The sequence below is a fragment of the Acaricomes phytoseiuli DSM 14247 genome, assembly GCF_000376245.1.
GTDB lineage: Bacteria > Actinomycetota > Actinomycetes > Actinomycetales > Micrococcaceae > Renibacterium > Renibacterium phytoseiuli.
The window spans coordinates 171,610-229,280 of record NZ_AQXM01000064.1 but is presented as its reverse complement, the minus strand read 5'-3'; the positions used below and the strand labels follow the sequence as shown (position 1 = coordinate 229,280).

Sequence of the window (57,671 nt, the reverse complement as noted above, 5' to 3'; positions counted from 1 at the left end):
TCCCGCAGTTCGAGGAGCGGACCCCCTATGGCTTCAAGCGCCAGGACCCGTACACCAAGCTCTTCGAAGATCGCATTATCTTCCTGGGCGTGCAAGTGGACGATGCCAGTGCCGATGACATCATGGCTCAGCTGCTGGTTCTCGAGTCGACTGATCCGGACCGGGATATCACCCTCTACATCAACTCTCCGGGCGGGTCCTTCACCGCGATGACGGCGATTTACGACACCATGCAGTACATCCGGCCGGAGATCCAGACCGTGTGCCTGGGCCAAGCGGCCTCAGCCGCTGCGGTGCTGTTGGCAGCCGGAACCCCGGGTAAGCGCCTGGCTCTGCCCAACGCGCGGGTGCTCATCCACCAGCCGGCGCTTTCCGGCGGCCAGGGTGGCCAGGCTTCGGACTTGGAGATCCAGGCCAACGAAGTGATGCGGATGCGCAGCTGGCTCGAGGACACCTTGGCCAAGCACTCCGGCCGCACTGCGGAACAACTCAATATCGACATCGAGCGGGACAAGATCCTGACGGCGGAAGAGGCCATGGCCTACGGTTTGATCGATCAGGTGCTTGAGTCCCGCAAGATCAAGCCGGCAGCGATCACCAAGTAACAAACCCTTGGTCTATTTTGATCTTTATAAGTTAAGGTCATTGCGGCGAGTAAACGCCGGTGAGTCTTCATCTCCTGAAGGCTCACCGGCGTTTACCCTTTATTCTGCAAGGTTTTAGCCTAGAGTGGACGGTAGCCGTGGTGTGCGGCACCGAATGGAAGGGATGGCAATGGCTCGAATGGGCGAGAGTACTGACCTGCTCAAATGTTCTTTCTGCGGAAAGAGTCAGAAGCAGGTCCGCAAACTCATTGCCGGCCCCGGAGTCTACATCTGCGACGAATGCATCGAGCTGTGCAACGAGATCATCGAAGAAGAGCTCGCAGAAGTCGCGGATCTCGGTGCTTTCGAGTTGCCGAAACCCCGTGAGATCTTCGGTTTCCTGCAGGAATACGTCATCGGCCAGGAGCCGGCCAAGCGGGCTCTTTCCGTAGCGGTCTACAACCACTACAAACGCATCCAGGCAGGGGCTGCGAGCAGTAGCAAGGGGGCGGCCCTGCTGGCCGAAGGCCCCACGCTGACTGACGGCGCGGCTGTCGATGATGTGGAGATCGCCAAGTCGAATATCCTGTTGATCGGCCCCACCGGCTGCGGCAAGACCTACCTGGCGCAGACTCTGGCCCGCAGGCTGAACGTACCGTTCGCGGTAGCCGACGCCACAGCGCTGACCGAAGCCGGGTATGTCGGTGAAGATGTCGAGAACATTCTGCTCAAGCTCATCCAGGCTGCTGACTACGATGTCAAAAAAGCCGAACAGGGCATCATCTACATCGATGAGATCGATAAGATCTCCCGGAAGAGCGAGAACCCCTCGATCACCCGTGACGTCTCGGGAGAAGGAGTGCAGCAGGCACTGCTGAAGATCCTCGAGGGCACGGTGGCTTCGGTGCCGCCGCAGGGCGGGCGCAAGCACCCGCATCAGGAGTTCATCCAGATCGACACCACTAATGTGCTCTTCATCGTGGCCGGCGCTTTCGCCGGCCTGGAGGAGATCATCGGGGCCAGGGCGGGTAAGAAGGGCATCGGCTTCGGTGCCCCGCTGGGCGCCCTCGCCGGCGAAGAAGCCGGATACGCGGATGTCATGCCGGAGGATCTGCTCAAATTCGGTCTGATCCCCGAGTTTATCGGCCGTTTACCGGTGATCACCACGGTGTCTCACCTGGACCGCCCGGCACTGATCCAGATTCTTACCGAGCCCAAGAACGCCCTGGTCAAGCAGTACCAGAAGATGTTCCACCTGGACGGCGTTGAACTGGTCTTCGAGGACGAAGCGCTTGAAGCCATGGCTGACCAGGCTCTGGACCGGGGGACCGGGGCCCGCGGTTTGCGTGCCATTCTTGAGGAAGTCCTGCTTCCGGTGATGTTCGACCTGCCGAGCAGGGAAGACATCGCTTCGGTCGTGATCACCGCCGAAGCCGTGGCCGGCACCGCTCAGCCGACGCTTATCCCTCAGGCCGTTGCGGCGAAGCGTCGTAACAAATCAGCGTAATGCGTTATTGAACTCGTCACTGCGTCACCGAAGGCGCACTATTTGCGAAGAACCTGCGAAGAATCTGCGAAGAAGGGGAAATACTAGATGACTCAGCCGCCGTATGTGCCGCGGGAAGAGCCGCATGAGCCGGAGCAGCCGCTCGGTAGCGAGCCGGAGCCGACTCAGCAGACTGAGTCTGGTGCATCTGCTTCGGAAGCAGCTCCGAAGGCCGGTTCCGACACCGTACCGGGAACCGAGCCCGGTGCATCGGAACCGCAATTTTCCAGCCCGGAGGCCCCTGTCGCGGAAACCCGGCCAGCTGAGGCTCAGTCGCAGTGGGCTGCCCCGCAGCAACCGCCGGCACAGCCCCCGCAGTCTCCGGGGCAGCCTGGCTACCCACCTCCGCCAGGGAGCTTTTCCGGCGGAAATTCTGCCGGAGCTCAGCCCGGCGGCTATCAGCAGCCGCAAGCCGGTCAGTATCAGCACCCCGCCTACGAGGGAGGCTATCCGCAAACCGGGCTGATGACCCCTGCGCTCAACGGGGCTCGGCCGGTTTCAGCGGGGCGCCAGATCCTGGCGTGGCTCATCGACTCTGTGCTCATCTGGCTCGCCACGATGATTCTGGGGCTCCTGGCGTTCATTCCGGTTTTCACCGGGGTGGCCAGATCGACTGCCGTGACCGATCGATACGGCAATGTGGTTTCCGGCAATTTCGATCCTCTCTTCGCGGGGGCCTCGGTGTCTTTCGTGCTCGTAGGCGTCGTGATACTGCTCATTCATGGTACTTACTGGTGGCTCCTCGCGACTAAGGGCATCACGCCGGGGATGGCCATGCTGGGGCAGCGGCTCGTTTCGGTGGAGACCGGTCAGCCGGTAGGCTGGGGCAAGGCCTTCCTTCGCGGTGCGCTGATCGTCGTCGGCAGCTGGTTGACCAGCGGCATCCTGTGGCTACTGCTCTGGCTCTCGCCGCTTTTCGATTCGACCACGGGCTGGTTCCAGGGCTGGGCGGATAAGATGATCCGCGCCGTCTTCATCGACACGCGGAACGGCCGGGATACGGCGAATCAGTAAGCCTTCGACTAGAGGGCCGGAAGCTCAAGTGACCGCCGCTGGTATCGATACCAGCGGCGGTCACTTCTTTAACAGATTCACTACAGGCAGCTCCCTGGCTGCGCAGGTGGTTCGGATCCGACCATTGACTAAAAGAAAAGTAGTTATAACAATTAATGGCTCCTGAGAAATTCATGAGAATAGGGGCTCATTATGGCAGGAAAGAAGAAGCAGAAAAGTCAGTTGTTGCGACGAGGCGGTGCCGCGGTGGCGGGATTATCGCTGCTGGTCTTGGGGGCTTTTACCGCGGTCGCGGAGAATGCCCAGGCGACAGTTGACCCGGCCAACGCAGTTGATCTTGATCAGGTGCCGGTGCAGCGAGATTCCGAAGGCCGCGTCATCCAGGTATTGCCGGAGGAACCATTGGCTGCTCCGGTTCGAGGCGCTTCTCCTGCTAAGGCCGCAGAAGCTTATGCGCCAGGGCTGGCGGAGACCTTTGCCGCCCAAGGGGTGGGGCGAATTCGTCGTCGATAAAGTCTTCCCCATGGGTCAGGGCAGCACCGTGCGCCTGAGCCAGGAAATCGACAGTATCCCGGTTTTCGGTGCAACCATAACTCAAGCGCTCGACCAGGAGGGCGCTTTGATCTCTGCGCTCGGCTCCGCAGCGCAGCAGGTGCAGGGCAGTTATCCGACTCCGGCGGAGCAGCAGCTGCCCGGGGCCGAGGAGACCGCGCTCAAGACGATTCAGGACGACTATCAGGCAATCGGGGCCCGGGTCTACGCATCTGATGCCGCTTGGTACACCCCCCGGCTCGTCCGCGACGAGCCCGGTGCGGAACTGGTCGCACGGCCTGCTTATCGGGTTGAGATCTCTGATGGGCTGAGCGGAAGCTGGGTGGTTTTCGTCTCGGCCGAGGATGGCAGGGTCCTAGACTCCTGGGCGCAGACTGCTGATGCCGCCCAGCGGGTGATCTGCGATGCAAATAGCATGATCATTAATCCGAGCGGCTCTATTCCATTCCGGTGCGGGGGTGCGCCGGCGATTTTCCGGGAGAGCCGAGTGGAGGGGCACCCTCGTCCATCGCGGATGTGAACCGCTTGTACGACGCTTTCGGGGATACCACTAGGCTGTACGAGACCTGGACGACGTCCGGCCCCCTGAATGAGCTCATGGGCACCGATAATTCTTGGGGCCCGGAACCGGGGGATCAGTACGGCAAGGCGATACGGGCCGTAGCCCGCTACTGCGGACTGAGCGAGGTGGATATAGTAACGTGCCCGATGCGGAACGCGTTCTGGAACCCCAGCACCAAGACCATGGGCTTCGGTGAGGCCATGGCGGTAGATGATGTCGCTGCGCACGAGCTCACGCACGGGGTGACCCAGGCGACCAGCGGGCCGATCTACCGCGGGCAGTCCGGAGCGATCAACGAGTCGATGTCGGATCTCTTCGGAGAGCTCGTGGATATGACCAATGGCAGTGTGGATGACACGGTGGCCAACCGCTGGAAAGTAGGCGAAGGCAGTGCACTGGGCATCATCCGGGATATGGCCGACCCGACCGCTCACCGGCAGCCGGATTCGATGATTTCCCCGTACTATGAGTGGCCCCGTGAAGTGATTAGTGTCCACACCAATAGCGGAGTGGGTAACAAAACCGCCTTCCTGATCGCCGATGGTGGCGATTTCGGTGGTGAGAGCATCACCGGGCTGGGGCTGCGCAAGACTGCCCAGCTTTACTGGACCGTGCAGACCCTGCTCCCGGAGAACGCCGATTACGCGTTCCTCGGTGCGGCTCTGCGCAGCGCATGCCAGCAGAATGCGATCATGGGGACCGCTGGTTTCCAGAGGCAAGATTGCGAACAGGTAGCTAAAGCGACGCAAGCCACGCGACTCGGCTGGGGAATGTCCTAGCCGGAGAAGCTATAACCGGAGAAGCCATCGGCCGCCGGAACTGCTCCGGCGGCCGATGGCTTCTGTCTGGATATAGTTATCAGGAGCAAGCGAGTAAAGCCGAGTAAAAAAATCAGAGCACGAGCGCCGAAAGGGCATCCTCATGGCAGAGAATGCAACGAGTACCGTCGATTTCTGGTTCGATCCGCTGTGCCCTTATGCCTGGGTGACCTCTCGCTGGATGGATGAGGTGGAGAAGGTCCGCGATGTGCGGGTTCGCTGGCACGTCATGAGTCTTTCGGTGCTCAACGAAGGCCGGGAGCTCTCCGAAAGCTACCGGGATCTCATGGACCGGGGCTGGGGCCCGGTCCGGGTGATCATCGCGGCCCAGCAGCGCTACGGCGACGATGCCGTGAAGCCGCTCTACGACGCTATCGGCACGGCGATCCACCCTCAGGGCATCGCCGATTTCGACGAGGCGATCAAACGGGGTCTGGAAGCGGCAGAGCTGCCCGCAGAGCTCGCCGAGTACGCGCATAGCGAGGAGTACGATGAGCAGTTGCGCGCCAGCCACGAATCCGGAAGCTCCCTCGTCGGCCCAGACGTCGGCACCCCGGTGCTGGCCATCGACGACATCGCCTTCTTCGGCCCGGTGATCACCAGAATTCCCCGGGGCCAAGAGGCCGGGAAGCTCTGGGATGCTGCTGTAGCCCTGGCCGGCTACCCCTACTTCTTCGAGTTGAAGCGCTCGCGCACCGAAGACCCTCAGTTCGACTGATAACGAGCCCTGCTACGGTGAGGAGTGGCCTCGATTTATTCCGATTCCGCCAGCACAACCTCGGTCAGCGAAAGCTCCGGCCCCTCGACAAGCGTCAGTTCACGGGCATTAGCAGCGGCTTTGAGGTCCACTAGCCCCGCCCGGAGCCGGTCCAACTCAGCAGCAGGAGCCGTCAGAGTCGCATTCAGGACTTCGGTGCGCTGTTTCACTTTCGCCTCTGATTTGGCTTTGCGCAACCTTCTGAGCGCTTCGCCCAAGGTCGTCAGCACCGCTGGATCCGCCTCGCCCAGCTCAATCGCGGCGGGCCACGGCTGCTGATGCACTGAGCCCTGCCGCCACCAGGACCAGATCTCCTCGGTGGCGAACGGCAGGAACGGTGCGAAAAGCCGGAGGAAGGCGTCGAGGGCGGTTTCGAGTGCCGCCAGCACGCTGCGCTGCTCTGCTTCGCCCGCGGCACCGTAAGCACGATCCTTCACGAGCTCGACATAATCGTCGGTGAAGGCCCAGAAGAAGCTTTCGGTGAGCTGCAGAGCCCTGGCGTACTCGAAGTTCTCGAAGGCTTTCGTCGCCTGGGCGACAACCCCGTGCAAGCGCATCAGCATGGCCCGGTCCAGCGGGTTCGTGATGAAGTCGCCGTTATCGGCATTGAGAACATCGGCCTCGGTAGCGCCGAGTCCCAGCACGAACTTGGAGGCATTGAGCAGCTTGATCGCCAGGCGCCTGCCGATTTTCAGCTGGGCTTCCTCGAAGGCCGTATCGGCCCCCAGTCGGGCCGAAGCGGCCCAATAGCGCACAGCGTCCGCGCCGAACTGATTCAGCGTATCCGTCGGGACGATGACATTCCCCTTGGACTTTGACATCTTCTTGCGGTCCGGATCCAGCACCCAGCCGGAGATCGGCGCGTGCCGCCAAGGTGCTGCGCCCTGCAGTGCATCGGCTCGGACGATCGAGGAGAACAACCAGGTTCGGATGATCTCATGTGCCTGCGGGCGCAGGTCGAAGGGGAAGACCTTCGCGAAGAGCTCTTCATCGCGGCCCCAGCCGCCTACCAGCTGAGGGGTGAGCGAAGACGTTGCCCAGGTGTCCAGAACATCCGGATCCCCTGCGAAACCGCCCGGCTTACCGCGCTGTTCAGCCTGATACCCGGGTGCCGGTTCAGCGGCCGGATCCACGGGCAGTGCTGAAGTATCGGGCAGAATCGGGTTCTCGTAGTCCGGCTCACCGGCCGCGTCCAAGGGGTACCAGACGGGGATCGGCACGCCAAAGTAGCGCTGCCGGGAGACCAGCCAGTCACCGTTGAGCCCTTCGACCCAGTTCTCATAGCGGCTCCGCATGAACTCCGGGTGGAAAGCCACCTCTTTGCCGCGGCGCAGCATCTGCTCCCGGCGGTCTTCGTCGCGGCCACCGTTGCGGATGTACCACTGCCGGCTGGTCACCACTTCGAGCGGTTTATCGCCCTTTTCGTAGAAATTCACCGGATGCGTGATCGGCTTCGGCTCGCCATCGAGATCGTCGCTTTCGCGGAGCATCCCGACGATGCTCTCTTTGGCGCTGAAGGCAGTCTTACCCGCCAGGGCCTGGTAGCGTTCGGCAGCCTCGGGGCCTTCGATCCAGGCCGGTGTCTCGGCGAGGATCCTGCCGTCCCTGCCCATGATCGGCCGGGTCGGCAGGTTCAGCTCGCGCCACCAGGTGACATCGGTGAGGTCGCCGAAAGTGCACACCATGACCAGGCCCGACCCTTTATCCGGTTTGGCCAGCGGATGCGCTTTGACTTCGAGCTCCACGCCGAACAAGGGGGAGCGCACCGTGGTGCCGAAAAGCTCCTGGTAACGCTCATCCTCGGGGTGCGCGACCAGCGCCACCGCCGCGGGGATGAGCTCCGGCCTGGTGGTCTCGATGAACACTGGCTTAGCGTCATCGGCCCGGTGGAAGGCCACGCGGTGGAAAGCCCCGGGCCGCTCTCGATCCTCGAGCTCAGCCTGGGCCACTGCGGTGCGGAAGGTGACATCCCAGAGCGTCGGGGCCTCGGCCATATAAGCGTCCCCCGTGCGAAGATTCTCTAAGAAGGCGCGCTGGCTCACGGCCCGGGCATCGGCGTCGATGGTGCGGTAGCTCAGGTTCCAATCCACGGAGAGACCGAGCGTGGTGAAGAGATCCTCGAAGACTTTCTCGTCTTCTACTGCCAGCTCCTCGCACAGCTCGATGAAATTGCGGCGGGAGATCTGCACGAAGTCGCGCTCGTTCTTCGCCGGCTCGGCCGGAGGAGTGAAATCCGGGTCGTAGGAGATCGCGGGATTGCAGCGGACGCCGTAGTAGTTCTGCACACGGCGTTCGGTGGGCAGGCCGTTATCGTCCCAGCCCAGCGGGTAGAAGACGTTCTTGCCGCGCATCCGCTGGTAGCGGGCGATGACATCGGTCTGAGTGTAGGAGAACATATGCCCCACGTGCAGGGATCCGGAGGCCGTTGGTGGGGGAGTGTCGATGGAGAAAACCTGGTCTCGGCTGGTCTGCGCATCGAAAGCGTAGGTCTGCTCCTCCTGCCAGCGCTGGGAGAGCTTGCTCTCCAGGCCCTCCAGGCTCGGTTTATCCGGCACCTGGCTTGGGGCAGCTGATGCAATGGCTGTGGTTTCGGGCGTGTCTGTGCCTGGGCGGTTCTCAGTCATGCCCCTATTCTTTCACGTCTTGTTCTGCGTCGTGCAGGCCGGGTCCGGACACGGGCGGCCGGTCTGAGTAGGCTGATGCTATGACGGACTCTGAGAGCTCTCAATCTGCAGCCGGTGCCGCACAAATTAGCGCGGCACAGCGCGCCGCAGTAGTCACTGGCGCCAGCACCGGCATTGGTGAAGCGACGGCACTCGAATTGGACCGCCGCGGGTGGCGAGTCTATGCGGTGGCTCGCCGCGCTGAGCGGCTTGAGGCCCTGGCCCAGCGCAGTGGGGTGATTCCGATAGCCGCGGATATCTCCGAGGACGACGGCGTGGCCCAGGTGCTTGCCGCGGTCGAACGGAATGGCGGCGTGGACACCCTCATCAACATCGCCGGTGGTGCGGGGGGGGGGGGGGGGGACTTCGTAGCGGCGGCGAAGACCGACGATTGGGAGTGGATGTACCGGGTCAATGTACTCGGCACGATGAAGCTCATCCGGGCTTTCCTGCCGATGCTGCGCGGGCAGGGCGCGGGCACCGTGCTGACCCTCAGCTCCACCGCTGCGCTGGTCAGTTACGAAGGCGGCGCCGGGTACAACGCGGCCAAAGCCGCTGAGCGGGCGATGACCAGAGCGCTGCGACTCGAAGAAGCCGAACACAACGTCCGGGTGATCGAAGTGCTTCCGGGCATGGTCAAAACCGCGGAGTTCTCCTTGAGCCGTCTGGGCGATGCGGAGGCGGCCGAAGAGGTTTACCGAGGGGTGGCGGAGCCGTTGCTCGCCGAGGATGTTGCCGACGTTGTCGCTTATGCGGTCTGCCTGCCGCAGCACATCAATCTGGACGAGATCGTGATCCGTCCCGTTGCCCAGCCCGCGCAGCATAAGGTCATCCGTCGTTGAACCCGAGCCGTTTTTGATGCCTTCCGTGACTTTTGATGGCCTACGGGCAGCATCAAAAGTCACGGAAGGCATCAAAAACGAGGGGGCTGCGGGGTGAGGAGTGGGCTAGACTGAACACAAGAGGCGATGATCCGGCGATCACCGGTGAGCCTCCGGAAGAACGGGCATCTGTGCGATGCCTCAGTAGAACCGGACGGGACAGCCCGTGACAGCTGATGAGGAGTGGCTGCCTACCCGCCTCGGTGGGAAGAAGAGCAGCAAGCGAGGTGGTACCGCGGTGCCGGGCAGACGCCCTGGCCATCGTCCTTGCACCGGAACGACCGCAGGATGCCGCCAGATGAGTGAACGCATGGACGATAAGCGCCATTACCCCTTGGTCTCGACCGGCCTGGACGCCGCCGGCAGTGCCGGGGTGCCCGCGAGTGTTTCCTTCCCGGCCTTGGAACAGGGCGTGCTCGACTACTGGGCCCAGGACGGCACTTTCCAGGCCAGCATCGACCAGCGCCCCGCACAACTGCCAGGGCAGCCCGAGGGCTCCAACGAGTTCGTCTTCTATGACGGCCCGCCTTTCGCCAATGGCTTGCCGCATTACGGTCATCTGCTGACCGGTTACGCCAAAGACCTCGTCGCCCGGTTCCAGACCCAGCGCGGGCGCAAAGTGGAGCGCCGCTTCGGCTGGGACACCCACGGGCTGCCCGCCGAGCTCGAGGCGATGAAGCAGCTCGGCATGTCCGAAAAAAGCGAGATCGAGGCGATGGGCATCGCCAAGTTCAACGATGCGGTGCGCGAATCGGTCATGAAGTACGCCCACGAATGGCGGGACTACGTCACTCGCCAGGCGCGCTGGGTGGACTTCGATAACGACTACAAGACGCTCAACGTCGATTACATGGAGTCCGTGCTCTGGGCCTTCAAGCAACTGCACGCCAAAGGCTTGACCTACCAGGGCTTCCGGGTGCTTCCGTACTGTTGGAAGGACGAGACCCCGCTGTCCAACCATGAGCTGCGGATGGATGACGACGTTTACCAGATGCGCCAGGATCTCTCCGTCACCGTGGCCTTCCCGATCATCGATGACGGCCAGCCGCTGGCTGCTGAACTGCAGGGCGTGAACCTGCTCGCCTGGACCACTACGCCCTGGACCCTGCCGACGAACTTCTCCATCGCGGTCGGCCCGAAGATCGAGTACGTCGTGGTTGATAACGGGCAAGGCGCTTATCTGCTCGCGGAGTCTTTGCTGCCGAATTACGCCAAGGATCTCGGCTTCGAATCCGCCGAAGCGGCCCAGGCTGCTATTCAGAAGCGCTTCCGAGGCGAGGAGCTGGGCGGTCTGCGCTATGCACCGCTCTGGGATTACTATGCGGATCAGGAGAAATGGGGCACCGGCACTTCCTGGCAGGTGCTGGTGGAAGATTACGTCACCACGACCGATGGCACGGGCCTGGTGCACCAGGCGAGTGCCTACGGTGAAGAGGATCAGCGCAGCAGCGAGGCGCACGGCATCCCGGTGATCGTCTCGGTCGATGAAGGAGCCCGGTTCCTGCCGATGTTCGCCGAGCCGCCCGAGGGCAGCGATGAGGCCCCGTTGGCGGAGATCGCAGGCCTGCAGGTCTTCGAGGCGAATAAGCCGATCATCAAGATCCTGCGCGCCTCGGGCCGGCTGATCCGCGAAGCCAGTTACGAGCACTCCTACCCGCACTGCTGGCGCTGCCGGAACCCGCTCATCTACAAGGCGGTCTCCTCCTGGTACGTGCGGGTCACCGAGTTCAAGGACCGGATGCTCGAACTCAACCAGGAGATCAACTGGATCCCCGGAAACGTCAAAGACGGCCAGTTCGGCAAATGGCTCGAGAACGCCCGGGACTGGTCGATCAGCCGCAACCGTTACTGGGGCAGCCCGATCCCGGTCTGGGTCTCCGATGATCCGGCATACCCGCGGGTCGACGTCTATGGCTCCCTCGCTGAGCTGGAGACCGATTTCGGCCGCCTGCCCCGGAACCATGAGGGCGAAGTGGATCTGCACCGGCCCTTCATCGACGAGTTGACCCGGCCGAACCCGGATGATCCGCGCAGCGCTGCAGAAGGCCAGTCCACGATGCGCCGGGTCGAGGATGTGCTCGATGTCTGGTTCGATTCGGGGTCGATGCCTTATGGCCAGGTGCATTACCCGTTCGAGAACCGGGAATGGTTCGACACGCACAGCCCTGCGGACTTCATCACCGAGTACATCGGCCAGACCCGCGGCTGGTTCTATATGCTGCATATCCTCTCCACGGCGCTCTTCGACCGCCCAGCCTTCAAGAATGTGATCAGCCACGGCATCGTGCTCGGCTCAGATGGCCAGAAGATGTCCAAGAGCCTGCGCAACTACCCGGATGTCACCGAGGTCTTCGACCGGGATGGCTCCGATGCCATGCGCTGGTTCCTGATGGCTTCGCCGATTCTGCGCGGCGGCAACCTCATCGTCATGGAGCAGGGCATCCGGGACGGTGTTCGTCAAGTGCTGCTGCCGTTGTGGAACGTCTACAGCTTCTTCTCCCTCTACGCGAACGCCGCGAACCAGGGGGAGGGGTACCGGGCGCAGCTGCGCTATCGGGGCTACCAGGACAGCTTGGATCGTTATCTGCTCTCCAATACCGGGCTGCTCGTCCGGCAGCTCGGTGAGGCCCTGGCGGACTACGATATCTCCACCGCCTGCGAGCTGCTCCGGGATTATCTGGATATGCTAACCAACTGGTACGTCCGGCGCTCCCGGCAGCGCTTCTTCGATGAGGATCCGGACGCTTTCGACGCGCTCTACACCGGGCTCGAAGCGGTGTGCCGGGTGGCGGCACCGCTGCTGCCCCTGGTCACCGAGGAGATCTGGCGCGGCCTGACCGGTGGGCGCTCCGTGCATCTGACCGATTGGCCCGCCGCGGTAGAAGGAGCCGATGAGTTCGAGCAGGATTTGCCCCTGGTCGCCGCGATGGAGACCGTCCGGCAGATCTGCTCGGTCGGCTCCTCACTGCGCAAAGCTGCGAAACTGCGGGTCCGACTCCCGCTCGCGGCGCTCACTATCGTCATTGAGGATCCTGATTCTCTTGAACCCTTTGCTGACCTTATAGCTGATGAACTCAATGTAAAGTCTGTGAATTTTGCGATGAGAAATGGAGCTTCAGCAGCACGGTACGGGATTAGGAGCGAGCTTATTGTTGACGCTCGTGTAGCGGGACCAAGATTGGGTAAAGAGGTTCAGAAAGCAATCAGGGGAGCGAAGACCGGCGACTGGGAATGGACGATGCGTACAGACGGCGATGTGGTTATTGAAAACATCGTTATTGCTGGTGGCATCCGACTGATTGAAGGCGAGTATGACGCTAGAAGTGTTATCTCTTCGGAAGAGGGTAAGCAGTTTGAGACAGTAGCAATGCTACCGGGGTTTGCTGGCCCTCGTGGGGGCTTCGTGGTGCTGGACACCGAGGTGACCCCGGAGCTCGAGGCCGAAGGCACCGCGCGGGACTTGGTGCGCACTATCCAGCAGGCCCGTAAAGACGCCGGCCTGCAGGTCAGCGATCGCATCGTGACCACCATCCAGGCCCCGCAGGACACCCTCGACGCGGTATCCCGCAACGAGACTCTGGTCCGCGCCGAGACGCTATCGGTTCAGCTGGTTTTGGTGCCGACCGCTGCGGGAGCCGAGGAGATGACCGTGAACGTGACGCGCAGCAGTGCTGAAGAAGGGGCAGAGGGATGAGCGAAGAACACTCGGTAGCAAGCATCTACACTGATCTGCTGGAGCGCGCCCCGGAGAACAAGATGGAGCCCCGGCTCGAGCCCATGCGCCGGGCTATGGAGCTGTTCGGCGAGCCGCAGCGGGCGTACCCGGTGATCCATCTGACGGGGACCAACGGAAAGACCTCGACCGCCAGGATCATCGAAGCTGGGCTACGGGCCTCCCAGTTGCGCACCGGTCGACTCACCAGCCCGCATCTGAGCCAGGTGACGGAGCGGATCAGCATCGATGGCGAGCCGGTGCCGGATGAGACCTTCGTGCGGATCTGGGAAGAGATCCAGCCGCAATTGAATATGGTCGATCAAGAGCTCGAAGCCCAGGGGCAGCCGAGGCTGACCTACTTCGAAACGCTCACGGTCCTGGCTTTCGCGATCTTCGCCGATGAACCGGTCGATGTCGCGGTCGTCGAGGTGGGACTGGGCGGTATCACCGATGCCACTAATGTCGCTGATGGCACGGTTTCCGTGGTCACGCCGATCTCCTTGGATCACACCGACCTGCTGGGGGAGACGCCCGGGGAGATCGCGGTGGAGAAAGCCGGAATCATCAAGCCCGGTGGTTTCCTGGTCTCCGCGGCTCAGCCCGCGGACGCTGCGCAGGTGCTGCTGGAGAAAGCCCAGGAAACCGGGGTGCCCTTCCGGTTCGAAGGCGTCGAGTTCGGGGTGGTGGAGCGGCAGGTCGCGGTGGGCGGGCAGTTGCTCACCATCCAGGGCCTGGCCGGGCGCTACCCGGAGCTGATGCTGCCGCTGCACGGAGCGCATCAGGCGGAGAACGCCGCGGTCGCGGTAGCCGCGCTCGAGGCTTTTATCGGAGGCGGAGACAAGGAGCTATCGCTCGAAGTGTTGCAGGACGCTTTCGCCCTGGTGAGTTCCCCGGGGCGCTTGGAAGTCGTGCGGAGCGCACCGACCATCGTGGTGGATGCGGCGCATAATCCAGCGGGGGTCAAGGCCAGCGTCGAAGCTCTTCAAGAGGCTTTCAGCTTCAGCAAGCTCGTGGTGGTTCTGGGCGTGCTGCAGGATAAAGATGCCGGGGAGATCCTGAACCAGTTGCGGGAATCACTCGACTTGCCCGAGACCGCGGAGTCCTTCGGCGAGATCTGCCTGACTCAGTCCGGTTCTCCACGGGCGATCCCTGCGGGCGAGCTCGCTGAGCTCGCGGTGGATGCGGGGTACGCGGAAGAGGACGTGCATATCGCAGAGAAGCTCGACGATGCCATTGAATGGGCGGTGGAGCGGGCTGAATCCAGCGCCGATCTCGCTGGAGCGGTGCTGGTGACCGGTTCGATTACCCTTGTCGCAGAGGCCCGTATTCTACTGGGGAAGAGCTGATGGCGCGGCAGAGCGGGGAACGTCGAACCGGGAAACATCAAACCAAAGCCCAGCGCGAATGGCACCCGGGTATGAAGCGGCAGCGCCGTTCGACCAAGATCATGCTGGCCTCCAGCGTGCTGGCCTTGGAGTCTTTCGTAGCGTTCTTCGCCACGCTGGTGATCTTCGGTCTGCGTTCCTCTGAGATCCCCGCCGCCGTGATCCTCAGCGCCGGGCTGGTTTTGAGCGCCCTGCTCGTCCTGGCCTGTGCCGTGCTGAAAAAGCCCTGGGGCATCGGCTTCGGCTGGCTGCTTCAGTTCGCTCTGATCGCGCTGGGGTTCGTGGAGCCGATGATGTTCATTATCGGACCGCTTTTCGCCGGCGCCTGGTGGTACGCGCTTTTCCTCGGCCGCCGGATAGATCAGGAGAATGCCTTGCGGGATGCCGCTCAGGAGCGTTGGGAGCGCGAGAACCCCGTAGACTGATCTCGCGATTTGTCTTTTTCTTTTCATAACATCGTCACTGATCAGGAGGCACTGATGACTGCCCAACGCACGCTCGTTCTCGTCAAGCCGGATGGCGTGGCCCGGAATCTGACCGGGGCCATCCTGGCCCGGATCGAGGCCAAAGGCTACCGTCTCGCTGAACTGAAGCAGGTGCGGGCCTCCAGGGAACAGCTCGCCGCGCATTACGCGGAGCACGAGGGCAAGCCGTTTTACGAGCCGCTGTTGGAATTCATGTTGTCTGGGCCGATCGTGGCAGCGATCTTCGAAGGGGAGCGGGTCATCGAAGGCTTCCGTTCTCTGGCCGGGACCACTGACCCGACCACCGCGGCCCCCGGCAGCATCCGCGGAGACTACGGCCGTGACTGGGGGCAGGCGGTGCAGCAGAACCTGGTGCACGGCTCGGATTCCGCAGAGTCCGCCGAGCGCGAGATCGGCATCTGGTTCTAGACTCGGGCTTGAATCTTGCCGCGCCTGATCGCCGCACCGCTGAGTCAGCGGGCGGGGCTATCAGGCGTTGCTGCCGATGAAGACATTGATGAAGCGGAAGAAGATACTGGCCGTAACTGCAATGTAGATCAGGATCACCAGGGTCCAGCCCCAGCTGGAGAGGAATTTGGTGAGGCCGGCCGGGGCGGGGAGCACTGCGTGCACCAGGTTCCGGATGGTCGTCCAGATGAACAGCGGGATCATCATGGCCCAGACCACCATGCAGTAAGGGCAGAGCAGATTGATCGCGAAAAGCGCCTGCGACCAGAGCCAGGTCACGAACACCATGCCCAAGGTGACACCCAACTGGAAGCAGAGCCAGAACCATCGGGAGAAGTTGGCCCCGGCAAGGATCGCCATGGCCACGGTGATCACGACGCTGAAACTGACAACACCGATCAGCGGGTTCGGGAATCCGAAGAGTGCCGCCTGCCAGTTCTCCATTGTGGAACCGCAGGAGACCACGGCGGTGAAGTCGCAGGATAGCGTCGCTGTGGGATTCTTGTAGAGCTCGATCCGCTCCAGGAGGAGGGTTAAAGAAGCCAGGAAACCGATGATGCCGGTTACCAGGAGTAGCGCTGCAAAAGGTTTGCCCCGGCTGATGTAAGGCCCAGCGGGGGCTGCTCCTTGTCCTTGCGACACGCCCGAAGCGGAAGCGCTCTCGGCTCCGGTGACTGAAGATGAGGCGTCAGGAGCAGACTCCAGGCGGGCGGGATTTTTCGACGTGGCCATGCGCTGATTCTAACCATGACGGCTGGGTTCCTGCACAGCTTCCGCTTCACTGTGCGATCTTCACTATGAGATAATGAATCCTGGTCGGCAGAATGTGCCACATGCATTCTCCGGTCCAGCGCTATGGCTTCCCGCTCAGGGAACAGGCTCGGAGCAGTGTCCGTATCGTAACTGCGTCAGATAGGCGTTTCGAGGAAGATTCTGCTGATCGAGGCTCAGCGCTGGCGAGTCATCGTCGTTTCCCCATGAACGGGGCGTGCGGGCTCGTAGCTCATCGACTTTCAGCCGAAGCCCGAGGGTATCGGCACCAGAGCCCGGCCGGCATTGAATGTGGCGGTTCCGTCGGGGTGGAGTACAGCTAAACATGGAGATTGAAGAGAACGTTGCACCATTGCCCGAGCAAGAAGCAACCGTAAAGTCTCGCCGTTCGACGAAGAAGAAGACCGCAGACAAAGCCGATCAGGCCGTAAGAACCTCCAAGAAGGCTCAGAAGAGCCCCGAGGGTAATGCAGAGGCCCCGGCGACAGAAGAAGTGCAAGAAATATCGGCGCAGTCTTCTGCAGAGGCTGGCAGCCTCCCGGGGCCTGAAGCGGAGAAGAAACCCGCCAAGAAACCGCAGCGCGGCGGTCGGAAAAAGAAGGCAGTTGCAGCTCCGGAAGATGCCGATCAGGCAGCAGAGCAGGCCGAGACCGACCAAGATCAGAAGGCTGTGCCCCAGCGCAGAAGCCGGAAGCGCGCTGCTTCGGCAGAGCCGGTAGCGGCCGCCCAGGACGCCGAAACCGCTGAGGTTCAGCCTGGAAGCTCGCTTGAGTCCTCGCCCGCCGAGGCCTCAACTCCTGCTGCCGCGCCGGCCTCAATGCTCTTCCAGGCCCCGGATTTTTCCCAGTTCGCAGCGTCAGCACCGAAGGCAGCAACATCCCGAGCCTCCCGCGAGCAGGAGTCGGACGATGAACTCGACGAGCAGCTGGAAGGCCGTCAGCGGCGGCGCAGCCGCGGACGCCGGGGCAAAGTTGAAGTCGGCTCGGACAACAAAACGCAGAGCGCGGCCGAGGGCGCAGAGGCCGACGAAAGCCACCCAGGCCAGGAAGACGACGGGGAGGCATTGCGCAGGCGCCGCAGGCGTCGCCGCGGCGATAGCGATATCGAGCTGACCGGCGGCGGGGAAGACGATCCGCCCAATACCGTTACCCGGGTTCGTGCTCCCCGTAATGGGGGGGACGCCGGGGGCGATAAAGACAAAGTAGCCGCGGTCAAGGGCTCCACCCGACTGGAGGCCAAAAAGCAGCGTCGCCGGGAATCCCGGGAGAGCGGACGCCGCCGCCATGTCATCACCGAGGCTGAGTTCCTGGCGCGGCGCGAGTCTGTGGATCGGACCATGGTCGTCCGGCAGCGCGATGACAGGATCCAGATCGGAGTCCTGGAAGACGGTGTGCTTGCGGAGCACTTCGTCTCCAGGACGCAGCAGGATTCACTCATCGGCAACGTCTACCTGGGCAAAGTCCAAAACGTCCTGCCGAGCATGGAGGCCGCTTTCGTGGATATTGGACGCGGGCGCAACGCTGTGCTCTACGCCGGTGAGGTCGTCTGGGATGCGGCCAAGCTGGGCAACTCTCCTCGGCGCATCGAGAACGTCCTCAAATCGGGCGACTCTGTACTGGTTCAGGTCACCAAGGATCCGGTAGGGCAGAAAGGCGCCCGACTGACGAGCCAGATCTCCTTGCCCGGACGCTACCTGGTCTATGTCCCCGGTGGTTCCATGACCGGTATTTCCCGGAAGCTCCCCGATGTCGAACGGAACCGGCTCAAGCGGATCCTCAAGGACAATCTGCCCGAAGGCGCCGGAGTGATCGTGCGCACCGCAGCCGAGGGCGCCAGCGAAGAAGAGCTGGTCAACGACATCAACCGGCTGCGGGCGCAGTGGGAGAACATCGAATCCCGGGCGAACTCCAAGAAGACACTCGCTCCGGAGATGCTCTATGCGGAACCGGACCTCACTATCAAAGTAGTCCGCGATGTCTTCAATGAGGACTTCTCGCAGCTCGTCGTCGCCGGAAACGAGGCCTGGGATACGATCGAGGCGTATGTGACCTATGTCGCCCCGGACCTACTGGACCGTCTGAAGAGGTGGGATCAGCCGGAAGATATCTTCACCGAGTATCGGGTCACCGAGCAGATCAACAAAGCACTCGATCGAAAGGTCTTCCTGCCTTCTGGCGGTTCGCTCGTTATCGACCGCACCGAGGCGATGACCGTGATCGATGTGAATACCGGAAAATTCACCGGGTCAGGCGGCAACCTCGAGGAAACCGTTACCAAGAACAATCTCGAGGCCGCTGAAGAAGTGGTGCGCCAGCTGAGACTGCGGGATATCGGCGGCATCATCGTCATCGACTTTATCGATATGGTGCTCGAATCTAACCGGGACTTGGTGCTGCGTCGCCTGGTCGAATGCTTGGGCCGGGATCGCACCAAGCACCAGGTAGCCGAGGTGACCTCGTTGGGTCTCATCCAGATGACCCGCAAGCGCATGGGCACCGGTCTGTTGGAAGTCTTTGGCGAGCAGTGCGATGCCTGCGCCGGCCGCGGCGTCGTAACGCACGAAGAGCCCGTGGAGCACCGCACCACCCACGCTGCTGCGCCGCAGTCGGATCAGCAGCGTCAAGGTGGCAACAACCAGGGCAATCAGGGCGGTGGCAAGGAAAGTCGCAGCGAGAAGCGACGCAATCGGCAGCGGAAGCAGAACAACAATGCTGCCGAGGTCGAGACTCAGCCAGGTCAGGACGAGGAAGGCGGCGAGGTGAAGGCCGCTCAGGCCGAAGCGACCCGCCAGGCTTTTGCGACGATCGCCGCAGCCGCAATGGCGGCGCACCATCCCGAGGCTGAAGCCGGAGATGAGCCCAGCGCCCAGCCGGATCAGCAGAAGTTCGACCGGATATCTGAGCAGAGCCCGGCACCTAGTGAAACAGGGCAGGCCGGTTCCGGAGCAGATGAAAGCCACGCTGTGCTGACCTTCGGGGCGGACACAGTGGAACTGCCTCGCGCGGAGAAATCAGCACAAGAGCCGGCAGCCGCTTCGGCACCTCAGCCGGAGCTCACGCTGGACCGGCTCAGTGATGTCTTCGACCATATGGCTCCTGAGCCGGAGGGGGCAGCATCCCAGGATTCCGACGGAGGCGTTCCGGAGGAGGCTGCAGGGCGCCCGCGTGCTCGGCGACGTCGGGCTGCAGGCCGTGCTCAGGGGGCGGCGAACAGCACCGCGCTGGATGCCGCGCTGCCAGCGGCGCAGGGCACTGAGTCCAGCTCCCCGGAACCTGAGGCCGATGCGTCCCAGTCCGAGGTGCCCCAGCGCAGAACCAGAAAACCGCGCTCGGCGCAGGCGCCGAAGAAGCACAGCGGAAAGAGTCAGGATGCGCAGAAAGCCGCCCAGAAGGAGACGAAGCCAGTGGTGGAGCCGATGATCCTGGGCGTAGGAGTTCCGGCCTCAGAGCTCTAAAATCTCGAACATTCCGATTCACGACTCCCCAGCCCGCTAGCGATAGGCTGGGAAGCGACACGGGGTGCAGGCCAGACCGGCCGGCTGAGAATCGAAACCCGTTGAACCTGTCTGGTTAACACCAGCGAAGGGATGTCGCATGCCCCTGATGTCACCCATGACCAAGCCCTTCTCACCGGGAGCGGCACAGCAGAGCGAAATCATCGCCGGGAGCCAGCCGGTCCTCGCGCCGCCCCGAGTCCCGAAAGTGCTCAGCATCGCTGGGTCGGATCCCTCCGGCGGTGCTGGGATCCAAGGTGATCTGAAGACGATTGCGGCGCACGGTGGTTATGGCATGGCCGCATTGACCGCGCTGACCGCGCAGAACACTCAGGGAGTCCGCCGGGTGCATATCCCGCCGCCGGAATTCCTGCGGCTCCAGCTCGAAGCGCTCAGCAATGATATCGAGATCGACGCGGTCAAGATCGGCATGCTCAGTAAGGCCCCGGTGGTTGAGACCGTCGCTGCCTGGCTGAAACAGGCCGCGCCGGCGATCGTCGTGTTCGACCCCGTCATGGTGGCCACGAGCGGAGACCGGCTGCTCGATGCGGATGCCGTCGCCGCGCTGCACGAGCTGATTCCTTTAGCGGATCTGATCACCCCTAACCTTGCCGAGCTGACGGTACTGACCGGGCAGGAGCGCATCCCGGACTGGGTCTCGGCCCTTGAGCTGGCGCAGCGCCTAGCCGAGAGGTATCAGCTGACGGTTTTGCTCAAAGGCGGTCACCTCGAGGAGTCGGAGCTCGTCCCCGATGCTCTGGTCGGGCCCGACGGAGATCGATTCGAGCTGACGTCAGCCCGAATCGACTCGAAGCATACACACGGTACCGGGTGCTCGCTCTCATCAGCGATGGCGACCTTGCAAGTGCGCACTGGAGACTGGACGGAGAGCTTGAGCCTGGCCAAGCCCTGGCTGGTCGAGGGCATCCGGCAAGCGGTGCACCTCGAGGTCGGTCAGGGCAATGGGCCGGTCCAGCATTTTCCTTCAGACCAGCCCAGCAGCATCACGCAGAGTTGGTGGCAGCAGAGCGCAGAGCTCCGCGGCAGGATGATGGGCCTGGAGTTCCTCAGCGGACTCGCTGAGGGAAGCCTGCCGAAGCCTTGGTTCGACTACTACCTTATGCAGGATGCTCTTTACCTGGAGGAGTATTCGCGAGCCCTGGCTCGGGTCTCCGCTCTGTGCTCGCAGACTGCGGATCAGATGTTCTGGATCAGAAGCTCTCTGGACTGCCTCGAGGTGGAGGCGCAGCTGCACCGGGACTGGCTGACGGGCGCTGGATCAGTTGTGGGTGCTTCAGCTGATTCTCTGGCTCTGCCGGGCCCCGTGACGAGGTATTACACCGATCATCTGCATGCTGCGTGCGCAACGGGTGAGTACGGGGTCGCCGCGGCTGCGATGCTGCCGTGCTTCTGGGTCTATGCCTGGGTGGGGGAGCAGCTGGAGGAGCGGCGAGCAGCAGTAGCTGCAGGAGAGCCCACCGGGACGAGCGCGACGCACCCTTATGCGCGCTGGTTGGACACTTACGCTGATGAGGAGTTCAGGTTGACGACGACGCGTGCCATAGAGATCGTGGAGCGCGCCGGATGCGCCGCGACCCCTACGCAGCGGGAGCGGATGCGGGAGGCCTTCAGGTATTCGTGCGAGTACGAGCTCGAATTCTTCGACGCACCACGACTCTTCGCCGGATAAGCGAGGAGAAGCTCCGAGAACTCCTTAGTGTTCTGGAGTGTTCCGACTCCGGTCGGAGCGGCGCACCGGCAGTGGCGATATTTGCGAGTCTGCTAGTGAATGCCGTATCCTAGACTGTCGGTGCATATGCCGTGCCCACTTAATGAATTGCTGCTAAACTGCTGAAGAACTGCTCTAGAGAGCAGCGCTGATCAAGCATCTTTATTGTGCAGCATAAGAAGTGGTCCGGGGCGAAGCACGGCGCATAGTGTCTGAGGCTGAGAAGACATCCAATGCGCGGGCCGAGAAGGCAAGACACAAGCATCAGCAATTTAGAAGCTAGCATCGTCGAGAGAAGTGAGTTCCGCAGTGGTGTACGCGATTGTCCGCGCAGGCGGCCGCCAAGAGAAAGTCTCTGTAGGAGATTTCGTAACCCTGAACCGTGTCCAGGGCGAGGCCGGTAGCACCATCGAGCTGCCCGCAGTGCTCCTTGTCGACGGTGAGAAGATTACTTCGGATGCCAAGGACCTGGCCAAGGTCAAGGTCAAGGCCGAGATCCTGGAGAACCTCCGGGGCCCGAAGATCGTCATCCAGAAGTTCAAGAACAAGACCGGCTACAAGAAGCGTCAGGGTCACCGCCAGGCGCTGACCAAGGTCAAGGTCACCTCCATCGCTTAAGCATCCGTATCAAGGCAGGACAAGAGGCTAAATCATGGCACATAAAAAGGGAGCTAGCTCCACCCGTAACGGCCGCGACTCGAATGCTCAGCGCCTCGGCGTGAAGCGCTTCGGCGGCCAGGTAGTCTCCGCTGGTGAGATCCTGGTGCGTCAGCGCGGAACCCACTTCCACCCCGGCGCCGGTGTTGGACGTGGCGGCGATGACACACTGTTCGCCCTCGAGGCCGGTGCTGTCGAGTTCGGTACCAAAGGCGGCCGTCGCGTCGTCAACATCGTTACTGCCGGCTGAAGCACAGTAGCAGCAAACTAACGTTTTCGGTGGAGCGGGCCAGCAGGCTCGCTCCACCGGCGTTTAACACCGTTAATACGGTGGACCGACCACGCCGGCACCTGCGCTTCTTCTAGAATGGGAAGCACGCTTTGACCGCCGGGCAGGTTCGCTGCTCGCGGTATTCAATGTCAGTTCCAGCCGGTCTTTGCTTTGATCGGTTTTGAGGTCAGATTAGTGAGGAGTCAGCTGTGGCAAGCTTCGTCGACCGAGTGGTGCTCCACGTTTCCGGAGGCCGGGGCGGTCACGGCTGCGTCTCGGTCAAGCGGGAGAAATTCAAGCCATTGGGCGGCCCGGACGGAGGCAATGGCGGTGACGGCGGTGAGGTGATCTTACGCGTCACCAATCAGACCACTACCTTGCTGGATTACTACCACACCCCGCACCGGCAGGCTGGTAACGGCGGCCCCGGCATGGGCGGCTTCCGGCATGGCAAGAAGGGCGAACCGCTCGTGCTCCCCGTGCCCGAAGGCACCGTCGTCAAAACCAAAGACGGCGACGTTCTGGCGGATCTGGTCGGCGAGGGAACCGAATACCTGGCCGCTGCCGGCGGCCAGGGCGGCCTGGGCAATGCGGCGCTGTCCTCACAGAAGCGCAAAGCCCCCGGCTTCGCGCTGCTCGGCGTGGACGGCCAGGAGCGCGATATTGTCTTGGAACTCAAATCCATCGCGGATATCGCCTTAGTCGGCTTCCCTTCCGCCGGGAAGTCCAGCCTGATCGCAGCGATCAGCGCGGCCCGGCCGAAAATCGCGGATTACCCGTTCACCACTCTGGTGCCGAACTTGGGCGTCGTCGAAGCCGGCGAGGTCCGCTTCACCATCGCCGATGTGCCAGGGCTCATCGAGGGCGCCAGCGAAGGCCGGGGCCTGGGCCACGATTTCCTGCGGCACGTTGAACGCTGCGCCGCCATCGTGCACGTGCTGGACTGCGCCACGCTGGAAAGCGACCGCGACCCGCTGAGCGATCTCGCGATCATCGAAGTCGAGCTGGAGAAGTACGCGGTGGATATGGGGCACTCCGGGGACCAGAGCGATGTGGTGCCGCTCAATGAGCGGCCGCGACTCGTGGCGCTCAACAAAGTCGATACCCCGGATGGCCGGGATATGGCGGAGTTCGTCCGCGATGAACTGGAAGAGCGCGGTTACCGGGTCTTCGAAGTCTCCGCGCTCACTCGTGAGGGGCTCCGCCCCCTGGCCTTCGCTATGGCCGAGCTCGTCATCGAGGCGCGGGCCTCGGCTGAGATCATCGCGCAGACCGTTCAACCGCCGGTGCTCCGGCCCCGTGCGGTGAATCAGCGCGAATTCCGGATCCGCCCGGAGCAGCGCAATCTGGAGCCTCTGTACCGGGTGCTCGGCGAGAAGCCCGAGCGCTGGGTACAGCAGACAGACTTCACGAATGAAGAAGCTGTGGGCTATTTGGCGGACCGGCTCAATAAGCTGGGCGTCGAAGACGAACTCTTCAAGCTCGGTGCCAAACCGGGAGATGCGGTGGTGATCGGCGAGGACAGCAAACACGCGGTGCTCTTCGACTGGGAGCCGACACTGATCGGCGGAGCCGAGCTGCTCAGTGGCCCTCGAGGCACCGATGCCCGCTTGGCCAGTGCGGAGTTCGGCGAGCGGCCCACACGCAGCCAGAAACGTGAGGAGTACCAGGAGCGCAAGGATGCCAACGCAGCGGCCCGGGCGGAGCTTGAAGCCGAGCGGCGGGCAGGTCTGTGGTCTGAAGATAGCGCTGATGAATGATTCAGCGGCGCAGATGCCTCCCGGGGCCGGCCGCGAGTCGCTGCGTGATGCTCGACGGATCGTCGTCAAAGTCGGATCCTCTTCGCTGACCTCGGTGAGCGGCGGTATCTCCACCACGGCGCTGACAGCCCTGGCGAATGTACTGGCGCGCAGGCAGCTGGCCGGCGGCGAGATCATCCTGGTCTCCTCGGGAGCTATCGCTGCAGGGCTCGCCCCTCTGGGGCTGGTTCGTAGGCCGAGGGATCTGGCGACCCAACAAGCGGCCGCCAGTGTAGGTCAGGGGTTGCTCCTGGCCCGGTACACTGCAGCCTTCGCGCACCACGGTGTCACGGTCAGCCAGGTCCTGCTGACTGCTGAGGACTTTAGCCGCCGCACTCATCACGCCAATGCCCACCGGGCACTGGAGCGGCTCCTGAATCTTGGTGTGCTGCCCATCGTCAATGAGAACGACACCGTGGCCACGCATGAGATCCGCTTTGGCGACAATGATCGTCTCGCGGCCCTGGTGGCTCACCTCGTCAAAGCCGATGCCCTGATCCTGCTCTCCGACGTCGACGCTCTCTACGACGGGCCACCGGCCGCGGGGGCCCGGAGGATTCCTGAGGTCGCCAGTCCGGAGCAGCTGGCCGGGATCGAGATCGGCAGTCCCGGAACCGCTGGCGTGGGTACCGGCGGCATGGTCACCAAAGTTCACGCCGCTACTATCGCCGCCAGTTCTGGAACCCCGGCGCTCATCACGGCGGCAGGCAGTATCGCAGGGGCGCTAGCGGGGGAGGACCTAGGCACTTGGTTCCCGAGCTATGGCACTCGCCGCCCCGCCAGGCTGCTCTGGCTGGCGCATCTGGCGGGTACACATGGTCGACTGCATCTGGATGAAGGCGCTGTCCGCGCGGTCCGCGACCGGCACAGCTCACTGCTGCCGGCTGGCATCACCGGAGTGGACGGCGAGTTCGAAGCCGGGGACGCCGTGGAGCTCGTCGATCCGGCAGGACGCGTCTTCGCCAGAGGGCTCGTCAACTACCACGCCGGAAAACTGCCGCGGATGCTCGGCCGCAAAACCGATGAACTCGCTACTGAGCTGGGCCGGGAGCATATCCGCGTGGTCGTGCATGCAGACGATCTGGTCCTGCTCTCTCCCCTCGGCGGGCCCTGAGCAACTAGACTCGCGCTTATGGTGATGAGATCGATGGCAGCAGGTACGGAGCAGACGCCCGCAGCGGGCGGTACCGCGGTGGAGGCTGTCACGGAAGCGGTATACGAGATCACAGACCGGGCCCGGGCTGCATCGCGTGGCCTCGCCAGGACCAGCCGCGCTCAGAAAGACCGGGGGCTGCTCGCCGTCGCTGAAGCGCTCGAAACGCACCGGAATGAGCTTCTGGCGGCGAACGACCAAGATATCGACCGGGCCCGGTCAGCCGGCACCGGATCGAGCCTGTTGGATCGGATGACGCTGACTGCCGAGCGCATCGGCAAACTCTCCCAGGCCTTGGTGGACCTTATCGCGCTCCCTGATCCGGTGGGTTCCGTCGTACGCGGGCAGAGCCTGCCCAACGGCCTCAGGATGCGACAGCAAAGAGTTCCGCTGGGCGTCGTCGCCGCGATCTACGAGGCCAGGCCCAACGTCACCGTGGATATCGCAGGCCTTGCGCTGAAAAGCGGTAACTCGGTGATCCTGCGTGGAGGCAGTGCGGTAGCCCAGACCAACGCCACGCTGATCCGCGTTATTCAGCAGGCTCTGCGGGAATCCGGTCTGCCAGCGGATGCCGTACAGGGCGTTGACGCCTTCGGCAGGGAAAGCGTCGAGGTGCTGATGCGGGCCAGGGGCCGGGTCGATGTCCTGATTCCGCGAGGCGGCCGCGAGCTCATCCAGCGCGTCGTCAATCACTCCACGGTCCCGGTGATCGAAACCGGGGAGGGGAACGTGCATATCTTCATCGATGAATCGGCCTCGGTGGAACAAGCCGTGGCGATAGTGCTCAACGCCAAGACCCAGCGTCCCAGCGTATGTAACACCGTGGAAACCCTGTTGGTTCACCAGGATGCACCGGCTCTGAACCCGGTTCTCGAGGCGCTCAGCGCTGCCGGAGTCAGCTTGCACGCCGATGAGCGGGTCATCGCAGTGCTGCCGGAGGGAGTCGAGGCGCAGGCCGCCGATGATGCGGACTGGGCTGCGGAGTACCTCGATCTGGACCTGGCCGTGCGTATGGTCGACTCTGTCGACGATGCGCTGGAACACATCTGGCGCTGGAGTACCGGCCACACCGAGGCGATTCTGTCGAACGACCTGGCGAATACCGAGCGATTCATCGCAGAGGTGGATTCAGCCGCCGTGATTGTCAATGCCTCGACGCGGTTCACCGATGGCGGCGAGCTCGGTCTGGGCGCTGAGGTCGGTATCTCCACCCAGAAGCTGCACGCACGCGGTCCGATGGGCCTTGCCGAGCTGACCACGACGCAGTGGGTTGTCCATGGTGCGGGCCATATTCGTGATTGAGTCGGGCCGATTCGCACAAGGCCAGGTAGCATAGACGTAAGACACAAGCAGGATGCGTCGCATCCTCAAAGCGTAATCAGGGCCGTGCAGCGGACCTGGTAAAAGATAGGAGGCAGGGAGAATGCAGATACAGCTCGCCGAAGCGTTGAATCTCGCCAGCGAGGAGGAGCTGGCACCCCTGTGGATGCCGTCCTGGATGTTCGGCGTGGTGATGCTGCTGATCTTCATCGTGCTTTTCGTCGTCACGATCTCCTTCGCCAACCTGGGCAATCGGCATGAGGTTGTCGAAGAGATTCCGGACCCGCACCGCCAGCACCCCAATAACCACGAGCGCAAAAACCAGATCAGCTCGGGTCACTGAGCTACCGGTGGCAACGCCGGAACGCCGCACTCGATTGGGCGTGATGGGCGGTACGTTCGACCCCATCCATCACGGGCATCTAGTCGCCGCGAGTGAAGTCGCAGCACGATTCCAGCTCGATGAAGTCGTTTTCGTGCCCACGGGCCAGCCCTGGCAGAAATCCGGCCGGAAAGTCAGCGAACCGGAGCACCGTTATCTCATGACGGTCATCGCCACGGCGTCGAACCCTCGGTTCACCGTGAGCCGGGTGGATATCGACCGCCCGGGGCCGACGTACACTATCGATACTCTGCGGGACCTGCGGCGGATGCGCCCGGAAGCAGATTTGTTCTTCATCACCGGCGCGGATGCCATGGCTCAGATCATGTCATGGAAAGATAGTGATGAACTCTGGAGTCTGGCGCATTTGGTGGGGGTGACCCGGCCTGGTCATGAACTCGGTGATCCGGGGCGGCAGGGAGTGAGCCTTCTGGAGGTTCCTGCCATGGCGATTTCCTCCACGGATTGCCGGGAACGGGTCGCAGAGCAGCAGCCGGTCTGGTACCTGGTTCCGGATGGAGTGGTGCAGTACATCGGAAAATACGGACTGTACCGGGATCATGACGGAGACAGCTAGGGCCGGCCGAGAAGTTGAAAGCCAGCGAGAACTAAAACTCAGCGGATACAGAAAGACGCATTGATGAGCCAGGACGCCGAGCAGCCACGCAGCCGTAGGGAACTGCGTCGCCTGCAGCTCTCTGAGCAGAACAAGAGCGCCGAACGCGCGTATCCTTCGGTGCCCTTGCTGCCACCGATGCCCCCAGAGGAAGAGGCTGTCGCCTCTGGATCCTCTCCTGAAGAACTCGCTCTTTCCGCGCAGCCGCGAGATGACGTACCGGAGGTCCAGGGGAGCGCCCGGCATGCTTTGAGCAGTGAAGCACAGGCTATGACAGCCCCGGCCGAAGGGATGACTCGCCAGCAACTGCGCGCCAAGGAGCGCGCTGTGCAGACCTCGACGCAGATGCCGACGGAGTCTACGGAGTCTACGGAGTTTGCTGCGGAACCGGCTGTGGACCCCGCTAAAGCACCTCAGCCTGAGTTGTCCGTTCTGCAGACTGGGCACGGTGCGGCTGCCGAGCCCGAAAGCACTCTGGTGCCGGGGCCCCGTCGCCGCCACCTCGCTGCAGAAGCCGTGACCATCGATTCTCTGCCGAGCCGGCGGCAGCTCCGGGAAGGGGCAATAGCTACTGTCCCCGTGCAGAATGCCTTGGCGCCGAATACTTCGATGCACAACGCTTCTGTGCAATCAGCTGGCGAGCCCGAGAACGCAGCCAACTCGAGCTCCGAGTCAGTGTCGCAGCCAGAAGCAGCCACTATGGCCAAACGCATAGCTGAGCGCCCATCACAGCTGCGGGCGAGGGATCGTGCGGCGCTCAGGGCGTACCGCGAGTTGTCACAGACAGAACCTGATTCGAACGGGACGGCGGCTGCTCAGGAGGAGCTGCCGTCCCGGCGCAAGCTCCGGCAGCAGGTGTTGAATGCTGAGTCCGGGCTGAACGGTGCCAGCAGCGGCGATAGCGCTTCGACCCAAAAGTCACTCGCGCAGGCAGAGGAAAGTCAGCAACCAGGGGCGCTTGAGCAGGAATCATTGCTGGAAGCCACTCGGCATCATCTAGACAGTCTGCCGGTTCAGGACGACCCGCTGACGGTGGACCTCGAGGTTCTGGCCGAGCAGAAGAAACTCGCGGAACGAGCTGCTATTGTCAATCAGCGCGCTGAGGCGAGGGCAGCTCTGGCACGCGAGAATGCGGCGAGAGAAGCAGTGCAAGCTAAGCTCAACGATCCCACGACGGCGCATAATCTTGCCATGGTCACCCCGGCTCAGTTCATTCAGGTACCAGGGCTCGACCGTCCTGTGCCGAAGCCACCGGCAACCGCTCATGTGCCGATCGTCACCCGGGGGAATGACGAGGTCTCCAGCCTGGCTGTTGAGGTGCTGTCGGTGCCCGCGCCCGAGACGAATGGGTCGGTCTTGTCCGACAGTGAATCCCTCGAAGCTCCAGCTGTCGGGGCAGCGCGCGGAGCGGAAACCGCTCGCAGTGCTGCCTCCGGAGGCGAGCGGACCGAGCGCAGTGCGGTGCTGCGCCGAGCGGCGGAAGTCGCGCAACAGCATTCCACAAGTTTCTCCGAAGAAGAGCTGGAGTCTTCGCCGCTACCGGCCAACAGTGCCCATGGCCTGGAGCCGCTGGATGCTTACACCGCAGGTCTGGCCCAAGCACGCCGGGCCCGGCTCTGGCAATGGGTTATCGTGGCTGCCGGGGCCGTGGCCCTCGTGCTCGGTGTCACCCTGAGCATCTTCACCATGACTCGTTGAGTCGAACAGGAGCATTGTGACCGCTACTGACTACGCCATCGGGCTGGCGACCAAAGCCGCCGGGGCCGCTGCAGAGAAACTGGCCGAACAGATCGTTGCCATCGATGTCAGCGATCAGCTAGCGATCACAGATGTCTTCCTGATCGCCTCAGCACCGAGCGAACGTCAGGTCAATGCGATCGTCGATGGCATCGAAGAGGCGCTGCTCGCCCAGGGAATCCGCCCGGTGCGCCGTGAGGGGCGCTCTGAGGGCCGCTGGGTGCTGCTCGACTACGCGGATATCGTGATTCACGTCCAGCATGAAGAGGACCGGGAATTCTACGCTCTGGAGCGGCTCTGGAAGGATTGCCCCGTGCTGGATCTGGAGCTTCCCGAGCAGGCCGGGCCGCAGGCTTCCGAGGCATGAAGCGGGTTCTGTTCTGGCGGCACGGGCAAACGGATTGGAACTTGCAGCGCAAGTTCCAGGGGCAAGCGGATATCGAGCTCAACCGCACCGGGCTGATCCAGGCCGAACGCGCCGCAGCGCTGCTCGCCGGGCTCAAGCCGGATCGGGTGATCAGCTCCGATCTTGACCGAGCGGTGAACACCGCTGCGGCGCTGCTGGCCTTGATTCCGGGCTTTGCTGCTGAAAGCGATCCGCGCTTGCGGGAGACCAGCATCGGCCTTTGGGAAGGCATGACCTTCGATGAGATCACCGGGCAGTTCCCGGAGGAGATGGCGCGCTGGGAATCCGGTGCCGTCGACAGCCGCCCCGGCCGCACGGGGGAGACCCGGCGGGAGGTGGCCGCCCGGATGTCCGAGGCGGTTAGCGAGGCAGTTGCCGGGCTGCCTGAGAACGGGCTGTTGGTAGTCGTCAGTCATGGCGGAGCGATCCGTTCCGGCCTGCTCGAGCTGCTGGATGTGCCGCATGATCGCTGGGGGATGCTCTCCGGTGTGGGCAACTGCCACTGGTCCGTGATTGAGGAGCGTTCCGCGGGCTGGCAGCTCGTGGAGCACAATGCGGGAAGTCTGCCGGAACCGGTGATCGGAGATGAGGCTTAGGATTTGGTCCCGCAGGCCTGGCTGGTCTAGGATAAATGAGTTATTCCGGGGGTATGGCGCAGTTGGTAGCGCGTCTGCATGGCATGCAGAAGGTCAGGGGTTCGAATCCCCTTACCTCCACCACGGATCAGGAGCCGGTTCCGCATCATGCGAAACCGGCTCCTTTGTTTTCCGTTATCAGCCTTGCTGCGGCAGGAACACCCCTCGGAAGCGCATCTTGCCTGTGGAAAGCCGGTCGAAGGCCTCGGTGGCCTGATCGAGCGTGAAGGTCTCCGTGATCGGCTTGACCTTGCCCTGACCGGCGAGGTCGAGGACTTCGCTCAGATAGTGCTGGCCGCCATGGGTGGAGCCGATGACCTGCTGGCGCATCATGTGGAACGGCACGCCTTCCGAGGAGATCTCGAACGGCTGGGTGAAGTCGAGCCCGCTCAGTACCACGCGGCCGCTCGGCCGCAGGCCGGTCATCGCGTCTTCGGCGGCATCGAAGGCATTAGTGGTGACCAGCAGCACATCCGCCCCGCCGAGCTCGGCTAGTTCCTTGCCGTTGGCGACGACGTGATCGGCGCCGAGCTCTTTGGCGAGGTCGTGCTTATCGGGGGAGTGCGTGATGAAGATGGTCTCGAAGCCGGAGGCCTTGGCCAGCTGCAGGGCCACGTGCCCCAGGCCGCCGATGCCCACCACGGCGATCCTCTCGCCGGGTTGCAAGCCGGCATCGCGCAGCCCGCTCCACGTGGTGTACCCGGCGCACATCATCGGTGCCGCATCGACATAGTCCAGGCCTTCCGGCAGCAGCACCGTACCCTCGGCGGCGATAGCGATGTACTCTGCGTGCCCGCCTTGTGCGGCGAAGCCGGTGGTCCGCGCGGCGGCGCAGTTCATCACGGTCTGCCCGGTCAGCGGCAGGTTCTGGCGGCAGTAGTCGCAACGGCGGCACGCCTGCTGCACCCAGGTGGTGCCGACCCGGTCGCCGACCTCACGGCCGTTGACGCCGGCCCCTACCTCGACGATCTCACCGACCACCTCGTGCCCGGGCGTCTGGGGATAAATATCCCCGCCGGCGCCCTGCGTCGCCCATACATCGGTGTAGCACATGCCTGAGGCATGCACTTTCACCAGCACCTGCCCCGGCTCCGCAACCGGAGTCGGTACCTCCTGCACTTCCCAGGGCTGGTTCGCCCCGGTCATTACAACAGCCTTCATCGCAAGTCCCCTATTCCGCGGCCTCAGAGCGATACCCCGGCTGCACTTTGTACCTATCTGGTTCGGCACACGTTAAGAGGGAGTGCTCCTGCCTGTCAAAACCAACTGCTTACTTGGGAATGAGAGTTATTCCCGGTTGCTAGATGGTTATATGCGTTCGCAATCCAGCCGGATCTCTGCAGTCTGCAATAAGCGGTTCTTGCTTGCCTCGGTAATGATGGCAGCTTCGCCCGCACGTCTTTGCTGCTCAGTCGGCGCCTGCCGATATCGTAAAGGGTAAGACGCAGGGCACGTACTGCTCTTGCCCAGAAAGGAAGCCAGCTCCATGCATGAGATCCGCTGCCCGCACTGCGGTAAGGCGTTCACCCTCGATGAAGCCGGGTACGCCAATATCGTCAAGCAGGTGCGCGATAGCGAGTTCGAGCAGCAGCTGCATGAGCGGCTGGAACTAGCCGAGCAGAGTAAGCAGGAAGCCATCGAACGGGCGGAGCTCAAGGCCTCCGGCGAGCTTCAGCAAGCCACGGCGGCCAAGGATACCCAGATCCAGGAGCTCAAGGCCAGGCTTGATGCCGGGGAGGTGGCGCAGAAGCTCGCGGTGGCCGAGGCACTCAGTACGGTGGAAAAAGAACGCGATGGGCTGCTCGGCGAACTTGCGCAGACCAAACGGGAGAACCAGGCCGCGGCGTCCCTAGCCGAGAGCAGATTCGCCAGTGAGCTGCAGCAGGCCGTCAGCGCGAAGGACTCCCAGATCCAGGAGCTCAAGGCCAGTCTCGATGCCGGGGAGGTGGCGCACAAGCTCGCGGTCAACGAGGCCCTGAGCACGGTGCAGAAGGAACGGGATGCGCTGCAGAACGGTTTGGAGCGGGCTGCGCTGGAGAAGCAGCTCTCCGAGAAAGCTCTGCAGGACAAATATGAGACCCAGCTCAGAGACCGTGACGACGCTATCGAGCGATTGCGCGATATGAAAGCCAGGCTTTCCACCAAAATGGTGGGGGAGACGCTTGAGCAGCACTGCGAAACCGAGTTCAACCGGATCCGGGCCACCGCGTTCCCCAGAGCTTATTTCGAAAAGGACAATGACGCGCGCACCGGTAGTAAGGGCGACTACATCTTCCGCGAATCGGAGGAGAACGGCACTGAGATCGTCTCCATCATGTTCGAGATGAAGAACGAGAACGACGGCACCGCCACGAAGCACAAGAACGAGGACTTCCTCAAGGAACTCGATAAGGATCGTCGGGAGAAGGGCTGCGAATACGCGGTCCTCGTCTCCCTGCTCGAGCCGGAGAGCGAGCTCTACAACTCGGGCATCGTCGATGTCTCGCATCGCTACCCGACGATGTACGTGATCCGCCCGCAGTTCTTCATCCCGATGATTACCCTGCTGCGCAACGCCGCGCTGAACTCCCTCCAGTACAAATCGGAGCTGGAACTCGTCCGCGCGCAGAACGTCGATATCACCAACTTCGAGCAACAGATCGATGACTTCAAAAAAGCCTTCGGACGGAATTGGCGGCTGGCTTCGGAGGGGTTCGCAGAAGCCATCAAGCGCATCGACGAGGCGATCAAGGATCTCGAGAAAACCAAAGAAGCCCTGCATAAATCGGCTAATAATCTGCGGCTCGCCAACGATAAAGCCGAAGACCTGACGATCAAGAAGCTTACCCGGGGCAATCCGACGATGGCGGCTAAATTCTCTGAACTCGACGAGGAATCGCTATGACCAGCACAGGCTCATCGCTGCCGGAAGGCGCTGGCCTGCCCAGGATCGGGCGGCCCGCAACGGATGCTCTAACTCGGGCCGGCTACTCCGGCCTGGACCAGCTCACCGGGATGACGGCCAAGGAGCTGTTGACTCTGCACGGCGTGGGGCCGAAAGCCATCCGCATACTCCGTCAGGCGTTGGCGCAACGGGGCGAGTACTTCGCGGACGAGACCCCAGAAGAAACGCGTTGAACCGGCAGGCTCGTGAACGCGAAGAGAGCGCTATCAGAAGACTGCTAGCGCTCTCTTGTTCGATGTGCCCTCGACAGGATTCGAACCTACGACCTTCTGCTCCGGAGGCAGACGCTCTATCCACTGAGCTACGAGGGCATGAGGACTTTATGAGCTTATCAGGTTGCGATCCGCTGAAAAAACTCATGCCACCCCGGCGCTCACCCATGCCCCGGGATGTTCAGTACCCCAGGAAGCTGTCCGTGCGCAGAGATCGTGCACCAGCGGCATGAGCGGCCTGGCGGGCCTGGCCGACGAAGGCCGGGGAACCGGAGATGTAGACCCGGCGGCTCGCGATATCCGGTACCAGCCGCAAGAGTTTTTCTGCGCTGGGATAGGCCTCATCTATCCAGCGCAGGCCCGGGTCGCATTCGGCCTCCGGTGCGCCGCAGACAGTGAGTAGCTGCATTATGCCGGCGCGCTCGAGCTCTTCCAGCTCCTCCCGGTAGCCGTACTCCTTCGGGGCCGCGACCGTATAGAGCAGCACCGCATCTATGCTGTTCCCTGCCGTTCCGAGGTTGCCGCCGTCCAGGGCCAGTGAACGCAGCTGGCTGAGGAAGGGGGTGACTCCCACACCGCCGGCCAGCATCAGCACCGATGCATCGCCGCGGGTGCCGCCGGGAAGCACGAAGTCTCCCCACACCCCGGTGGCCGAGACCTTCTGGCCCGGTTCCAGCCGGTTCAGGGCGTTCTTGAAGCTACTGGACGGCTCAGCCAATCTGAGCCCGATGCCCGCTTTATAGGGATTGCTGGTGGCGGTGGTCAGGCTGAAGACGCGGCGGCTGCCGCGGGAATCCGGCTTCTGGTGCGGCAGCGAAAGCTCGAGATACTGGCCGCTGCGGAAGCGCAAGGGCCGCAGGCTCTCGAAGAGATACTCCCGACTGCTCGGCGTCAGTTCCCGCGATCCGGAGAAGCGTAGCTGGATGCCGGAGCGTCGGCTGAGCGCAAAAGCCAGCAGATTGCCGATCAGCAGGGCCAGTTCCGGCGTCGCGTAGATCGGGCCCAGCTGATACGGAACGGCGAAAAACACCGCTACGAGCACCGCGAGGCCTAGCTGCTGCCACTTCCGGGGTGGGAGCGTTAGGGGCTCCGAAAGCATGAAGCCGACGAAGAAGATCCCCGGCAGGGACAGGAAGGGCTGGCTCAGTGCGGCCTCTGCAGCCCCGGCGCTGAAAAGCCGCACCGCGATGATGCTGCTAGAGACCAACAGGAAGACCAGGCCGAAGACCAGCTTGCCGGTGCGGTAGAGCACGACGAAGGCCGCAGGCAGCACCAGCCAGAGCATGGCCGGGGTGGCCACCCACCAGGTAGCGAGATTCAGGCCGGTGAACCAGACGACGAAGGCCCCCAGCGCGGCCGGGTTGAAGATGTGCCTGCCGCGGAAGGCGAGGAGGAACTTCGAAACTCCGGCGATCGCGCTGGCGAGTGCGATGCCGCCGAGCTCGTCGGGTTCGAGCGTCGGGTTGAACAGGAAGTAGAGGAGCGCGCCGGTGATCAGACTGGATTCCAGATGGGCTGGTGCGCGGAAGAGTTTCCCCAGCAGCCAGCTCACCAGCGCAACGGGCAGTATGGCAAGGACTAGGGTCACGATGATGGCCGCAGGACCTAAGCGAAGCCAGCCCAGCAGATCCAGCGCTATCGAGTAGAGCACCAGAGCACCGAGTGCCACCGAGACGAGTCGGTACATCGTGCATCTGCCCAGCAGCCCGTCCAGCTGGCCCAGGGCAGCGGAGACGGAGCGGGTAGCAGCTTTTTCAGAATTAGCCATCATGCCCTTGCAGAAGTAGTGAATAACTCGCTGTCGAAACTGACCCCGGACGTCCCTGAAGCCACGGTGCCGATACTGCCATCAGAATGCACCCACAAGCCGGCAAAAGAGTAGTGCTGAGCGAGCCGTTGTGGGTCAGCGCAGAAGAGCGCGGTAGCCAGGGCGTCGGCCAGGAGCGCGGATGAGGCGATGACCCAGCTGGCTACTACGGTGCGAACCGGATGGCCGGTGCGGCCATCCAGAATATGATGCAACCCGTCTCCCCAGGCTCGCCGGTTGGCGGCCGAAGCGCAGATGGCGCCCTGGTTCATGGTGATGACGCCGATGGCCTGATCAGCCTGATAAGGGTGTTCCAGAGCGATCCGCACGGGTTCCGCGGTGCGGATCCGAAGGTCCCCGCCGGCATCCACAATATGCTCCGCGTACCCTGCCTGCACCAGGCAGTTGCCCACGAGGTCCACCAGCTGGCCTTTACCCGCCGCGCCGATATCCAGGGTCACAGAACGTAATGTGCGCAGGGTCGTGCCCTGCCAGTCGATGGCGTCTGGCCAGGAGAGCGGTTGCGGCTGGCCGGGGGATGGACGCAAAGAGTATCCGGGATCATAACCCCAATGCGCCAGCGCATCGCCGAGCAAGGGCGTCAGAGCACCATCAGTGAGGTCGAACAGCTTCCGGTAGAGCTCGCAGAGCGCTGCAGCCTCAGCGGGAAGCTCATAGGTCCCAGGTTGCGTGGCAGCCCGGGATATCAGTGAGTCCGAGCGGAAACGCGAGAACGCCGCATCGTAGGCGTCGATACGGGATGCAACTAACCGCTGAGCGGCCGCATCAAGCGGCCGCTCAGTGTCGATCTGCCATAGGGTGCCGATAGCTTCGAACTCATGCCGATGCGGCAGCGCCCTGGAACTGCCGGACATCAGTCCTGACGGTCAGAGGCATCGGCTTTGATCTTCGCCAGAGCCTCGTTGAACCCGCCGCTGGTCAAGGAAGAGCCGGAGACTTTTCCGACATTGATCTCATTGAGATTCTTGCCGACCACCTCGGCATCGATGCCGCTTGCGAACTGATCCTGGAAGCGCTGAGTATTCGGGTTTGACGGATAGGTTGTGAGCTCGACCGCGGTGACCACGCCGTTATCGACGGTCAACTGAACACCGAGCTTCTCCTGCCCGTTAGGAGAGGTGTAGTTGCCATCCTCTTCATACTGGCCATCGCGGTAAGTGCTCGTGCCGGCAACCGACTCAGTGCTCGTCGCGGGATCCGAGGCTGCCGGGCTGGTGCTCGGGGCAGTGGTCTCCGAGGTTCCCTGATCCGAGGGCGCGCAGGCGGCGACAGTTCCCAAAACAGCCAGACCGGCGGCTCCGGTCAGCAGGACCTTGCCCGCTGGCAGGGACACGAGAGTCGTATTCATCAGGGATTCTCCATCTCATCATCGGGTCAACGGAACCACGCGGATTACCGGTAATTCTGCAGCAGCTCAATAAGCCTAGTGGTTCGCCAGATATCTCTGGCACTTCGATATGCATTTATCCGTTTATTATCCGGTTAAGTAGAGAAGTACTAGTCCATGCCGCTAGGGGATCCCTGTGAGCAAGAAGACATCTCTTCGGTTGCTGCTGCGCCCTATCGGGCCGGTACAGTCGATGCGTGGTGAAAGCGGAAGGCTTCAGAGGACGGCTCCTCGTCATAGCGGGGATTCTGTTAGTAGCACTCACTTTGCGCGCGGCCGTGACCGCAGTGCCCCCTGTCGCCGCGGAGATCAGCCGGGACCTTCCGCTGGACTCGCTGGCCCTCGGGCTGCTGGGCATGTTACCGCCGCTCACTTTTGCATTCTTCGGGTTCCTCACCCCTTTCGTCCTGCGCTGGGCCAGCGTGGAACGGTTGACCGTCATAGCGATGGTGGTGGCCGCGATCGGGCAGATCGCCCGGGTCTTCGCTCCCGACACTCCGGCATTCCTGGCGCTCACAGTGATCGCCCTCGCCGGCATGGGAGCGGGCAATGTTCTGCTGCCGCCGCTCGTGAAACATTACTTCCCGGATCGGGTCGGCCTCATCACCGCACTGTATGTGACCGCCATGAGCCTGGGCACCGCGATCCCCGCGCAATTGGCCGTACCGGTGACCGAGACGCTCGGCTGGCAGATCTCCCTGGCCAGCTGGGCCGGAATGAACCTCGTGGCAGCGCTGCCGTGGCTGAGCAGCTTCTTCCGCCGCCCCACACCAAGCCTTGCCGAGACCGAGCATCAGGACAGCGTGGAGACTGTTCCTGTACCGGTCCCTGCTCCTGAGCAGTCGGCGATCAACCAGGTCTCCTCCCGGAGCCCACGCAAGGGAATCCGCATCTGGCGCTCGCCGATGGCATTGGGGCTGACGCTGTTCTTCGGCTGCACCTCCTTGAACACCTATGCGATGTTCGCCTGGCTCCCGCAGATCCTGAGTGAATCCGGGCTTAGCCCCGCCGCAGCGGGGAATCTGCTGGCCCTCTACGCCGGACTGGGCTTGCCGATGAGCTTGCTGATCCCTGTTCTGGCGAGCCGGATGCGCAATCAGTTCCCCATCGTCCTGGCGCTGCTCTCCTGCTACGCAGCCGGGTATCTGGGACTCTTACTGGCTCCGGCGGGCCTCACGGTGCTCTGGGTGATCCTCGCCGGAATCGGCCCCGGCACTTTCCCGCTGGCCCTGCTGCTCATCAACCTGCGTACTCGGACCAGGGAGGCAGCAGGGGCGCTTTCCGGGTTCTGCCAAGGCGTCGGCTACGCGATAGCGTGCCTCGGCCCTTTGCTTTTCGGCTTATTGCATCAAGCGACTGGGAACTGGGCGGCCGGATTCGGGTTCCTCTTCGTCGTCCTGCTGGTGCTGGGCGTCGGCGCTTTCTTCGCCTGCCGCCCCGTGTATCTGGAGGATCAGCAAGGGCGCAGCTGAGCGCTTGGCTTATTCTCCGGATATTACCCGTCAACAATAGGGAAAAGCTCTGCTTGTTCTCAGCCTGAGTCTCTACATTGGTCACACGTGGAGGGGGCGTTACCCGTTTCCTCCGGATCAGATTCTTCAGAGCGCGGGGAGGCGGAAGAATGGCTCTTCGAATCGACAGCATCAACAGTGGCCGGAGCGGCTCTGCGCGGCATACGGCTGAAGTGCCCTCTACTCTGGATCCCTCGACGCTGGATGCAGCCCTCGAGGGTGCATGGATTTCCTGGGCTCCCTGGGCGTGGTGGCTGACCCTGGCGGGGCTCGCAGCACTGGCGCTGGGACTGAGTATTCTGCTTGCAGGAGTGGTCGGAGCGGAGCCGGAACCCGTGCCGCCGGCCACCACTATCCCCACGGTGTATTTACCACCCCAATAGCGCATCGCAGCCGGGCATCGCCGGCAATAATGCGCTGCATGCCTAAGATGCCTTATGTCATCACGGCGGCCCCGATGCGGGAACGGCCCGCAGAGGCAATTATGCTGAGACAGTGACTCCAGACGATCTCTCCTCAGCCCTGGCCTCGGCATTGCGCGAGGCCACTCAGAACGGCGATCTCAGCATCGCCGTCGACGCCCTGCCAGAGCAGGTACGCGTGGAACGGCCGAAGAATCGCGATCACGGGGACTGGGCCACCAATATCGCCTTGCAGCTGGCGAAGCCTGCGGGCCAGAACCCGCGAGTGCTGGCAGAACTTCTGCAACCGCGTTTCGCCGCTATCGAAGGCGTCGCCACTGTAGACATCGCAGGCCCTGGATTCCTCAACTTCACGCTAGACACTGCCGCGGCGGCAGCACTGGCCAAGGACATTGTAGAAGCGGGAGCTGCTTTCGGCAGCAACAACAGCATGGCCGGGCGGATCATCAATCTGGAGTTCGTCTCGGCCAACCCCACCGGTCCGCTGCACCTCGGGCACACCCGCTGGGCCGCTCTGGGCGATGCGATCGGCAGGGTGCTCAGAGCTAGCGGGGCCCAGGTGAACACAGAGTATTACATCAATGACGCCGGGCTGCAGATGAACAACTTCGCGGCCTCGGTGCTCGCCGCAATCAAGGGCGAGCCCACCCCGGAGAACGGCTACCCGGGTGCCTACATCGATGATCTGGCGCAGACCGTCAGCAGCGAGCATCCGGAGCTCCGGCAGCTCGAGGACGCAGCGGCCCTTCCCATCGTGCGAGCCGCTGCGTACGCCGCGCAGATGGCCGATATCAAGAAGACCCTGCTGGATTTCGCGGTCCATTTCGATGTCTTCTTCTCCGAGCAGGAGCTGCACTCCAACGCCGCCGTGGAAAAGGCCGTGGAGAGGCTACGGGAGCAGGGGCATGTCTTCGATCAGGACGGCGCGATCTGGTTGCGCACCACCGACTTCGGCGACGATAAAGATCGGGTACTCATCCGCAGCAACGCAGAGCCGACGTATTTCGCCGCGGACGCCGCGTATTACCTTGCCAAAAAAGATCGCGGATTCGCCGAGAAGATCTACCTGCTGGGCGCTGACCATCACGGCTACATCGGCAGACTCAAGGCGATCGCGGCATGCGCCGGTGACGATCCGGAGACCAGCATCGAAGTGCTCATCGGCCAGCTGGTGTCGATCAATGGTGCGCGGTTATCGAAGCGCGCGGGCAATATCATTGAACTCCGGGATCTGCTGAACTGGCTCGGGGCAGACGCGCTGCGCTACTCCCTGGCTCGTTACCCCGCGGATTCGCCGCTCACGCTAGACCCGGAGCAGCTCAGGAAAGCCAGTAACGACAATCCGGTCTTCTACGTCCAGTACGCTCATGCCCGGACCAACGCCGTGGCGCGCAACGCGCTCGCCGCGGGGGTCGGCAGCACTCCGGAGGCGAACTTCAACGCTGCGCTGTTGGAGCACCCCAGCGAATCGGAGCTTCTCGCGCAGCTGGCAGCCTTCCCCGCCGTCGTCGCGGATGCCGCGCGATTCCGTGAGCCGCACCGAGTGGCCAGGCACCTTGAAGTTCTAGCCGGCGCCTACCACCGCTGGTACGACTCCTGCCGGGTGGTTCCCGCGGCGGGGGACGAGATCGATGACGCCAATCGCAGCAGACTATGGCTCAACAACGCTACCGGGCAAGTGCTCGCCAATGGGCTGGGGCTGCTGGGCGTCAGCGCCCCAGAACGGATGTGACCGTGGGCTACGAGGGGAAGAGCGAGGCGGATCAGCCGGCCCGGGGCTCGGTGCTGGCCCCGGACTGGTTGAGCGTGCCCGAGGATCTCGACGCCCTGAGCCCCGAGCAATGGGCCCAGGATGTATCCAGGGATCCGGACAGCGGCGAACTCGCCGTCGCCGGAATCGGGGTGCGGCAGCTCGCCGAGGAATTCGGCACCCCGCTCTTCGTGGTCTCGGAATCGGATTTCAGACAGCGCGCCAGGGCTTTCAAAAAAGCTTTCGATGAGGCCTTCCAGCAGCTCTGCGGAGGGGCCGATGTCTACTACGCCGGGAAGTCCTTTCTCTGCATCAGCGCGGCCCGCTGGGTCCGCGAGGAAGGGCTTCGTCTGGACACATGCTCCGGCGGGGAAATGCTTGTCGCTCAGCGAGCAGGGTTCCCGGGGGCGGAACTAGGCCTGCACGGCAACAATAAGTCCGATGCGGAATTGCTCTGGGCGCTGGAGCTCGGAGTGGGCCGGATCATTGTCGACTCCCTTCCGGAACTGGACCGCATCGATGCGCTTGCCGGGCAGCTGGGGGTCACCGCTCCGGTGATGCTGAGGCTCACCCCGGGCGTCCATGCGCACACCCATGAGTTCATCGCCACCGCGCATGAGGATCAGAAGTTCGGGCTCTCTCTGGTGGCCGGGCCGCTGTCCGAGACGAGCCCAGCGGAACAGGCCGTGGTCGCGGCTCAGCAGGCCGAGCATATCCGCTTGCTGGGTCTGCACTGCCATATCGGCTCGCAGATCTTCGAGCCGGCGAGTTTCCAAGTCGCAGCGGAAAGGCTCATGAGCTTCGCCGCGCAGATGCGCGACCGTCACGGCATGATCTTGGCGGAGTTGGATCTCGGCGGGGGGTACGGTATCGCTTATACCGAGGCGGACTCGCCCAGGAGTCCTGAGGAGATCGCCGGGGCGATGGCTGAAGTCGTGGCCGCTGAATGCGCTCGCTGGCAGCTGACTCTGCCGCGGATCTCGATCGAACCGGGGCGGGCTATCGCCGGGCCGAGTACCTTCACTCTGTATCGGGTCGGCACGATCAAAGATGTCGCGGTGGAGCCCGAGGCCCACCCCGCTGCTCCAGTTCCTTCTGCAGCTTCGTCTTCGGCTCTGCGCCGCTATGTCTCCGTCGACGGGGGGATGAGCGACAATCCGCGCCCCGTGCTCTACGAAGCCGATTACACCGCGGTGCTCGGCCGGCCCGCAGCCACGGGCCGTGCTGAGCCCGGTCAGCCGGTCCCGGTGCTGAGCCGTGTGGCCGGTAAGCACTGCGAATCAGGGGACATCGTGGTACGGGACGTCTACCTGCCCGGGAATATCGAGGCGGGGGATCTGCTGGCCGTGCCCGGCACTGGAGCCTACTGCTGGTCGCTCGCGAGCAACTACAACTACCAGCCCCGCCCGGCGGTGATCGCGGTCCGGGAGGGCGAAGCCCGGACGATCATCCGTGGCGAAACCGAGGCGGACCTCCTGACGAGGGACGTCGAATCCTGAATGACCTATCGGGCAGGGCCGTGCAGAAACCGAGCAGAGGGGAGAGGCGCACTCATGAGTGATCAGACAGCCGAGAGATCCGCCGGGGGAGTCAGCGGAGGGACGCGATCCGCGCCGATTCGGATCGCCTTACTGGGTGCCGGCACCGTCGGAGCCCAGGTCGCCCGGATCATCCTGACGGATTCTGCCGACTTCGCCGAGAGAATCGGTGCGCCGCTGGAGCTGACCGGCATTCTGGTCCGTGACCCCGGTGCGCAACGGGATGCCGAATTGCCGTCGGAGCTGCTGCGCACCGACGCGGAGGCGCTGCTGGCCGAGGCGGATATCGTGATTGAGCTCATCGGCGGGATCGAGCCGGCCCACCAGTACGTGCGCCGGGCCCTGCGCAACGGCAAGAGCGTGATCACTGGCAATAAAGCGCTGCTGGCCAGGTACGGCCCGGAGCTGTACCAGCTGGCTGACGAATCGGGGGCGCACTTATCCTTCGAAGCAGCAGTCGCCGGGGCCATTCCGATCATCCGCCTGATCCAGGACTCGCTTTCCGGCGATCGTATCCAGCGCATCCTCGGCATCGTCAACGGCACCACTAATTACATGCTGGATCGGATGGACACTCATGGCGTCAGCTATCAAGAGGTCTTCGATGAAGCGGGTGCGCTAGGGTACCTGGAGGCGGATCCAGCCCTTGACGTCGATGGCCATGACGCCGCGGCTAAAGCCGCGATCCTGGCATCGATGGCTTTTCATACCGAGCTGCGCCAGGAAGACGTCTACACCGAGGGCATCACTCGGGTGACTGCCGAGGATATCCGCGCCGCCGCTGAAGACGGCTATGTGATCAAACTGCTCGCGGTCGCCGAACTGCTGCCGCTGCCCGCGGCGGCGGGCCAGGGCGTGAGCGTGCGGGTCCACCCGGTGCTGGTGCCCAGAGACCACCCGCTCGCCGGGGTCCGAGGCGGCTACAACGCGGTGTTCGTGGAGGCTGAGAACGCCGGACAGCTGATGTTCTACGGCGCCGGCGCCGGCGGTGCGCCCACGGCTTCAGCAGTGATGGGAGATGTCGTCTCCGCGGCCTGGCGGATCGCTTCCGGCGGCCCCGCGATCACCGAGATCACGCCGTTGCGATTGCCGGTGCTCGCGCTCGATCACGCGGTGTCGAGATTCTCCATCGCCCTGGAAGTCAACGATGAACCCGGAGCCCTGGCACAGGTCGCCGGAGTCTTCGCTGAGCAGGGAGTCTCCATCGAGGCTTTCAGACAGAGCGTGAGCGTGCCATTGGAAGGAGTCGCCGAAGAAGGGGCTCAGGGCACTGGTTCGCCGGAAGCGGGGCTCGCCCAACTGCGCGTGATAACGCACCGGGCCCAGGAAGCAGATCTGGCCGCGACGGTCGCCGGGCTCGAAAGATTGCCGGTGGTGTACTCCGTGTCCTCCGTGCTGAGAGTAGAAGGAAGCTGAACCGTGATTGACGCAACGCCTGGGGCGCCCCAAGAGAAGAACAACGCCACCGGTGCCTCGTTATGGCGCGGTGTGATCCGAGAGTACGCCGACCGGCTGCCGGTGACTGCCCAGACGCGGGTGATCAGTCTGGGCGAGGGCGGCACGCCGCTGGTCCGGGCCGAGAAACTGGCTGAGCTGACTGGATGCGAAGTTTGGATCAAGGTCGAAGGCATGAACCCCACCGGCAGTTTCAAAGACCGCGGCATGACGATGGCGATGACCGCCGCGGTAGCCGCCGGTGCGCAGGCGGTGGTCTGCGCTTCCACCGGTAACACCTCGGCCTCTGCTGCTGCGTATGCGACGGCCGCCGGCTTGAGCTGCGCAGTGCTCGTCCCGGAAGGCAAGATCAGCATGGGCAAGCTGAGTCAGGCTTTGGCGCACGGTGCACGACTGCTGCAGGTGGACGGCAACTTCGACAACTGCCTGGAGCTGGCCCGCAAGCTGGCTGAGGCCTATCCGGTGTTCCTGGTGAACTCGGTGAACCCGGCCCGCATCGAAGGTCAGAAGACCGCGGCTTTCGAGGTCGTCGACGTTCTCGGCGACGCCCCAGACATCCATGCGCTGCCGGTGGGCAATGCCGGGAATATCACGGCCTACTGGAAAGGTTATCGAGAGTACGCCGAGCCCTCTGGGAATGCACCCGCTGTTTCCGCACGACGCCCGCGGATGTGGGGGTTCCAGGCGGCTGGTGCGGCACCCATCGTTGCGGGTCACCCCGTGACCGAGCCGGATACCATCGCTACGGCGATCCGGATCGGGAACCCGGCCTCCTGGGAACAGGCGGAAGCAGCCCGGGATGAATCCGGGGGAGTGATCGAGGCAGTGGCCGATGATCAGATCCTGGAGGCGCATCGATGGCTTTCCGCTCGAGAGGGCGTCTTCGTGGAACCCGCATCGGCTGCCGGTGCGGCGGGCATCTTCAAGAAGTTCCGGGCCGGGGAGCTGCAACCGGGCCAGCGCATCGTGATTACGGTGACCGGACACGGTTTGAAAGACCCCGATTGGGGCCTGCAGAACCTCGATGGCACACCGATGCAGCCGGAGAAAGTCGATTTCGACGTGGTGAGCGCCGCCCGGGCGCTCGGGCTGGAAGGCTGAACGATGCCGATCGCCTTGCCGCTTCCGATCATCAGCCCTGGCCAGCAGGTCTGCGTGCGCGTGCCGGCCACCAGCGCGAATCTGGGCCCGGGGTTCGATTCCCTGGGACTGGCGCTGAGCTGGTACGACACGTTGACCGTGGAGGCAGCAGCCGATGACGGTTTGGAGATCGAGATCCGGGGCGCCGGCAGTGATCGGCTGCCACGAGATGCCAGCCACCTTTCGGTACGCTGCATCGACGCCTTTCTTGCCCGGTATCAGTATCGGCGAGGTGGGCTCCGCCTGATTGCCGAGAACAGCATCCCGCACGGCAGAGGCCTTGGTTCCTCCGCCGCGGCGATCGTCGCAGCTTCGCTGGCGGCTTGGCAGCTGCTTCCGGAGGAAGCACGGCCGGGCCTCGATGCGGTTTTTGCCGCCGCTGCTGCGTTGGAAGGCCATCCGGATAATGTGGCCCCGGCCCTGCACGGAGGCCTGACGATTTCCTGGCACAACTGGCGTGGGGCGCAAGAAGAACAAGAAGAACAAGACGGCGAGCATAAAGACGAGCAGAAAAGTGAGCAGAGCCGGCAGTATTTTGTCAGCGGAGTTCCGCTGAATCAGGGGCGCTTGCGCGCCGTGGTGGCCGTGCCGGAATACGAGCTGGCGACCGAGCGGGCCCGGTCTTTGCTGCCGGAGACCGTGGCTCACTCATTGGCGGCCGCCAATGCTGCCCGGGCCGGGCTGCTCATTCACGCACTGACCACGGATCCTTCATTGCTTCTACCGGCGACCAGGGATTACCTGCACCAGGATTGGCGGGCAGTGGCCATGCCGCAGAGTGCAGCCCTGTTGCGGCACTGGCGCGAGGCCGGAATCGCCGCGGTGATCTCCGGTGCGGGGCCGACGGTTTTGGCTCTGGTCGATGGACCGGAGCGGGTTCGTGAGGCGATCGAAGTAGCCGAGCGGTTCCTGAGATCAGCGGAACAGCGAAGAGATGAAACCGCATCTGGGCAGGAGCGTGCCGAATCGCTCTGGCGTGTCCGGGAAATCGGAATTGAAGCAGAAGGTGCTAGAATTATCAGTGCATAGGCTGCATAGCCGTTTGCGGGGGTAGCCTGAAGATTGCTTCATGAACTTTAAGCCCGCATATGCGAACCTCTGATTCAGCTTTATTTGTGACATTCCCAGCCAGTGGTATGAGAACTATCTCACTGGCCGGACTTCGCAGGCAGCATGGCGAGAATTTCGCGGGGGAAGCTATCTTTTCCGCAGTGATCGTGGCTGTGCCGCCGGGGCGACGCATGATGCCTTGCGAGCTGGATAGCTGGTTTTTGGTATGCCGAGGTGATGACGCCGGCGAGCCAGCTGCACATTTAATCAACGCGGCTCCTACTCCTAGGAGTCGATATCGAGGGGGAAGGATCCTTCGTGACAGAAACCACCAGCCTGGAAACAGGTGTGGAGCGCACCGGATCTGCCGCATCTGCGGCCGGTAACGCATCTCAAGGTCTTGCTGGCTTGAAGCTGGCGCAGTTGCAGGCACTTGCCGGGCAGCTCGGCATCACGGGAGGCTCCCGGATGCGTAAAGGTGACTTGGTCACCGCGATTTCCGCGCATCAACGCGGTTCCAGTGTGGCTGACCGGGGTAACGGCGCAAAAGGGCAGGCGGCGGGTAAAAACGCTGCGGAGTCCCCGGTAACTGCCGGAACCAACGGGCAGGAAAAGTCGGAGCAGCCCGCAGTACAGGAATCCGGCGATGACACGCAGCCGGCTCGTCGGGGCCGTGGGCGCCGTGCCGGCTCCAACGGCAAGGTCGAGGCGGATGCAGCAGAGGCTGCGAGCGGTGCGGGCGACTCCGCAGCGGATTCCGCTGACTCTCAGGATTCGCAGAGCGCAGGCCAGTCCGGCCAAGGGGAGGGCAACTCCAACCGTAGGCAGCGCGGACGCAATCGCCGGAATGGCTCCGAGAATCAGGACGGCGCTCAAGACACTAAAGACAACGCCAAGTCGGAGGCTTCCGGTTCCGCAGCCACTGAAAGCGATGAGAGCAATGGTGGGCGGCAGCGCAATGACCGCCGTCGCAGCCGGGATCGCGATCGGGACAATAACAACCAGGACGGCGGCCGGAACAACCGTCGCAACCGGAACGAGCGGCGCAACGAACGCCGCCGCGGCCAGGGCCCGGAAGTCGATGATACGGAAGTCACCGACGATGACGTGCTGCTGCCGGTAGCCGGCATCCTCGATGTCCTGGATAACTACGCCTTCGTGCGCACTTCCGGCTACCTGCCCGGGCCGAACGACGTCTACGTTTCACTGGCGCAGGTCAAGAAGAACAACCTGCGCAAGGGCGATGCGGTCGTCGGAGCTATCCGCGCTCCTCGTGAAGGCGAAGAGAATCGCGGCAATCAGCGGCAGAAGTTCAATGCCCTGGTCCGAGTCACCAGCATCAACGGCAAGAGCCCGGAGGAGATGAAGGACCGGGTGGACTTCGGCAAACTGGTGCCGCTGTACCCGGAGGACCGGCTGCGCCTGGAGACCGAGCCGAAGAAGCTCGGCACGCGTGTTATCGACTTGGTCGCGCCCATTGGCAAGGGTCAGCGCGGGCTGATCGTCTCCCCGCCCAAGGCGGGAAAGACCATGATCCTGCAGTCCATCGCCAATGCGATCACGACTAATGACCCCGATGTGCACCTGATGATGGTGCTGGTCGACGAACGCCCTGAAGAAGTCACCGATATGCAGCGCTCCGTGCGCGGCGAGGTGATCGCTTCGACCTTCGACCGGCCGGCCGATGACCATACTCAGGTCGCCGAGCTCTCCATCGAACGCGCCAAGCGTCTCGTGGAAATGGGGATGGATGTTGTGGTTCTTCTCGATTCCATGACGCGTCTGGGCCGGGCCTACAACAACGCAGCGCCTTCCTCCGGCAGGATCCTCTCCGGCGGAGTCGACGCTGCCGCGCTCTACCCGCCGAAGCGATTCTTCGGTGCCGCCCGGAACATCGAGAACGGGGGCTCGCTGACAATCCTCGCCACGGCTCTAGTGGAAACCGGGTCCAAGGCCGACGAAGTCATCTTCGAAGAGTTCAAGGGCACCGGCAATATGGAACTCCGGCTTTCCCGGCAGCTCTCGGAGAAGCGGATCTTCCCGGCCGTGGATGTCAACGCATCTAGCACACGGCGCGAGGAGAACCTGCTCTCGCCGGAAGAGGTCAAGATCATGTGGCGTCTGCGCCGCCTGCTTTCCGGCCTCGAGCAGCAGCAATCACTGGAGCTGCTCACCACCAAGCTGCGTGAGACGCAGAGCAACGTCGAGTTCCTCATGCAGGTGCAGAAGACGACTCTGGGCGCCAAGTCTGAAGACGACAAGTAGCTAGTTCAACGCTCGTGGTCTCCCCCGCTTCAGGAGGAGACCACGAGCGTTTTTCGTGCAGAGCCGCGCGCCGCGGCATGAGAGAAACGCCAGTTGTGGAGGATGGGATGTTCGATTCGATCAAAGGGCTTCTTGATGAGCATGCCGAGCTGCAGCTCCGGCTCAGCGACCCGGCGGTGCACGCTGATTCCGGGTTGGCCCGGAAATTAGGCCGGCGTTACGCGGAGCTGAGCAATATCGTTGAGGCGCATCATCGGGTCGGCCAGCTGAACGACGATCTCGCGGCGGCCCAGGAAATGGCTGAAGAGGATCCGGAGTTCGCTGCGGAAGTCCCTGAATTGCAGGAGCAGCTGGAAACAGCGCAGGACAGGCTGCGCCGGTTACTCATTCCCCGCGATCCGGATGACGCCCGGGATGTCATCCTGGAAGTCAAAGCGGGCGAAGGCGGGGATGAATCCGCATTGTTCGCCTCCGATCTGGTCCGGATGTATACCCGCTACGCCGAGTCTCGGGGTTGGAAGACCGAAGTCATCTCCGTTACGGAATCGGATCTGGGCGGGTACAAGGATATCCAGCTGGCGGTCAAGGGCCGCTCCAACGACCCTGCGGAGGGAGTCTTCGCCTCGCTTAAATTCGAAGGCGGCGTGCATCGGGTGCAGCGGGTCCCGGTGACCGAATCACAGGGCCGGATTCACACCTCAGCGGCCGGGGTTCTGGTGTTCCCGGAAGTCGACGAGCCGGAGGAAGTGGAGATCAGCCAGAACGATCTCAAGATCGACGTCTACCGCTCCTCAGGCCCCGGCGGGCAGTCAGTAAACACCACCGACTCAGCGGTGCGGATTACGCACCTGCCCACCGGGATCGTCGTCGCGATGCAGAATGAGAAGTCCCAGCTGCAGAACCGCGAAGCGGCGATGAGAGTGCTGCGCGCCCGTCTGCTCGCTCATCAGCAGGAGCAGATCGATGCTGAGAACGCCCAGGCGCGCCGCTCTCAGATCCGCACGATGGACCGTTCCGAACGGATCCGCACGTATAACTTCCCGGAGAACCGGATTGCCGACCATCGCACAGGCTACAAGGCCTACAACCTGGATGCGGTGATGGGGGGAGATCTGGGCCCTGTGGTCCAGTCCGCCATCGATATGGATGAGCAGGCCCGCCTCGACGCCTTGGGCGGATGAGGGATGAGGCACGAATGATTCAAGACATGGACTGGCAGGAATCGGAAGACCTGGCCGGGGCGGTGCGCGCTGCGGCTGCTCAGCTGGCGGAAGCCGGGGTGCAGAACCCTGTTCTTGACGCCGAGTTGCTGGCCGGGCATCTTCTGGGGATGGGCCTAGGCGAAGTCCGCGCGGTGGCGCTCCGCGGCGCCCAGATTCCACCAGGATATCCGGAGCTCGTCGCGCAGCGCGTCCGCCGTGTGCCGTTGCAGCATCTCACCGGTATCGCGCCCTTCCGGCATCTGGAGCTAGCGGTGGGCCCGGGTGTTTTCATTCCTCGACCGGAGACCGAGATCGTGGCGCAGGCGGCCATCGAAGAACTGCAAAGGCTGGTGAGTTGTGCGCAAGCTCCTGTCGGTGCACCGATAGCGATCGACCTGGGCACCGGATCCGGGGCGCTGGCGCTGGCGCTGGCTAGTGAGGTGCCGGAAGCCCGGGTATACGCGGTGGAACTATCGGCGCTGGCCGCGGCCTGGGCTGAGCGCAATATCCAGAGGACCGGCCTTGCGGTGACTCTGCAGCAGGCGGACATGCGGGAAGCCTTTCCGGAGCTCGAAGGCAGAGCGGATGTCGTCGTCAGCAATCCGCCGTATATTCCGGATGAGGCGGTGCCGGTCGATCCGGAAGTCGCTGAGCACGATCCGGAGCTGGCGCTCTATGGCGGCGGGCCCGAGGGTATGACGCTGCCGGCAGCGGCAGCGCACCGAGCCGCCAAGCTGCTGCGCCCCGGCGGATACTTCATCATGGAGCACGCCGAGAGCCAGGCCGCTGCAGCCCGAAGAGTGCTGCTCGCGGAAGGCTTCGCCGAGGTCGAAGGGCATCGCGATCTCACGGGGCGGGACCGGGCCACGGGCGGCCGCTTAGCGGCGAATGGCCGCAAACATGGACATCAAAGTGAAAGAATGAGCACGTGAGCGGAATTGTCTACGACTGCACGGTGCCCGCGCAGCGGCACGAAGGCTTGGAGCATGCGCGCAAAGCGATCTCGCAGAAACAGATCGTGGTGATGCCCACCGATACGGTCTACGGTGTCGCCGCGGATGCTTTTTCGCCGGTTGCGGTCGCTACCCTGCTGGCGGCTAAGGGTCGGGGACGGTCGATGCCGCCGCCCGTGCTCATCCAGCGGCTTCAGACCCTGGACGGGCTGGCGGCTGAGGTCAGCGATGAGGCGCGGCAGCTTGCCGAAGCGTTCTGGCCGGGCGCGCTCACCATGATCTTCTACGCACATCCCACGCTGGACTGGGATCTCGGCGACACCAAGGGAACCGTAGCCCTGCGGATGCCGGACGATCAGCTGGCGCTGGATCTGCTGACGCTCACCGGGCCGCTAGCGGTATCCTCGGCGAACCGCACGGGCGAGCCCACCGCCAGGACAGCTGCCGGGACCAAAGCCCAGCTGGGGGGAGCGGTCGAAGCCTATCTCGGCGATGGAGACCGCCCGGCTGATGGAGCCGAACCGGTGCCTTCTACGATTGTCGACGCCACCGGAGGCCGTTTACGCGTGGTCCGTCTGGGCGGTATTACCTTGGAACAGCTGCGTGAGATTGTGCCGAACGTGCTCGGTATCGGTGAAGAACCGGAACCTGCCGAATCCGATGCAGCTGAGCCCGCATCGGCCGAGCCGGAGCAGTCAGAGGTGGAGCCGGCAGGGACCGGTGTGGCCTCTGATTCGACCGGTCCGGCAGAGCATCCGAGTGCGCAGACTCCGCGCACCGAACGCCCGGAACAGAGCGGATGAGCGATCAGCCGCGCGTAGCTGCGGTACTGGTCAGTTATAACCGGCGCGACCTCCTGGAAGCCGCGATCACTGCGCTGGTCTCGGGGGAGCGGCTGCCGGAGGCCTTGGTTGTGGTGGATAACGGCTCGGATGATGGATCCGTGTCGTATTTACACGCCCTGCGCGCCGAGCTCGAGACCAAGCTCGATTATGAGCTCGTCGAACTACCGCAGAACACCGGCGGCGCGGGAGGGTTCACCGTGGGAATGGCCCACGCACTGGCTCATCACGATCCGGATCTGCTGTGGGTCATGGACGACGATACCGAACCGCATCGGGACACTCTGCAAGAATCCTTGAAGCTCTGGCAGAGCTATCCGCAGGGTCGCAGGCCCGCTCTGATCGCGAGTCGGGTGCTCTGGCACGATGGCCGCGAGCACCCCATGAACCGGCCCCGGACACGCTGGCGGGCCGGTGCCGGGGAGCTAGCTCAGGCGCAGCAGCGAGGTGCCCGTCCGGTGCGCTCCGCCTCATTCGTCTCTCTGCTGATCGATGCGCAGGCGGTGCGTCACGAAGGGCTCCCCGTTGCCGCCTACTTTCTCTGGAACGATGACTTCGAATTCAGCGCCCGGCTCGCGCGAGGCCGGCTCGCGCTTTCCAGCGACCGATCTGCGGTGACGCATCGGACTAAAGTTTTCGATTCCAACACCGTCGATATCGGCGAACGATTCTATTTCGAGGTGCGCAATAAGCTCTGGATGTTCAGCCGCTCCAGGTCTTTGACGGCCCAGGAGAAACTACTGTACGGCCTCGCCTCGCTACGACGCTGGGGGTTGATGATCCTCCGCTCCAGCGATAAGCCCGTAGTGCTGCGCGCCGGGGCGCGCGGGCTGCGGGACGGCTTGTTGCGATCGCCGCAGAGCAATGAGCAGGTGCTGGCGAAAATCCATGACCTGCCGAAGTGGCAGCTGGGTTCAGCTGAGCCGCAGGCCGGGGTGGCAGAACCGTTTTCCGTGCTGCTGCCGGTGTACTCCGGCGATTCGCCGGAGATGTTCCAGCGCGCGGTGGTTTCCGCCGGGGCGGAGCAGACCCTGCCTCCTGCGGAGATCGTCGTGGTCCGGGACGGTCCGGTGCCCGAGCCCTTGGAGGCCGTGCTGCGTGCGTTCGAGGCCGATCCGCAGCCGGTGCCGCTGCGCGTGCTCAGGATGCCCGCGGCTCAGGGTTTGGCGGGGGCTCTGGACGCAGGCCTGGCCGAGTGCCGTAACGATATCGTCGCCCGGATGGATGCCGATGATGTCTGCCTGCCGGAACGATTCGAGTATCAGCTGCCGTATCTGCGGGTTGGGTACGATATTGTCGGCTCCGCGATCGAGGAGATCGGTGCAGCGGAAGACGAGCCGCTGGCTTACCGCCGGATCCCGACGGACCCGGCAGAGATCTCTGCGAACACCGGGTTCCGCAGTCCTTTTCATCATCCGTCCGTGGTTTACCGGCGCTCCGCCGTACAGGCCGTGGGTGGGTACGGGGATCTGCTGCGCATGGAAGACTTCTGGCTCTGGCTGCGACTCCTCCGGGCCGGCTATCGGGGCGTGAATTTGCCCGAGCCGCTTGTGCGCTATCGGGTGAGCGCGGGAGCGTATCAGCGGCGCGGAGGGCCCGCACTGCTCGGCGCGGAACTCCGTTTGCAGCTACGGCTCCTGCGCGCCGGGTACATCACCCCCGTGCAGTGGCTGCGTAACGTTCTGGTCCGATGCCTCTATCGGCTGATTCCGACCGGGGCGAGGAAGATCGGGTACCGTGCAGTATTCAGCAGGCGCTCAGCTACCTGATCCGTTGACAAGGCTGGCGGAGGTTGCTGCTGGTGACCACATGGCCCATCACCAGTGAGGCGTTACCTGGAATCCGGCTGCGAGATGGCAAGATAAGAGGTATGAAAAAATGGTCAGGGTCGATGAACGGGTGTGAGCCGCTCGGATGACGATTTACCTGATCATGATGCTCCTCGCCGCCGTGATCTCCTACGGTGGTACGTGGTTAGCCCGGGGGCTCGCCCGGCGGTTCGGAGTCTTCACTCCAATCCGGGACCGGGATATTCATGCGGATCAAGTGGCCCGGCTTGGCGGTTTAGGGCTTTTCCTCAGTTTCGCCCTCGTGCTGCTCATCGCCTCGCAGACCTATTTCGTCGGGCAGATCTATGAAGGGACTTTCGCGCCCTGGGGGATTCTCTTCGGTGCGATCATCATCGTCATCGTAGGGGTTATCGATGACATCCGTGACTTGCCCTGGTGGGCGAAACTGGTAGGTCAGAGCCTGGGCGCTCTTGTGGTGGCGCTCTGGGGCGTCAGGATGCGTCTCTTCCCCTTTCCCACCGGAGTCATCGAGATCCCGAATCCTTTTGTCCAAATCGGTCTCACCGTTTTCCTCATCGTCCTGGTGATGAACGCTTTCAATTTCATCGATGGCCTAGACGGGCTGGCCGCGGGTGTCGCCGCGATCGGCGGAGCTGCGTTCTTCCTTTGCTCCTACTGGGTCAACCGAGCCTCGGACCGGGCCGACTGGTCCGATCTGTCGACTCTGCTGATGGCTATTCTGGTAGGCGCCTGCCTTGGCTTCCTGCTGCACAACTGGAGCCCCGCGAAGATTTTCATGGGCGATTCGGGCGCCATGCTGATCGGCTTGATCATGGCTTCGGCGGGTATCGCGGCCACTGGATTGCCGACCAATATCTATGCTCGCGCTGGTGGTATCCCGATCTTCGTGCCGATCGTGCTGCCGATCGCGATCCTCTTGGTCCCGGTACTCGATCTTTCACTCGCCGTAGTGCGCCGTACTCTCGCCGGACGCTCGCCCTTTTCCGCGGACCGTGCACACCTGCATCATCGGCTGATCGATCTGGGGTACTCGCATCGCGGGGCGGTGCTGCTGATGTACCTCTGGACTTTCGTCCTCGCTTTCGGCGGAGTGGCCTTCGCCGCCTTCCCCTGGCAGATCGTCTTACCGCTGGATATTCTGGCGGTCGCAATTCTGGCGGTGTTCACGATCCGGCAAGCCCAGAAACTCACCCGACGGTCCGCCGTTGAGAGTGATACGACTTACGCTTAGCACCCTCGGCCGGTAGTGGCATCACCAGCCTTCTATCTCGTGTAGAATTTCCATGTGATCCGGCGCTCATTCATCTGGAGAACTTCCCTGTTTCGCTGGCTTCCAGACCAAAGCCTGATCTAGATTGGTAATGCAACGATGGACAAGACCCACGGCGGTTCTGCGACTCACGCAGCAGCGCTTGAGGTGTCTGGTGCCACGGTAGAACCCTGGGGCAGGATCCTGCGACTGTGTCTTATCACGACCTTGCCGGTTGCTCTGCTGCTCACGTTGCTCGCTGCGGTGCTCGCCTCCCCGTGGGCGGCTCTGAGCGCACTGCTCGCGACCGTGGTCGCGATCGCTGGGTTGGGCAGTTCTTTATACGCTGCGCATATCGTCTGGAAGAATCAGCCGGATAATCTCTTGCTCATGTTTATGGCGGGATACGCCATCAAGTTCTTCGTTTTGGCGATCGGACTGCTGATTCTGGGGGTTCCCGAATGGCTGGATCGATTCTGGTTCTTCGCAACTGCCCTGATCACGGTTCTGGTGTGGCTTGGCGCCGAAGTCCTCGGTTTCTCCAGGGTGCGCTGGCAGCTCTACACTGATCCGGAGGCGACGTCGGGGGAGCGCACCGAGCAGAGCTCGGGGCACCATTCAGAACACCCCGCGAGGGGTGCGCTATGAGTTTGAACAAGTCGAAGCTGTCGGCCGAGAACTCTGTGTCGCCCGAGAACACGCGGAAGGCATTGATCTCCGCTGCCGAAGGCGGTACCTCGGATAGCCGCGGCGAAAAGACCCAGCAGGCCGGAATGGCCGTGTTCGGCTATATCATCGCCGGAATTGCGGTCTGGAGTTTGATAGGCTGGGGGCTGGGCAGTCTGCTGGGTATCCAGTGGCTGCCCGTGGCGGGGGCGCTCCTGGGCTTAGCCGGAGGAATTTACCTTTCTTTTATGCCACGTTTCGCTCGGTCTACTACCGAGCGGTCTGATGACGATGACCATGACAAAGGAGCCGGGTTATGAACGCCATCGCAGTGTGCCGTTCTTGTAACTTTTCTACCCAGCTTCTTGCCCTGCCCAATGCCGGACACAGCAGAGAGGAAACGCGTTGATCGCGCTTATGCTCCCCACTGAGGGATCCTCCGACGGCGGATTCAACCCGCCCGGAATTGAACAAGCTGGCTTACCAGGCCCTTTTTTCCAATGGGACGGGATCGGCAAGTACCACGTACTCGTTGTGCTTTCAGTGGTTTTGATCGCTGGGTTCTTCATCGTCGCTTTGCGGAAGCGGGAAATGGTTCCCGGACGCCTTCAGTTCGCTGCAGAAATGGCTTATGGATTCGTCAGGGACTCCATCGGCAAAGACATCATCGGTGCCAAGAACTTCCTCAAGTACGTCCCCCTTCTGTTCACTTTCTTCTTCTTCATCCTGGTGAACAACCTCTTCGGTGCGATCCCCTTCTTCGAGATCCCCACCTTCTCGCACGTTGGCGGCGCCTACGCGGTCGCTTTGATCGTCTACTTCTTCTGGATCTCAGTCGGTCTCAAACGCCACGGCCTGCGCTACTTCAAGCTATCCGTAGTGCCTTCGGGAGTGCCGTGGTACGTGCTGCCTATCGTGATCCCCATCGAGATCATTTCCAACTACCTGGTGCGGCCGATGACGCATTCGCTGCGTCTTTTCGCCACCATGCTGGCCGGTCATATGATCGTACTGATCGCGGGGTACGCACTCGAGTTCCTCGCCACGCAGGACAATCTCTTGGTACAAGGCAGTTCGATCCTGGTGATCGGCATGTACATTCCCCTGTATTTCCTGGAGCTGCTGATCATGGTGCTGCAGGCCTACGTCTTCACGTTGCTGACCGCGATCTACATCGAAGGGGCAGTCAACGCCGACGATCACTGACCGGAGCTGCTCGCCAGCCAAGGCAGCATCTCGAACAAAAAGTTTCCCATCCTGGGATAACCCCAACAATCCGCTCCTCTAGGGCGGGTACTGTGAAAGGAAAAACATGACTGGCTCCCTGAATATGATCGGTTACGGCCTCTCCGCCATCGGTGGTGGTATCGCTGTGGGCATCATCTTCGCGGCATACATCAACGGTGTAGCCCGCCAGCCCGAAGCACAGCGCGTGCTGCAGCCCATCGCCTTCCTGGGTATGGCCCTGACCGAAGCACTGGCGATCCTCGGTCTGGTGTTCGCTTTCGTCATCTAATGACGGAAGCAACGCACAGACGTTGTGATCGATTGGACCTGAGAGGATTAGTAGACGTATGAGTTTGCTACCGTTAGCCGCCCCTGGGGGAGACGTCAACCCGATTGTGCCCAACTGGTGGGACACCGGATTGGTGCTGGTCTCCTTTGCGGTGCTGCTTTTCCTCGTGATCAAGTTCGTGGTGCCCGCATTCGAGAAGACCTATGCGGCACGAACCGAAGCGATTGAAGGCGGCATCGCCAAGGCCGAGCAGGCCCAGGCGGAGGCCACTGCGGCACTTGAAGAGTACAAGCAGCAGCTCACCGATGCACGGGTCGAGGCCAACCGCATCCGGGAGGAGGCGCGCGCCGAAGGCTCGCAGATCCTTGCCGAGATGAAGGAGCGCGCCACGGCGGAGGCTGCCCGGATCACGGAGCAGGCCCAGACCGTCATCGCGGCGGAGCGCCAGGCAGCGGTAACGTCCTTGCGCTCCGAAGTGGGAACTCTGGCAACCACCCTTGCCGGGCGCATCGTCGGAGAAGCGCTGGAAGACGATGACCGTTCCCAACGGGTAGTCGATCGTTTTCTCGCTGATCTGGAGAGCTCTTCCAGCGATGAAGGTGTCTCACGGTGACCGGTGCTATGCCCAACCAGCCCGGAGTTTCCCGGATGACGGGAGTCTCCGCGCAGTCGCTCACTGAGAGCCTCGCCGAAGTGGAGCCGAAGCTGGGTTCAGCCACGCTTGAATTAGCCAGCGAGATCTTCGGAGTGCTCCGGGTTATCGATGGGTCCGCGGGCTTGCGGCGGGCGCTGACGGATCCGGCTCGCGAGAGCGCGGAGAAGTCGGCGCTGCTCAGCTCGCTGGTCCAGGGCAAGGTTTCCCCGGAAGCCGAGCAGATCGTCACCAGCATGGCCACCAAACGCTGGGGTGCTGCGCGAGATTTGAGCGATGCACTGGAGGTGGTTGCGGCGACAACCGCGATCGCTGTGACCGAACGTGTTGGAGCCTCCGAAGGCGCTCCGCTCAGCAGTCTGGAGGCCCTGGCCCATGAGCTCTTCACTTTCCGGGGCACGGTTGCTGATAGCCATGAGCTGCAGCGGGCACTTAATGAACCCCAGGCGACTGAAGAAGCGAAGACCGCGCTGGCCATGCGCCTGGTTCCTGGAGCCAGTGAACCAGCGCGACTGCTGATCAGCCAGGCGGTATCCGCTCCGCGCGGTTCCCGGCCGGAGAAACTGGTCGAGGACTTCGCTGCCCTCGCGGTGGGCCGCCAACAGCGGTGGATCGCCTCGGTCGAGGTGAGCCGGCCGCTCAGTGCCGAGCAGGAGCAGCGGCTTGCCGCAGGCCTCAAACGGCTTTACGGCCGAGAACTGACGGTCAACATCAGCGTGCAGCCGGCCCTGGTCGGCGGAGTGCGCGTGAAAGTTGCCGATGAAGTGGTCGACGCTTCGGTGATGAACCGCCTGAGCGAGCTTCGCCGCCAGCTAGTCTGAGAAGAACGAACGTTTAGTAGTACCCGAGCAATGAGCACACCGGTCGCCAGATCCGATGGCGATCATCAACAACGAGGAA

General features: G+C 63.0%; 51 protein-coding genes, 2 tRNA genes, 1 pseudogene and 1 riboswitch (2 of these 55 only partly in view). Of the genes and pseudogenes, 47 read left to right on the top strand and 7 right to left on the bottom strand.

The annotated features are described in order from the left end of the window. The 7 genes from C501_RS0111710 to C501_RS0111685 all read left to right on the top strand — a co-directional run. A protein-coding gene (locus tag C501_RS0111710) for an ATP-dependent Clp protease proteolytic subunit (protein ID WP_018135825.1) crosses the window boundary here: on the top strand, window positions 1-605 show its 3' portion. The gene continues 97 nt to the left of window position 1, outside the view; the window shows 605 of its 702 coding nt (coding positions 98-702); its start codon lies beyond the left edge, outside the window; its stop codon occupies window positions 603-605. A 169-nt stretch (window positions 606-774) separates the two neighbouring features. Next, window positions 775-2,091 carry an ATP-dependent Clp protease ATP-binding subunit ClpX gene (gene clpX, locus C501_RS0111705; RefSeq protein WP_026174882.1) on the top strand — a complete coding sequence of 439 codons (1,317 nt, stop codon included), beginning with the start codon at window positions 775-777 and terminating at the stop codon, window positions 2,089-2,091. 87 nt (window positions 2,092-2,178) lie between these two features. Continuing rightward, window positions 2,179-3,144, top strand: a complete 966-nt coding sequence (locus C501_RS0111700; RefSeq protein ID WP_018135823.1) for an RDD family protein — start codon at window positions 2,179-2,181, stop codon at window positions 3,142-3,144. A 192-nt stretch (window positions 3,145-3,336) separates the two neighbouring features. Then, window positions 3,337-3,657, top strand: a complete 321-nt coding sequence (locus C501_RS14340; RefSeq protein ID WP_156807757.1) for a hypothetical protein — start codon at window positions 3,337-3,339, stop codon at window positions 3,655-3,657. After that, window positions 3,620-4,216: a hypothetical protein gene (locus tag C501_RS0111695; protein ID WP_156807756.1), complete on the top strand. Its 597-nt coding sequence runs from the start codon at window positions 3,620-3,622 to the stop codon at window positions 4,214-4,216. Before C501_RS14340 ends, C501_RS0111695 begins: the two co-directional genes overlap by 38 nt. Beyond that, window positions 4,213-5,037, top strand: coding sequence for a M4 family metallopeptidase (locus tag C501_RS13370; protein ID WP_018135821.1), 825 nt, complete (start codon window positions 4,213-4,215; stop codon window positions 5,035-5,037). The genes C501_RS0111695 and C501_RS13370 overlap by 4 nt, the downstream gene beginning before the upstream one ends. 142 nt (window positions 5,038-5,179) lie before the next feature. Beyond that, entirely contained in the window at window positions 5,180-5,794 is a 615-nt protein-coding gene (locus C501_RS0111685; RefSeq protein ID WP_018135820.1) for a mycothiol-dependent nitroreductase Rv2466c family protein, read from the top strand. Window positions 5,795-5,829: 35 nt separating this feature from the next. On the opposite strand, the gene valS is transcribed toward C501_RS0111685, so the two are convergent. Continuing rightward, the gene (gene valS, locus C501_RS0111680) at window positions 5,830-8,457 is read right to left on the bottom strand and encodes a valine--tRNA ligase (protein ID WP_018135819.1); all 2,628 of its coding nucleotides are present in this window, start codon (window positions 8,455-8,457) and stop codon (window positions 5,830-5,832) included. Window positions 8,458-8,537: 80 nt separating this feature from the next. Here valS and C501_RS0111675 point away from each other — a divergent pair, with 80 nt between their 5' ends. From C501_RS0111675 to ndk, 5 genes are all read left to right on the top strand, one after another. Then, window positions 8,538-9,338 carry an SDR family oxidoreductase gene (locus C501_RS0111675; protein WP_018135818.1) on the top strand — a complete coding sequence of 267 codons (801 nt, stop codon included), beginning with the start codon at window positions 8,538-8,540 and terminating at the stop codon, window positions 9,336-9,338. A 337-nt stretch (window positions 9,339-9,675) separates the two neighbouring features. After that, on the top strand, window positions 9,676-13,071 hold the full coding sequence (gene ileS, locus C501_RS0111670) for an isoleucine--tRNA ligase (protein WP_245532477.1): 3,396 nt from the start codon (window positions 9,676-9,678) through the stop codon (window positions 13,069-13,071). Further along, complete coding sequence (locus C501_RS0111665) at window positions 13,068-14,438, top strand: bifunctional folylpolyglutamate synthase/dihydrofolate synthase (RefSeq protein WP_018135816.1); 1,371 nt, start codon at window positions 13,068-13,070, stop codon at window positions 14,436-14,438. The genes ileS and C501_RS0111665 overlap by 4 nt, the downstream gene beginning before the upstream one ends. Further along, entirely contained in the window at window positions 14,438-14,902 is a 465-nt protein-coding gene (locus C501_RS0111660) for a DUF4233 domain-containing protein (protein WP_018135815.1), read from the top strand. The genes C501_RS0111665 and C501_RS0111660 overlap by 1 nt, the downstream gene beginning before the upstream one ends. A 54-nt stretch (window positions 14,903-14,956) precedes the next feature. Further along, window positions 14,957-15,370: a nucleoside-diphosphate kinase gene (gene ndk, locus C501_RS0111655; RefSeq protein WP_018135814.1), complete on the top strand. Its 414-nt coding sequence runs from the start codon at window positions 14,957-14,959 to the stop codon at window positions 15,368-15,370. Window positions 15,371-15,430: 60 nt separating this feature from the next. Here ndk and C501_RS0111650 read toward each other — a convergent pair whose 3' ends face one another. After that, window positions 15,431-16,141, bottom strand: coding sequence for a vitamin K epoxide reductase family protein (locus tag C501_RS0111650; RefSeq protein WP_018135813.1), 711 nt, complete (start codon window positions 16,139-16,141; stop codon window positions 15,431-15,433). A gap of 364 nt (window positions 16,142-16,505) precedes the next feature. On the opposite strand from C501_RS0111650, the gene C501_RS0111645 reads away from it, so the two are divergent. The 13 genes and pseudogenes from C501_RS0111645 to C501_RS0111585 all read left to right on the top strand — a co-directional run bounded on the left by C501_RS0111645 (window position 16,506) and on the right by C501_RS0111585 (window position 30,462). After that, the gene (locus C501_RS0111645) at window positions 16,506-19,634 is read left to right on the top strand and encodes an Rne/Rng family ribonuclease (protein WP_018135812.1); all 3,129 of its coding nucleotides are present in this window, start codon (window positions 16,506-16,508) and stop codon (window positions 19,632-19,634) included. Window positions 19,635-19,684: 50 nt separating this feature from the next. After that, a riboswitch (TPP riboswitch) is annotated at window positions 19,685-19,784 on the top strand. Window positions 19,785-19,791: 7 nt separating this feature from the next. Next, entirely contained in the window at window positions 19,792-21,363 is a 1,572-nt protein-coding gene (gene thiD, locus C501_RS0111640) for a bifunctional hydroxymethylpyrimidine kinase/phosphomethylpyrimidine kinase (protein WP_018135811.1), read from the top strand. Between the two features lie 348 nt (window positions 21,364-21,711). Further along, the gene (gene rplU / locus C501_RS0111635; protein WP_026174881.1) at window positions 21,712-22,020 is read left to right on the top strand and encodes a 50S ribosomal protein L21; all 309 of its coding nucleotides are present in this window, start codon (window positions 21,712-21,714) and stop codon (window positions 22,018-22,020) included. A gap of 34 nt (window positions 22,021-22,054) precedes the next feature. Next, window positions 22,055-22,309 (top strand): 50S ribosomal protein L27, encoded by a 255-nt coding sequence (gene rpmA, locus C501_RS0111630; protein WP_018135809.1) that lies wholly within the window; start codon window positions 22,055-22,057, stop codon window positions 22,307-22,309. A gap of 230 nt (window positions 22,310-22,539) precedes the next feature. After that, window positions 22,540-24,072 (top strand): annotated as a pseudogene (gene obgE / locus C501_RS0111625) (GTPase ObgE); the annotation flags it as partial. Window positions 24,073-24,082: 10 nt separating this feature from the next. Then, a complete protein-coding gene (gene proB / locus C501_RS0111620; RefSeq protein ID WP_018135807.1) occupies window positions 24,083-25,243 on the top strand; it encodes a glutamate 5-kinase in 1,161 nt (386 codons plus the stop codon). Window positions 25,244-25,261: 18 nt separating this feature from the next. After that, the gene (locus C501_RS0111615; RefSeq protein ID WP_156807755.1) at window positions 25,262-26,584 is read left to right on the top strand and encodes a glutamate-5-semialdehyde dehydrogenase; all 1,323 of its coding nucleotides are present in this window, start codon (window positions 25,262-25,264) and stop codon (window positions 26,582-26,584) included. A gap of 121 nt (window positions 26,585-26,705) precedes the next feature. Beyond that, window positions 26,706-26,945: a hypothetical protein gene (locus C501_RS0111610; RefSeq protein WP_018135805.1), complete on the top strand. Its 240-nt coding sequence runs from the start codon at window positions 26,706-26,708 to the stop codon at window positions 26,943-26,945. A 7-nt stretch (window positions 26,946-26,952) separates the two neighbouring features. Continuing rightward, complete coding sequence (gene nadD, locus C501_RS0111605; protein WP_264451993.1) at window positions 26,953-27,561, top strand: nicotinate-nucleotide adenylyltransferase; 609 nt, start codon at window positions 26,953-26,955, stop codon at window positions 27,559-27,561. A 63-nt stretch (window positions 27,562-27,624) separates the two neighbouring features. Next, entirely contained in the window at window positions 27,625-29,298 is a 1,674-nt protein-coding gene (locus C501_RS0111600; RefSeq protein ID WP_018135803.1) for a hypothetical protein, read from the top strand. A 16-nt stretch (window positions 29,299-29,314) separates the two neighbouring features. Continuing rightward, window positions 29,315-29,704: a ribosome silencing factor gene (rsfS, locus tag C501_RS0111595; RefSeq protein ID WP_018135802.1), complete on the top strand. Its 390-nt coding sequence runs from the start codon at window positions 29,315-29,317 to the stop codon at window positions 29,702-29,704. Next, on the top strand, window positions 29,701-30,339 hold the full coding sequence (locus C501_RS0111590; protein ID WP_018135801.1) for a histidine phosphatase family protein: 639 nt from the start codon (window positions 29,701-29,703) through the stop codon (window positions 30,337-30,339). Before rsfS ends, C501_RS0111590 begins: the two co-directional genes overlap by 4 nt. 47 nt (window positions 30,340-30,386) lie before the next feature. Next, window positions 30,387-30,462 (top strand) — tRNA-Ala (locus C501_RS0111585). 54 nt (window positions 30,463-30,516) lie between these two features. Here C501_RS0111585 and C501_RS0111580 read toward each other — a convergent pair. Continuing rightward, window positions 30,517-31,539: an alcohol dehydrogenase catalytic domain-containing protein gene (locus tag C501_RS0111580; protein WP_026174879.1), complete on the bottom strand. Its 1,023-nt coding sequence runs from the start codon at window positions 31,537-31,539 to the stop codon at window positions 30,517-30,519. Window positions 31,540-31,864: 325 nt separating this feature from the next. On the opposite strand from C501_RS0111580, the gene C501_RS0111575 reads away from it, so the two are divergent. Further along, window positions 31,865-33,262 (top strand): DUF2130 domain-containing protein, encoded by a 1,398-nt coding sequence (locus C501_RS0111575; protein ID WP_018135799.1) that lies wholly within the window; start codon window positions 31,865-31,867, stop codon window positions 33,260-33,262. Further along, on the top strand, window positions 33,259-33,495 hold the full coding sequence (locus C501_RS0111570) for a helix-hairpin-helix domain-containing protein (protein ID WP_018135798.1): 237 nt from the start codon (window positions 33,259-33,261) through the stop codon (window positions 33,493-33,495). The genes C501_RS0111575 and C501_RS0111570 overlap by 4 nt, the downstream gene beginning before the upstream one ends. 65 nt (window positions 33,496-33,560) lie before the next feature. Here C501_RS0111570 and C501_RS0111565 read toward each other — a convergent pair. The 4 genes from C501_RS0111565 to C501_RS0111550 all read right to left on the bottom strand — a co-directional run bounded on the left by C501_RS0111565 (window position 33,561) and on the right by C501_RS0111550 (window position 36,710). Beyond that, window positions 33,561-33,633, bottom strand: a tRNA-Arg gene (locus C501_RS0111565). 82 nt (window positions 33,634-33,715) lie between these two features. Beyond that, on the bottom strand, window positions 33,716-35,305 hold the full coding sequence (locus tag C501_RS0111560; RefSeq protein WP_245532476.1) for an FAD-dependent oxidoreductase: 1,590 nt from the start codon (window positions 35,303-35,305) through the stop codon (window positions 33,716-33,718). Further along, window positions 35,302-36,216, bottom strand: coding sequence for an FAD:protein FMN transferase (locus tag C501_RS0111555; RefSeq protein WP_018135796.1), 915 nt, complete (start codon window positions 36,214-36,216; stop codon window positions 35,302-35,304). The genes C501_RS0111560 and C501_RS0111555 overlap by 4 nt, the downstream gene beginning before the upstream one ends. Continuing rightward, on the bottom strand, window positions 36,216-36,710 hold the full coding sequence (locus C501_RS0111550; RefSeq protein ID WP_018135795.1) for an FMN-binding protein: 495 nt from the start codon (window positions 36,708-36,710) through the stop codon (window positions 36,216-36,218). Before C501_RS0111550 ends, C501_RS0111555 begins: the two co-directional genes overlap by 1 nt. A 236-nt stretch (window positions 36,711-36,946) precedes the next feature. Between C501_RS0111550 and C501_RS0111545 the strand changes: the two genes are divergently transcribed. From C501_RS0111545 to atpA, 20 genes are all read left to right on the top strand, one after another. After that, a complete protein-coding gene (locus tag C501_RS0111545) occupies window positions 36,947-38,221 on the top strand; it encodes an MFS transporter (RefSeq protein WP_018135794.1) in 1,275 nt (424 codons plus the stop codon). Between the two features lie 149 nt (window positions 38,222-38,370). Further along, window positions 38,371-38,643 (top strand): hypothetical protein, encoded by a 273-nt coding sequence (locus C501_RS0111540; protein WP_018135793.1) that lies wholly within the window; start codon window positions 38,371-38,373, stop codon window positions 38,641-38,643. 112 nt (window positions 38,644-38,755) lie between these two features. Then, window positions 38,756-40,414, top strand: a complete 1,659-nt coding sequence (gene argS / locus C501_RS0111535) for an arginine--tRNA ligase (RefSeq protein WP_018135792.1) — start codon at window positions 38,756-38,758, stop codon at window positions 40,412-40,414. Next, window positions 40,411-41,931: a diaminopimelate decarboxylase gene (gene lysA, locus C501_RS0111530; RefSeq protein WP_018135791.1), complete on the top strand. Its 1,521-nt coding sequence runs from the start codon at window positions 40,411-40,413 to the stop codon at window positions 41,929-41,931. The genes argS and lysA overlap by 4 nt, the downstream gene beginning before the upstream one ends. A 54-nt stretch (window positions 41,932-41,985) precedes the next feature. Then, window positions 41,986-43,386, top strand: a complete 1,401-nt coding sequence (locus C501_RS0111525; protein WP_018135790.1) for a homoserine dehydrogenase — start codon at window positions 41,986-41,988, stop codon at window positions 43,384-43,386. Window positions 43,387-43,458: 72 nt separating this feature from the next. Then, window positions 43,459-44,526, top strand: coding sequence for a threonine synthase (gene thrC, locus C501_RS0111520; protein WP_018135789.1), 1,068 nt, complete (start codon window positions 43,459-43,461; stop codon window positions 44,524-44,526). Window positions 44,527-44,529: 3 nt separating this feature from the next. Continuing rightward, on the top strand, window positions 44,530-45,594 hold the full coding sequence (gene thrB, locus C501_RS0111515) for a homoserine kinase (protein ID WP_018135788.1): 1,065 nt from the start codon (window positions 44,530-44,532) through the stop codon (window positions 45,592-45,594). A gap of 339 nt (window positions 45,595-45,933) precedes the next feature. Further along, window positions 45,934-47,880, top strand: a complete 1,947-nt coding sequence (gene rho / locus C501_RS0111510; RefSeq protein ID WP_018135787.1) for a transcription termination factor Rho — start codon at window positions 45,934-45,936, stop codon at window positions 47,878-47,880. A gap of 107 nt (window positions 47,881-47,987) precedes the next feature. After that, on the top strand, window positions 47,988-49,061 hold the full coding sequence (prfA, locus tag C501_RS0111505; protein WP_026174875.1) for a peptide chain release factor 1: 1,074 nt from the start codon (window positions 47,988-47,990) through the stop codon (window positions 49,059-49,061). A 26-nt stretch (window positions 49,062-49,087) separates the two neighbouring features. Next, complete coding sequence (prmC, locus tag C501_RS0111500) at window positions 49,088-50,014, top strand: peptide chain release factor N(5)-glutamine methyltransferase (protein ID WP_018135785.1); 927 nt, start codon at window positions 49,088-49,090, stop codon at window positions 50,012-50,014. Then, window positions 50,011-50,838 carry an L-threonylcarbamoyladenylate synthase gene (locus C501_RS0111495; protein ID WP_018135784.1) on the top strand — a complete coding sequence of 276 codons (828 nt, stop codon included), beginning with the start codon at window positions 50,011-50,013 and terminating at the stop codon, window positions 50,836-50,838. The genes prmC and C501_RS0111495 overlap by 4 nt, the downstream gene beginning before the upstream one ends. After that, on the top strand, window positions 50,835-52,646 hold the full coding sequence (locus C501_RS0111490) for a glycosyltransferase (protein ID WP_018135783.1): 1,812 nt from the start codon (window positions 50,835-50,837) through the stop codon (window positions 52,644-52,646). Before C501_RS0111495 ends, C501_RS0111490 begins: the two co-directional genes overlap by 4 nt. Before the next feature lie 145 nt (window positions 52,647-52,791). Beyond that, window positions 52,792-53,919, top strand: a complete 1,128-nt coding sequence (locus tag C501_RS0111485) for an MraY family glycosyltransferase (RefSeq protein WP_018135782.1) — start codon at window positions 52,792-52,794, stop codon at window positions 53,917-53,919. A 138-nt stretch (window positions 53,920-54,057) separates the two neighbouring features. After that, entirely contained in the window at window positions 54,058-54,585 is a 528-nt protein-coding gene (locus C501_RS13365; RefSeq protein WP_156807754.1) for a hypothetical protein, read from the top strand. Beyond that, the gene (locus C501_RS0111475) at window positions 54,582-54,923 is read left to right on the top strand and encodes a hypothetical protein (RefSeq protein WP_018135780.1); all 342 of its coding nucleotides are present in this window, start codon (window positions 54,582-54,584) and stop codon (window positions 54,921-54,923) included. The genes C501_RS13365 and C501_RS0111475 overlap by 4 nt, the downstream gene beginning before the upstream one ends. An 85-nt stretch (window positions 54,924-55,008) precedes the next feature. After that, a complete protein-coding gene (gene atpB / locus C501_RS0111470) occupies window positions 55,009-55,809 on the top strand; it encodes a F0F1 ATP synthase subunit A (RefSeq protein WP_026174874.1) in 801 nt (266 codons plus the stop codon). A 106-nt stretch (window positions 55,810-55,915) separates the two neighbouring features. Next, a complete protein-coding gene (locus C501_RS0111465) occupies window positions 55,916-56,119 on the top strand; it encodes an ATP synthase subunit C (protein ID WP_018135778.1) in 204 nt (67 codons plus the stop codon). A gap of 58 nt (window positions 56,120-56,177) precedes the next feature. Further along, window positions 56,178-56,732, top strand: coding sequence for a F0F1 ATP synthase subunit B (locus tag C501_RS0111460; protein WP_026174873.1), 555 nt, complete (start codon window positions 56,178-56,180; stop codon window positions 56,730-56,732). Window positions 56,733-56,767: 35 nt separating this feature from the next. Beyond that, complete coding sequence (locus C501_RS0111455) at window positions 56,768-57,592, top strand: F0F1 ATP synthase subunit delta (protein WP_026174872.1); 825 nt, start codon at window positions 56,768-56,770, stop codon at window positions 57,590-57,592. 55 nt (window positions 57,593-57,647) lie between these two features. After that, window positions 57,648-57,671: the beginning of a F0F1 ATP synthase subunit alpha gene (atpA, locus tag C501_RS0111450; protein WP_018135775.1), read on the top strand. 1,665 nt of this gene lie beyond the right edge of the window; 24 of the gene's 1,689 nt are visible here — the first part of the coding sequence; its start codon is at window positions 57,648-57,650; its stop codon lies off the right edge, out of view.

Excerpts from the sequence above, each read along its gene's own strand:
- clpX (WP_026174882.1), top strand. The coding sequence starts at position 775 with ATGGCTCGAATGGGCGAGAGTACTGACCTGCTCAAATGTTCTTTCTGC.
- C501_RS0111700 (WP_018135823.1), top strand. The coding sequence starts at position 2,179 with ATGACTCAGCCGCCGTATGTGCCGCGGGAAGAGCCGCATGAGCCGGAG.
- C501_RS14340 (WP_156807757.1), top strand. The coding sequence starts at position 3,337 with ATGGCAGGAAAGAAGAAGCAGAAAAGTCAGTTGTTGCGACGAGGCGGT.
- C501_RS0111685 (WP_018135820.1), top strand. The coding sequence starts at position 5,180 with ATGGCAGAGAATGCAACGAGTACCGTCGATTTCTGGTTCGATCCGCTG.
- valS (WP_018135819.1), bottom strand. The coding sequence starts at position 8,457 with ATGACTGAGAACCGCCCAGGCACAGACACGCCCGAAACCACAGCCATT.
- C501_RS0111675 (WP_018135818.1), top strand. The coding sequence starts at position 8,538 with ATGACGGACTCTGAGAGCTCTCAATCTGCAGCCGGTGCCGCACAAATT.
- ileS (WP_245532477.1), top strand. The coding sequence starts at position 9,676 with ATGAGTGAACGCATGGACGATAAGCGCCATTACCCCTTGGTCTCGACC.
- C501_RS0111665 (WP_018135816.1), top strand. The coding sequence starts at position 13,068 with ATGAGCGAAGAACACTCGGTAGCAAGCATCTACACTGATCTGCTGGAG.
- C501_RS0111660 (WP_018135815.1), top strand. The coding sequence starts at position 14,438 with ATGGCGCGGCAGAGCGGGGAACGTCGAACCGGGAAACATCAAACCAAA.
- ndk (WP_018135814.1), top strand. The coding sequence starts at position 14,957 with ATGACTGCCCAACGCACGCTCGTTCTCGTCAAGCCGGATGGCGTGGCC.
- C501_RS0111650 (WP_018135813.1), bottom strand. The coding sequence starts at position 16,141 with ATGGCCACGTCGAAAAATCCCGCCCGCCTGGAGTCTGCTCCTGACGCC.
- C501_RS0111645 (WP_018135812.1), top strand. The coding sequence starts at position 16,506 with ATGGAGATTGAAGAGAACGTTGCACCATTGCCCGAGCAAGAAGCAACC.
- thiD (WP_018135811.1), top strand. The coding sequence starts at position 19,792 with ATGACCAAGCCCTTCTCACCGGGAGCGGCACAGCAGAGCGAAATCATC.
- rpmA (WP_018135809.1), top strand. The coding sequence starts at position 22,055 with ATGGCACATAAAAAGGGAGCTAGCTCCACCCGTAACGGCCGCGACTCG.
- proB (WP_018135807.1), top strand. The coding sequence starts at position 24,083 with ATGAATGATTCAGCGGCGCAGATGCCTCCCGGGGCCGGCCGCGAGTCG.
- C501_RS0111615 (WP_156807755.1), top strand. The coding sequence starts at position 25,262 with ATGGTGATGAGATCGATGGCAGCAGGTACGGAGCAGACGCCCGCAGCG.
- C501_RS0111610 (WP_018135805.1), top strand. The coding sequence starts at position 26,706 with ATGCAGATACAGCTCGCCGAAGCGTTGAATCTCGCCAGCGAGGAGGAG.
- C501_RS0111600 (WP_018135803.1), top strand. The coding sequence starts at position 27,625 with ATGAGCCAGGACGCCGAGCAGCCACGCAGCCGTAGGGAACTGCGTCGC.
- C501_RS0111590 (WP_018135801.1), top strand. The coding sequence starts at position 29,701 with ATGAAGCGGGTTCTGTTCTGGCGGCACGGGCAAACGGATTGGAACTTG.
- C501_RS0111580 (WP_026174879.1), bottom strand. The coding sequence starts at position 31,539 with ATGAAGGCTGTTGTAATGACCGGGGCGAACCAGCCCTGGGAAGTGCAG.
- C501_RS0111575 (WP_018135799.1), top strand. The coding sequence starts at position 31,865 with ATGCATGAGATCCGCTGCCCGCACTGCGGTAAGGCGTTCACCCTCGAT.
- C501_RS0111570 (WP_018135798.1), top strand. The coding sequence starts at position 33,259 with ATGACCAGCACAGGCTCATCGCTGCCGGAAGGCGCTGGCCTGCCCAGG.
- C501_RS0111560 (WP_245532476.1), bottom strand. The coding sequence starts at position 35,305 with ATGATGGCTAATTCTGAAAAAGCTGCTACCCGCTCCGTCTCCGCTGCC.
- C501_RS0111555 (WP_018135796.1), bottom strand. The coding sequence starts at position 36,216 with ATGTCCGGCAGTTCCAGGGCGCTGCCGCATCGGCATGAGTTCGAAGCT.
- C501_RS0111550 (WP_018135795.1), bottom strand. The coding sequence starts at position 36,710 with ATGAATACGACTCTCGTGTCCCTGCCAGCGGGCAAGGTCCTGCTGACC.
- C501_RS0111540 (WP_018135793.1), top strand. The coding sequence starts at position 38,371 with ATGGCTCTTCGAATCGACAGCATCAACAGTGGCCGGAGCGGCTCTGCG.
- C501_RS0111525 (WP_018135790.1), top strand. The coding sequence starts at position 41,986 with ATGAGTGATCAGACAGCCGAGAGATCCGCCGGGGGAGTCAGCGGAGGG.
- thrB (WP_018135788.1), top strand. The coding sequence starts at position 44,530 with ATGCCGATCGCCTTGCCGCTTCCGATCATCAGCCCTGGCCAGCAGGTC.
- prfA (WP_026174875.1), top strand. The coding sequence starts at position 47,988 with ATGTTCGATTCGATCAAAGGGCTTCTTGATGAGCATGCCGAGCTGCAG.
- prmC (WP_018135785.1), top strand. The coding sequence starts at position 49,088 with ATGGACTGGCAGGAATCGGAAGACCTGGCCGGGGCGGTGCGCGCTGCG.
- C501_RS0111490 (WP_018135783.1), top strand. The coding sequence starts at position 50,835 with ATGAGCGATCAGCCGCGCGTAGCTGCGGTACTGGTCAGTTATAACCGG.
- C501_RS0111485 (WP_018135782.1), top strand. The coding sequence starts at position 52,792 with ATGACGATTTACCTGATCATGATGCTCCTCGCCGCCGTGATCTCCTAC.
- C501_RS13365 (WP_156807754.1), top strand. The coding sequence starts at position 54,058 with ATGGACAAGACCCACGGCGGTTCTGCGACTCACGCAGCAGCGCTTGAG.
- C501_RS0111475 (WP_018135780.1), top strand. The coding sequence starts at position 54,582 with ATGAGTTTGAACAAGTCGAAGCTGTCGGCCGAGAACTCTGTGTCGCCC.
- C501_RS0111465 (WP_018135778.1), top strand. The coding sequence starts at position 55,916 with ATGACTGGCTCCCTGAATATGATCGGTTACGGCCTCTCCGCCATCGGT.
- C501_RS0111460 (WP_026174873.1), top strand. The coding sequence starts at position 56,178 with ATGAGTTTGCTACCGTTAGCCGCCCCTGGGGGAGACGTCAACCCGATT.
- C501_RS0111455 (WP_026174872.1), top strand. The coding sequence starts at position 56,768 with ATGACGGGAGTCTCCGCGCAGTCGCTCACTGAGAGCCTCGCCGAAGTG.